General features: G+C 64.0%; 55 protein-coding genes, 1 tRNA gene and 1 pseudogene (1 of these 57 only partly in view). 25 read left to right on the top strand and 32 right to left on the bottom strand.

The window, feature by feature from the left end:
- Positions 1-1246, bottom strand: partial view of a bifunctional (p)ppGpp synthetase/guanosine-3',5'-bis(diphosphate) 3'-pyrophosphohydrolase gene (locus IVB41_RS22440; protein ID WP_027567287.1) — the 5' portion only. Its footprint begins 1040 nt before the window's first position; only the first 1246 of its 2286 coding nucleotides appear in the window; its start codon is at positions 1244-1246; its stop codon lies off the left edge, out of view.
- A 209-nt stretch (positions 1247-1455) separates the two neighbouring features.
- Positions 1456-1848 (bottom strand): DNA-directed RNA polymerase subunit omega, encoded by a 393-nt coding sequence (gene rpoZ, locus IVB41_RS22435; protein WP_007603391.1) that lies wholly within the window; start codon positions 1846-1848, stop codon positions 1456-1458.
- A 329-nt stretch (positions 1849-2177) separates the two neighbouring features.
- Between rpoZ and IVB41_RS22430 the strand changes: the two genes are divergently transcribed.
- Together IVB41_RS22430 and IVB41_RS22425 are read left to right on the top strand one after the other, a co-directional pair.
- A complete protein-coding gene (locus IVB41_RS22430) occupies positions 2178-2825 on the top strand; it encodes an NYN domain-containing protein (RefSeq protein WP_106944133.1) in 648 nt (215 codons plus the stop codon).
- Positions 2806-3480 (top strand): uracil-DNA glycosylase, encoded by a 675-nt coding sequence (locus IVB41_RS22425; protein ID WP_247435057.1) that lies wholly within the window; start codon positions 2806-2808, stop codon positions 3478-3480. Before IVB41_RS22430 ends, IVB41_RS22425 begins: the two co-directional genes overlap by 20 nt.
- Here the strand turns inward: IVB41_RS22425 and IVB41_RS22420 are convergent.
- Genes IVB41_RS22420 through dapA form a run of 4 tightly spaced genes read right to left on the bottom strand, consistent with a single transcriptional unit; the run spans position 3477 to position 5968 of the window.
- Entirely contained in the window at positions 3477-4070 is a 594-nt protein-coding gene (locus tag IVB41_RS22420) for a peroxiredoxin (protein WP_247435054.1), read from the bottom strand. The genes IVB41_RS22425 and IVB41_RS22420 overlap by 4 nt on opposite strands.
- Positions 4071-4074: 4 nt before the next feature.
- Positions 4075-4548 (bottom strand): SsrA-binding protein SmpB, encoded by a 474-nt coding sequence (gene smpB / locus IVB41_RS22415; protein WP_247435051.1) that lies wholly within the window; start codon positions 4546-4548, stop codon positions 4075-4077.
- 59 nt (positions 4549-4607) lie between these two features.
- A complete protein-coding gene (mscL, locus tag IVB41_RS22410) occupies positions 4608-5024 on the bottom strand; it encodes a large conductance mechanosensitive channel protein MscL (protein ID WP_027567293.1) in 417 nt (138 codons plus the stop codon).
- 53 nt (positions 5025-5077) lie between these two features.
- Positions 5078-5968: a 4-hydroxy-tetrahydrodipicolinate synthase gene (gene dapA / locus IVB41_RS22405; protein ID WP_007603384.1), complete on the bottom strand. Its 891-nt coding sequence runs from the start codon at positions 5966-5968 to the stop codon at positions 5078-5080.
- A gap of 295 nt (positions 5969-6263) precedes the next feature.
- Between dapA and IVB41_RS22400 the strand changes: the two genes are divergently transcribed.
- Entirely contained in the window at positions 6264-8669 is a 2406-nt protein-coding gene (locus IVB41_RS22400) for a transglycosylase SLT domain-containing protein (protein WP_247435730.1), read from the top strand.
- Positions 8670-9206: 537 nt separating this feature from the next.
- Here the strand turns inward: IVB41_RS22400 and IVB41_RS22395 are convergent.
- The 5 genes and pseudogenes from IVB41_RS22395 to IVB41_RS22380 form a co-directional block, all read right to left on the bottom strand.
- Positions 9207-10781: a porin gene (locus IVB41_RS22395; protein WP_247286780.1), complete on the bottom strand. Its 1575-nt coding sequence runs from the start codon at positions 10779-10781 to the stop codon at positions 9207-9209.
- A gap of 509 nt (positions 10782-11290) precedes the next feature.
- Positions 11291-11821 (bottom strand): hypothetical protein, encoded by a 531-nt coding sequence (locus IVB41_RS22390; RefSeq protein ID WP_247435727.1) that lies wholly within the window; start codon positions 11819-11821, stop codon positions 11291-11293.
- A gap of 47 nt (positions 11822-11868) precedes the next feature.
- Positions 11869-12294, bottom strand: a pseudogene (locus tag IVB41_RS22385) (hypothetical protein); the annotation flags it as partial.
- The gene (locus IVB41_RS35925; RefSeq protein WP_407062499.1) at positions 12213-12419 is read right to left on the bottom strand and encodes a hypothetical protein; all 207 of its coding nucleotides are present in this window, start codon (positions 12417-12419) and stop codon (positions 12213-12215) included. The gene IVB41_RS35925 and the pseudogene IVB41_RS22385, both read right to left, overlap by 82 nt.
- A 207-nt stretch (positions 12420-12626) precedes the next feature.
- Positions 12627-13739 carry a tetratricopeptide repeat protein gene (locus IVB41_RS22380; RefSeq protein ID WP_256464249.1) on the bottom strand — a complete coding sequence of 371 codons (1113 nt, stop codon included), beginning with the start codon at positions 13737-13739 and terminating at the stop codon, positions 12627-12629.
- Between the two features lie 753 nt (positions 13740-14492).
- On the opposite strand from IVB41_RS22380, the gene IVB41_RS22375 reads away from it, so the two are divergent.
- Positions 14493-14585 (top strand) — tRNA-Ser (locus IVB41_RS22375).
- Between the two features lie 148 nt (positions 14586-14733).
- On the opposite strand, the gene IVB41_RS22370 is transcribed toward IVB41_RS22375, so the two are convergent.
- The 9 genes from IVB41_RS22370 to IVB41_RS22330 all read right to left on the bottom strand — a co-directional run bounded on the left by IVB41_RS22370 (position 14734) and on the right by IVB41_RS22330 (position 23270).
- Entirely contained in the window at positions 14734-15000 is a 267-nt protein-coding gene (locus IVB41_RS22370; RefSeq protein WP_007611206.1) for a hypothetical protein, read from the bottom strand.
- A 1704-nt stretch (positions 15001-16704) separates the two neighbouring features.
- Entirely contained in the window at positions 16705-18189 is a 1485-nt protein-coding gene (gatB, locus tag IVB41_RS22365; RefSeq protein WP_247435041.1) for an Asp-tRNA(Asn)/Glu-tRNA(Gln) amidotransferase subunit GatB, read from the bottom strand.
- Entirely contained in the window at positions 18186-18842 is a 657-nt protein-coding gene (locus IVB41_RS22360; RefSeq protein ID WP_247435039.1) for an FkbM family methyltransferase, read from the bottom strand. Before IVB41_RS22360 ends, gatB begins: the two co-directional genes overlap by 4 nt.
- Positions 18839-19144, bottom strand: a complete 306-nt coding sequence (locus IVB41_RS22355) for a hypothetical protein (protein ID WP_247435036.1) — start codon at positions 19142-19144, stop codon at positions 18839-18841. The genes IVB41_RS22360 and IVB41_RS22355 overlap by 4 nt, the downstream gene beginning before the upstream one ends.
- Positions 19135-20610 carry an Asp-tRNA(Asn)/Glu-tRNA(Gln) amidotransferase subunit GatA gene (gene gatA / locus IVB41_RS22350; RefSeq protein WP_247435033.1) on the bottom strand — a complete coding sequence of 492 codons (1476 nt, stop codon included), beginning with the start codon at positions 20608-20610 and terminating at the stop codon, positions 19135-19137. Before gatA ends, IVB41_RS22355 begins: the two co-directional genes overlap by 10 nt.
- Entirely contained in the window at positions 20607-20819 is a 213-nt protein-coding gene (locus tag IVB41_RS22345) for a hypothetical protein (protein WP_247435028.1), read from the bottom strand. Before IVB41_RS22345 ends, gatA begins: the two co-directional genes overlap by 4 nt.
- An 18-nt stretch (positions 20820-20837) precedes the next feature.
- Entirely contained in the window at positions 20838-21125 is a 288-nt protein-coding gene (gene gatC, locus IVB41_RS22340; RefSeq protein WP_247435025.1) for an Asp-tRNA(Asn)/Glu-tRNA(Gln) amidotransferase subunit GatC, read from the bottom strand.
- 76 nt (positions 21126-21201) lie between these two features.
- Complete coding sequence (locus IVB41_RS22335) at positions 21202-22278, bottom strand: nitronate monooxygenase family protein (protein ID WP_247435023.1); 1077 nt, start codon at positions 22276-22278, stop codon at positions 21202-21204.
- Positions 22279-22295: 17 nt separating this feature from the next.
- A complete protein-coding gene (locus tag IVB41_RS22330; RefSeq protein WP_247435019.1) occupies positions 22296-23270 on the bottom strand; it encodes a nitronate monooxygenase family protein in 975 nt (324 codons plus the stop codon).
- Between the two features lie 95 nt (positions 23271-23365).
- On the opposite strand from IVB41_RS22330, the gene IVB41_RS22325 reads away from it, so the two are divergent.
- Positions 23366-24256, top strand: coding sequence for a LysR family transcriptional regulator (locus IVB41_RS22325; protein WP_247435016.1), 891 nt, complete (start codon positions 23366-23368; stop codon positions 24254-24256).
- On the opposite strand, the gene IVB41_RS22320 is transcribed toward IVB41_RS22325, so the two are convergent.
- Positions 24243-24458 carry a hypothetical protein gene (locus IVB41_RS22320; RefSeq protein WP_247435013.1) on the bottom strand — a complete coding sequence of 72 codons (216 nt, stop codon included), beginning with the start codon at positions 24456-24458 and terminating at the stop codon, positions 24243-24245. The two genes, IVB41_RS22325 and IVB41_RS22320, sit on opposite strands and share 14 nt — an antisense overlap.
- 47 nt (positions 24459-24505) lie before the next feature.
- Between IVB41_RS22320 and ruvX the strand changes: the two genes are divergently transcribed.
- Both ruvX and IVB41_RS22310 read left to right on the top strand, forming a co-directional pair.
- Entirely contained in the window at positions 24506-24997 is a 492-nt protein-coding gene (ruvX, locus tag IVB41_RS22315) for a Holliday junction resolvase RuvX (protein WP_027567307.1), read from the top strand.
- A 3-nt stretch (positions 24998-25000) separates the two neighbouring features.
- Entirely contained in the window at positions 25001-25924 is a 924-nt protein-coding gene (locus IVB41_RS22310; RefSeq protein WP_247435010.1) for an AEC family transporter, read from the top strand.
- Positions 25925-26062: 138 nt separating this feature from the next.
- On the opposite strand, the gene IVB41_RS22305 is transcribed toward IVB41_RS22310, so the two are convergent.
- Positions 26063-26833 (bottom strand): CPBP family intramembrane glutamic endopeptidase, encoded by a 771-nt coding sequence (locus tag IVB41_RS22305; protein WP_247435007.1) that lies wholly within the window; start codon positions 26831-26833, stop codon positions 26063-26065.
- 45 nt (positions 26834-26878) lie between these two features.
- Positions 26879-27637, bottom strand: coding sequence for a M15 family metallopeptidase (locus tag IVB41_RS22300; protein WP_247435724.1), 759 nt, complete (start codon positions 27635-27637; stop codon positions 26879-26881).
- Positions 27638-27849: 212 nt separating this feature from the next.
- Between IVB41_RS22300 and IVB41_RS22295 the strand changes: the two genes are divergently transcribed.
- From IVB41_RS22295 to IVB41_RS22280, 4 genes are all read left to right on the top strand, one after another.
- The gene (locus tag IVB41_RS22295; protein ID WP_007603315.1) at positions 27850-28797 is read left to right on the top strand and encodes an aspartate carbamoyltransferase catalytic subunit; all 948 of its coding nucleotides are present in this window, start codon (positions 27850-27852) and stop codon (positions 28795-28797) included.
- Complete coding sequence (locus IVB41_RS22290; protein ID WP_247435004.1) at positions 28797-30104, top strand: dihydroorotase; 1308 nt, start codon at positions 28797-28799, stop codon at positions 30102-30104. The genes IVB41_RS22295 and IVB41_RS22290 overlap by 1 nt, the downstream gene beginning before the upstream one ends.
- A 32-nt stretch (positions 30105-30136) precedes the next feature.
- Positions 30137-30733 (top strand): glycerol-3-phosphate 1-O-acyltransferase PlsY, encoded by a 597-nt coding sequence (gene plsY, locus IVB41_RS22285; protein WP_027567312.1) that lies wholly within the window; start codon positions 30137-30139, stop codon positions 30731-30733.
- A gap of 146 nt (positions 30734-30879) precedes the next feature.
- On the top strand, positions 30880-32085 hold the full coding sequence (locus IVB41_RS22280) for a patatin-like phospholipase family protein (RefSeq protein WP_247435001.1): 1206 nt from the start codon (positions 30880-30882) through the stop codon (positions 32083-32085).
- Here the strand turns inward: IVB41_RS22280 and IVB41_RS22275 are convergent.
- Entirely contained in the window at positions 32077-33321 is a 1245-nt protein-coding gene (locus IVB41_RS22275) for an amidase (RefSeq protein ID WP_247361612.1), read from the bottom strand. The genes IVB41_RS22280 and IVB41_RS22275 overlap by 9 nt on opposite strands.
- Positions 33322-33411: 90 nt before the next feature.
- Here IVB41_RS22275 and dprA point away from each other — a divergent pair, with 90 nt between their 5' ends.
- A complete protein-coding gene (gene dprA, locus IVB41_RS22270; protein ID WP_247434998.1) occupies positions 33412-34554 on the top strand; it encodes a DNA-processing protein DprA in 1143 nt (380 codons plus the stop codon).
- Here dprA and IVB41_RS22265 read toward each other — a convergent pair.
- Positions 34551-34961, bottom strand: coding sequence for a helix-turn-helix domain-containing protein (locus tag IVB41_RS22265; protein WP_247434995.1), 411 nt, complete (start codon positions 34959-34961; stop codon positions 34551-34553). The genes dprA and IVB41_RS22265 overlap by 4 nt on opposite strands.
- 83 nt (positions 34962-35044) lie before the next feature.
- Between IVB41_RS22265 and IVB41_RS22260 the strand changes: the two genes are divergently transcribed.
- On the top strand, positions 35045-35653 hold the full coding sequence (locus IVB41_RS22260) for an FMN-dependent NADH-azoreductase (protein ID WP_247434993.1): 609 nt from the start codon (positions 35045-35047) through the stop codon (positions 35651-35653).
- Positions 35654-35725: 72 nt separating this feature from the next.
- Here IVB41_RS22260 and IVB41_RS22255 read toward each other — a convergent pair whose 3' ends face one another.
- Both IVB41_RS22255 and IVB41_RS22250 read right to left on the bottom strand, forming a co-directional pair.
- Positions 35726-35908, bottom strand: a complete 183-nt coding sequence (locus tag IVB41_RS22255; protein ID WP_247286816.1) for a hypothetical protein — start codon at positions 35906-35908, stop codon at positions 35726-35728.
- A gap of 177 nt (positions 35909-36085) precedes the next feature.
- Entirely contained in the window at positions 36086-36859 is a 774-nt protein-coding gene (locus IVB41_RS22250) for an SDR family oxidoreductase (protein WP_247286817.1), read from the bottom strand.
- Positions 36860-36980: 121 nt separating this feature from the next.
- Here IVB41_RS22250 and IVB41_RS22245 point away from each other — a divergent pair, with 121 nt between their 5' ends.
- Together IVB41_RS22245 and IVB41_RS22240 are read left to right on the top strand one after the other, a co-directional pair.
- Complete coding sequence (locus IVB41_RS22245) at positions 36981-37448, top strand: helix-turn-helix domain-containing protein (RefSeq protein WP_247286818.1); 468 nt, start codon at positions 36981-36983, stop codon at positions 37446-37448.
- Between the two features lie 168 nt (positions 37449-37616).
- Positions 37617-38171 (top strand): flavodoxin family protein, encoded by a 555-nt coding sequence (locus tag IVB41_RS22240; RefSeq protein ID WP_247434990.1) that lies wholly within the window; start codon positions 37617-37619, stop codon positions 38169-38171.
- A 302-nt stretch (positions 38172-38473) separates the two neighbouring features.
- Here the strand turns inward: IVB41_RS22240 and IVB41_RS22235 are convergent, their stop codons facing one another.
- A complete protein-coding gene (locus IVB41_RS22235; protein ID WP_247286819.1) occupies positions 38474-38713 on the bottom strand; it encodes a hypothetical protein in 240 nt (79 codons plus the stop codon).
- 226 nt (positions 38714-38939) lie between these two features.
- On the opposite strand from IVB41_RS22235, the gene topA reads away from it, so the two are divergent.
- The 4 genes from topA to IVB41_RS22215 are packed head-to-tail and all read left to right on the top strand — an operon-like array spanning position 38940 to position 45269.
- On the top strand, positions 38940-41699 hold the full coding sequence (topA, locus tag IVB41_RS22230; protein ID WP_247434988.1) for a type I DNA topoisomerase: 2760 nt from the start codon (positions 38940-38942) through the stop codon (positions 41697-41699).
- Positions 41700-41706: 7 nt separating this feature from the next.
- Positions 41707-44058: a ribonuclease R gene (gene rnr / locus IVB41_RS22225; protein ID WP_247434985.1), complete on the top strand. Its 2352-nt coding sequence runs from the start codon at positions 41707-41709 to the stop codon at positions 44056-44058.
- Positions 44052-44486: a DUF983 domain-containing protein gene (locus tag IVB41_RS22220; RefSeq protein WP_247434981.1), complete on the top strand. Its 435-nt coding sequence runs from the start codon at positions 44052-44054 to the stop codon at positions 44484-44486. The genes rnr and IVB41_RS22220 overlap by 7 nt, the downstream gene beginning before the upstream one ends.
- Positions 44487-44519: 33 nt before the next feature.
- Complete coding sequence (locus IVB41_RS22215) at positions 44520-45269, top strand: NUDIX hydrolase (RefSeq protein WP_247434978.1); 750 nt, start codon at positions 44520-44522, stop codon at positions 45267-45269.
- Here IVB41_RS22215 and IVB41_RS22210 read toward each other — a convergent pair whose 3' ends face one another.
- Positions 45270-45830, bottom strand: a complete 561-nt coding sequence (locus IVB41_RS22210; protein WP_247434974.1) for a hypothetical protein — start codon at positions 45828-45830, stop codon at positions 45270-45272.
- Positions 45831-46045: 215 nt separating this feature from the next.
- Here IVB41_RS22210 and IVB41_RS22205 point away from each other — a divergent pair, with 215 nt between their 5' ends.
- The 3 genes from IVB41_RS22205 (at position 46046) to IVB41_RS22195 (ending at position 49939) form a co-directional block, all read left to right on the top strand.
- Complete coding sequence (locus IVB41_RS22205) at positions 46046-47371, top strand: LLM class flavin-dependent oxidoreductase (RefSeq protein ID WP_247434971.1); 1326 nt, start codon at positions 46046-46048, stop codon at positions 47369-47371.
- Positions 47372-47495: 124 nt separating this feature from the next.
- The gene (gene rpmG / locus IVB41_RS22200; RefSeq protein ID WP_007603295.1) at positions 47496-47663 is read left to right on the top strand and encodes a 50S ribosomal protein L33; all 168 of its coding nucleotides are present in this window, start codon (positions 47496-47498) and stop codon (positions 47661-47663) included.
- Between the two features lie 1034 nt (positions 47664-48697).
- Positions 48698-49939, top strand: coding sequence for an acyltransferase (locus IVB41_RS22195; RefSeq protein WP_247434968.1), 1242 nt, complete (start codon positions 48698-48700; stop codon positions 49937-49939).
- 52 nt (positions 49940-49991) lie between these two features.
- Here IVB41_RS22195 and IVB41_RS22190 read toward each other — a convergent pair whose 3' ends face one another.
- Positions 49992-50426: a nuclear transport factor 2 family protein gene (locus IVB41_RS22190; RefSeq protein WP_247434962.1), complete on the bottom strand. Its 435-nt coding sequence runs from the start codon at positions 50424-50426 to the stop codon at positions 49992-49994.
- A 96-nt stretch (positions 50427-50522) separates the two neighbouring features.
- Entirely contained in the window at positions 50523-51206 is a 684-nt protein-coding gene (gene plsY / locus IVB41_RS22185; RefSeq protein WP_247434960.1) for a glycerol-3-phosphate 1-O-acyltransferase PlsY, read from the bottom strand.
- A 266-nt stretch (positions 51207-51472) separates the two neighbouring features.
- On the opposite strand from plsY (IVB41_RS22185), the gene IVB41_RS22180 reads away from it, so the two are divergent.
- Both IVB41_RS22180 and IVB41_RS22175 read left to right on the top strand, forming a co-directional pair.
- Positions 51473-52285, top strand: a complete 813-nt coding sequence (locus IVB41_RS22180; RefSeq protein ID WP_247434957.1) for an aminoglycoside phosphotransferase family protein — start codon at positions 51473-51475, stop codon at positions 52283-52285.
- 370 nt (positions 52286-52655) lie between these two features.
- Entirely contained in the window at positions 52656-53573 is a 918-nt protein-coding gene (locus IVB41_RS22175) for an NADP-dependent oxidoreductase (RefSeq protein ID WP_247434954.1), read from the top strand.
- A gap of 104 nt (positions 53574-53677) precedes the next feature.
- Here IVB41_RS22175 and IVB41_RS22170 read toward each other — a convergent pair whose 3' ends face one another.
- Positions 53678-54916, bottom strand: coding sequence for an MFS transporter (locus IVB41_RS22170; RefSeq protein ID WP_247434951.1), 1239 nt, complete (start codon positions 54914-54916; stop codon positions 53678-53680).
- A 129-nt stretch (positions 54917-55045) separates the two neighbouring features.
- On the opposite strand from IVB41_RS22170, the gene IVB41_RS22165 reads away from it, so the two are divergent.
- The gene (locus tag IVB41_RS22165) at positions 55046-55654 is read left to right on the top strand and encodes a TetR/AcrR family transcriptional regulator (RefSeq protein ID WP_346770862.1); all 609 of its coding nucleotides are present in this window, start codon (positions 55046-55048) and stop codon (positions 55652-55654) included.
- The last annotated feature ends 305 nt before the right edge of the window (positions 55655-55959 follow it).

Raw genomic sequence — 55959 nt, 5'->3', positions numbered from 1 at the left:
GCTCGAGGAATTCCTCGGGGTTGGCGCTCTCCGAGAGGATGCCGATGGTGTGGCGCAACCAGGCGAACGCATTGGACTCGCGCTTGAGAAATTCGGTCGGCGAGCCCACGCCTTCCTTGTAGAACACGTGCGCGGCGATGCCGCGCTCGGCGATCTGGTCCATCGCCTCGGTGCGGATCTGCAACTCGACGCGCTGATTGCCGGGGCCGATCACGGTGGTGTGGATCGAGCGGTAGTCGTTCTGCTTCGGCGTCGAGATGTAGTCCTTGAACCGCCCGGGCACGACCGGCCAGTTCGTGTGGACGATGCCGAGCGCGCGGTAGCAGGCCTCGATGTCGTTGACGACGACGCGGAAACCGAAGATGTCGGACAATTGCTCGAAGCCGACCGACTTGCGCTCCATCTTGGTCCAGATCGAGAATGGCTTCTTGCGGCGGCCATAGACCCGCGCCCCCAAGCCCCGGTGCCGCAGATTGTTGGAGAGCTGGTCCTCGATTTCGCCGATCAGATTGCGGTTGCGCTCGGCCAGCGCATCGAGCCGCTGCATCACCACCGAATAGGCTTCCGGGTCGAGGGTCCGGAACGACAGGTCCTCCAGCTCCTCGCGCATTTCCTGCATGCCCATGCGCCCTGCCAGCGGCGCATAGATGTCGAGCGTCTCCTCGGCAATGCGCCGTCGCGATTCCGTCGGCACGAAGTCCAGCGTGCGCATGTTGTGCAGGCGGTCGGCGAGCTTCACCAGGAGCACGCGGACGTCGTCGGCAATGGCCAGCAACAATTTGCGCAGATTCTCGGCCTGCTTGGCCTCCCGCGACACCAGCTCCAGCCGCTTCAGCTTGGTCAGGCCCTCGACCAGCGCGCCGATCTCGGGCCCGAAGATCTGGTCGATCTCGGCCCGCGTCGCTTCGGTGTCCTCGATCGTGTCGTGGAGCAGCGCAGCCACGATGGTGGCGTCGTCGAGCTTCAGGTCGGTCAGAATCGCCGCCACTTCGAGCGGATGGGAGAAGTACGGGTCACCCGAGGCGCGGGTCTGCGAGCCGTGCGCCTTCATGGCGTAGACATAGGCGCGGTTCAGCAAATCTTCGTCGGTGTTGGGATTGTAGGACCTGACGCGCTCGACGAGGTCATATTGACGCATCATGCGTGCGCGAGGCTTCGCAGGGCGCGCCACCGGCGCAGTCGGGGCCACGGCAACCGATTCGGTTGCGGCCTGCATCTGCGTTGGTGTGCGGCGTCGATATACCATGCCGTCCTGCCTTCAAACGGACCACGACACAGCCCGTTGTATACATCTTAGCTCCGATCGCGCGCGTGTCCGATCAATTCAGTGACAGGAACAGGCGCGAACCGACCACGCTATGGTAACCACGAAAACGCCAACAAAAGCAAAGGCCCGAACAACGGTTCGGGCCTTTGATAAGATCACAAAGAAGTCGATGAGCGCGATGGGACGATTTACTCGTCCTCCTCGGGCTGCTCCTCGGGCGGCGCCAGGCCTTCGAGACCCTTCAGGAGCTCTTCTTCCGTCATGCGCTCAACGGCGACTTCGGTATCGTCTGCATCCACGCTTGCACCGGCGGAACCGATCAGCGGCACGGTGTCCGGCTCGGGCTCGTCGACCTCGACGAACTTCTGCAGCGAGTGCACCAGCTCCTCGCGGAGGTCCTCCGGCGAAATGGTGGTCTCAGCAATTTCGCGCAAAGACACAACAGGGTTCTTGTCGTTATCGCGGTCAACCGTTAGTTGTGAACCAGACGAAATCATGCGGGCGCGGTGGGCGGCCAGCAGGACCAGGTCAAACCGGTTGTCGACCTTGTCGATACAATCTTCTACGGTGACGCGAGCCATCGACTGTCGCTCCGTTGTGGGTGGGACGAAATATGTGGATGAATGGCGGTAGTTATAGGGGCCGGCAGGGTTTCGCAAGGCCAATTTGTGATTTGGCCTCGCCAAACGGCTCTGCTACCCCCACATTGGGGCTGGGATGGGTGGTTTCCCGGGCTGCCGGCGACGGCGGCGCCGGGAGTGTGCAAGTTGGCCATAACTATACCTTGATTGCCCCGACTTCTCCGGATTTGCGGTTTCGACGGGTTTCGGCGGGACTTTAGAAGTGCGCGGCTTGCTGTCGCCGCGCCAACAATAAACGATCAATCACGAACTCTACGCGAGCAAACTGAATGTCACCTTCCTCTTCCGACAAGATCGCGCTCTTCATCGATGGAGCCAATCTCTACGCGACGGCGAAAACTCTGGGCTTCGACATCGATTACAAGCGCCTGCTGAAGGAGTTTCAGAGTCGCGGGACGCTGCTGAGGGCGTTCTACTACACCGCCATCATCGAGGATCAGGAGTACTCCTCGATCCGGCCGCTGATCGACTGGCTCGACTACAACGGCTACACCGTCGTCACCAAGGCGACCAAGGAGTTCATCGACGCCTCCGGCCGCCGCAAGGTCAAGGGCAACATGGACATCGAGCTCGCCGTGAACGCCATGGAGCTCGCCGAGCACATCGACCAGATGGTGCTGTTCTCCGGTGACGGCGACTTCCGCTCCCTGGTCGAGGCCGTTCAGCGCCGCGGCGTGCGGGTCACCGTGATTTCCACGATCGCGAGCCAGCCGCCGATGATCGCCGACGAGCTGCGCCGGCAGGCCGACGTCTTCACCGACCTCGTCGAGCTGCAGTCCAAGCTCGGCCGCGACCCGTCCGAGCGCCCCGCCCCGCGTGACCGCGGCGACCGCGAGGCGCGCCACCACGCTCCGCAGTTCCTCCAGCGCGCGACCACGATGGCGCCGGCGAGGGGCGATGACGACTTTGAGGAGTGAGGCGGCCCGGTCAAGCCGCCAGCCTCTCAGCCTCGTCCCCGACCGTGACTGTCCGCTCTGTCCGCGCCTGGTCGCCTTTCGCGAGGCGAACCGCGCGCGCGAGCCATTGTGGCACAATGCACCGGTTGCGCCTTTCGGCGACATCAAGGCGCGCCTGCTGATCGTCGGCCTCGCGCCGGGGATGCAGGGCGCCAACCGTACCGGCCGTCCCTTCACCGGCGATTATGCCGGCGACCTGCTCTACGCGACGCTGCTCGAATACGGCTTCGCCAAGGGCAAATATCAGGCGCGTCCCGACGACGGCCTGAAGCTGGTCGACTGTCGGATCGCCAATGCGGTGCATTGCGTGCCGCCGCAGAACAAGCCGCTGCCGGTCGAGATCAACACCTGCCGGCAGTTCCTCGCGGCGAATCTCGCAACGATGCCGAACCTGCGCGCGATCGTCGCCCTCGGGCGTATTGCGCACGACACCGTGCTCAAGCCGCTGAACCTGAAGGGATCACAGGCCCCCTTCGGCCACGGCGCCGTGCATCAGGCCGGCGCATTCAGGCTCTACGACAGCTATCACTGCTCCCGCTACAACACGAACACCCGCGTGCTGACGCCGGACATGTTCCGCTCCGTGTTCGCGAAGGTGAAGGCCGACCTCGACTAGTCCTTAGACGAGCCCGTGGCGGGATTGCCCTTCAGCCAGTCCAGGACATCGCCGGCGTTCCGGTCGGGCGGAAACACCGGATAGAACACACGCGTGATCCTGGCGTCGTCAACGATCAGCGCGAGGCGCTTGATCAGCGTCAGGCCCGCGACCTCCATGGTCGGCAAATTCAGGGCGCGCGTCAGCGCCAGCTTCTCGTCCGAGAGCACCGGGAACGGCAGATGCAGCCGCGAGGCCATCTCGGTCTGGTACGCGTTGCTCTGGGTCGAGAGGCCGAACACCTGCGCGGCGCCGGCGGCCTTCAGTTCGGCGAACAGATCGCGAAATGCGCAAGTCTGCGGCGTGCAGCCGCGCGCGCCCGGGATCATGTCCCAATCGTCGACCAGCGCGATCTTGCCGGGCTCGCCGGTGCGCGGATAGGCGAACACCACGGTTCGGCCACGCAGCGCCGACAGCGCGACCGACGTGTCGTCAGTCGCGAGCAGGCTGACCGGCGGCAATGTCATGCCTTGCAGGTGCGCGGCACCACCGTCGTCCGCGGGTGCGGGAATCCGGCTCCAATCGACCTCGAGCAGGTTTCTCTGAGTCATCCCGCTATCCCCTCGCACGCATCAGGCGGCCCTTCTCCCGGCTCCAGTCGCGCTTCTTCTCGGACTCGCGCTTGTCGTGCAGCTTCTTGCCTCTTGCAACCGCTAGCTGCAATTTCGCGCGGCCACGCTCGTTGAAGTAAAGCTTGAGCGGGATCAGCGTCATGCCTTCGCGGTCGACCGCCCCCATCAGCTTGTTGATCTGCTTGCGATGCAGCAGCAGTTTTCGCGGCCGCTTGGGCTCGTGATTGAAGCGATTGCCCTGGAGATATTCCGGAATGGTGGCGTTGATCAGCCAGATCTCGCCGTTCTTGGAATCGGCGTAGGATTCCGCGATCGTGCTTTTGCCGCTGCGGATCGACTTGACCTCGGTGCCGGTCAACGCAATGCCGACCTCGATCGTATCCTCGATCGCATAGTTGAAGCGGGCCTTGCGATTTTCCGCCATGACCTTGATCGGACGTTCGTTCTTGTCGGCCATGGAAGACAAACCTGATCGAGATGCGCGAGGACGCTAACAGTTTGGATGAAGCGCGCGCGTCAAGACTTCTTGAGGAGATCGCGAATCTCGGTCAGCAGCTCGACCTCGGCCGACGGCTTTGGCGGAGCGGCAGGCTCTGCCTCGTCCTTGCGCTTCAGCTTGTTCATGGCACGGATCACCAGGAACAGCACGAAGGCAATGATGATGAAGTTGATCGTCAGCGTGAGGAAGTTGCCCCAAGCCAAGACGGCGCCCTGCTTTTTCGCGTCCGCGAGATTTGCCGCGGTGACCTTGCCCGAAAGCGGCGTGAAGTAGTTCGAGAAGTCGAGACCGCCGGTGGCCGCACCGATGATCGGCATGATCACGTCGCCGACCAGCGACGTCACGATGGCGCCGAAGGCCGCGCCGATGATGACGCCGACCGCGAGGTCGACGACGTTGCCCTTCATGGCGAACTCGCGGAACTCCGTGAGCATCCGCGTGCCTCTTTCCTCGATCGCCATGAAAAATTCCCCAATCGGCTAGCGCGTCAGTTGATGAGGCCAGCATGAACCATCGCGCTGCGCACGGCAACGCGGGTCGGTTCGGTGACCGGCACCATCGGCAGCCGCAGCGTCTCGTCGAGCTTGCCGAGCAGCGACAGCGCGTACTTGATCGGCGCCGGATTGCTCTCGATGAAGAGGTTGTTGTGGAGCGGCATCAGCTTGTCATGCAGCTTCAACGCGGTGGCATGGTCGCCCTTCGCCCAGGCGGCCTGGAACTCGGAGCACAGCCGCGGCGCGACGTTCGAGGTCACCGAGATACAACCATGGCCGCCATGCGCCATGTAACCGAGGATGGTCGCATCCTCGCCCGAGAGCTGGTTGAAGTCCTCGCCCATTGCCGCGCGCTGCTGCGAGACGCGGACCATGCTGGCCGTGGCGTCCTTGACGCCGGCGATGTTCTTGAGCTCCCAGAGCCGCGCCATGGTGTCGACCGACATGTCGATCACCGAGCGCGGCGGGATGTTGTAGATGATGATCGGAATCCCGATCGCGTCGTTGATCGCCTTGAAGTGCTGGTACATGCCTTCCTGGGTCGGCTTGTTGTAGTAGGGCGTCACGACCAGAACCGCATTGGCGCCCGCCTTCTCGGCGTGCTGGGCGAGCTCGATCGCCTCCTTGGTCGAGTTGGAGCCGGCGCCGGCGACGACAGGCACGCGGCCTTTCGCTTCCTCGATGCACCATTCGACGACCTTCTTGTGCTCGTCATGGCTCAGCGTCGGGCTCTCTCCGGTGGTGCCGACGGGAACCAGGCCGTTGGTGCCCTCTGAAATCTGCCAGTTGACCAGGGAGCGAAACGCCGCCTCGTCCAGCGAGCCGTTCTTGAACGGCGTGACCAAGGCGGTGAACGATCCCCGGAATTTTGTCTTGGCTGCCATGGACTTCCTCCGTACGCGGCAATCTTGAGCGCAGGCCGCATTCATATCGGGTCTATCCCGCCGGTAAAAGACCCGCTCCCGTCTGACGCACCGTTTAGGCCGCGATTTTGCCGCGGTGGTGGTGCAAACCGGGCGAAGGTAAGCGGCTGTTGGTAATTTGTCCGCATATTCAATCAAATACAGCCAGATCTTGTACAGCTAGGTCTTGAGCCAATTGACTGATTCGGGGCGACGAAACGCCGTGATCTCATTTCCGCGCGCCGCATGGCGATCCACCGGCCTGATCGTGTGCCTGATGGCAGGGCTGTCGGCCGGCTGCGCCGCCTGGGCCAAATCCAATGAGACAACCGCGGAAACGGCCAAGGAAACCGCGAAGGAAACCGCGAAACCCGCAGGCAAGCCAGCCGCCAAGGACACTGCGAAAGGTGCGTCCAAGGGAGCCGGCAAGGAAACTCCGAAGGACGCCGCCAAGGGGGCAAGCAAGGGCGCGACCAGTGCCCCCGCCAAGGATGCCGCGAAGAAGCCTGCCAAGGATGCGGGCAAGGATGCTGGCAAGAACGCAGACAAGGAACCTGCGAAGGACAAGCTGAAGCCTACGGCTGCCGCGCCAAAGTCAACGCCGACCGTTGGCGGCTCGGTCCCGAAGACCGCCCCCGCGCCGGCTGCGACGGCCATCGTCAGACCGACCGCCCCGGCCCCCGCCAAGCCCGTCGCGGCTCCTGTCCTGGCTCCTGCGACCCGCCAGCATGCCGCCCCGCGCAAGCCGGTCACACCGGCTGCGGTTGCCGCGACCTCCTCGACCTCGCAAGCCGACAAGGACACGCTGGAAACCGTGATCGAGCTCGTGCGCAAGCGCAAGTCGGGCGACGCGACCAATGCCGCGGCCGCGATCTCGGATCCCGTCGCGCGAAAACTCGCGGAATGGATCATCCTTCGCAGCGAGGACAATGGCGCGACGGTGGAGCGCTACCGCGCCTTCCTCTCCGCCAATCCGAGCTGGCCGTCGCAGACCTTCCTACGCCGGCGCCTCGAGGCCGCGATGTGGGACGACAGGCGCGACGACCAGGTCGCGTGGTCGTGGTTCGAGAACGAATCGCCCGTGTCCGCCAAGGGCCGCTTCACGCTTGCGAAGGCGATGCTGGCGCGCGGCGACCGCGCCAACGCCGAACGTCTGGTGCGCGATGCCTGGCGCAGCGACCCGATGTCGGAAGAGACCGAGAACAACGCACTCGACCAGTTCGGCGCGCTGCTGACGCCCGGCGATCAGAAGGCGCGGATGGACACGCTGCTCTACGGCAGCGAGAACGAGGCCGCACTGCGTGCTGCGAAGCGCCTCGGCGCCGGCTATGTCGCACTCGCCAAGGCCCGCATCGCCTCGCTCAAGAAAGCGCCGAACGCGCGTGCGCTGCTCGAAGCCGTGCCGCGCGAGCTGCACGGCGATCCCGGCTTCATCTTCAGCAAGATCCAGCTGCTGCGCCGCGAGGAGAAATTTGCGGAAGCCGCCCAGCTCATGCTGTCGGCACCGAAGGATCCGGGCCGGCTCTACAATCTCGACGAATGGTGGATCGAGCGGCGCCTCCTGGCGCGCAAGATGATCGACACCGAGGAATTCCGCAGCGCCTATCTGATCGCGCGCGATGCCGCCCTGCCCTCGCGCGACATCTACAAGACCGAGCAGGAGTTCACAGCCGGCTGGATCGCGCTGCGCTTCCTCAACGATCCCGCGGCTGCCACCCAGCATTTTGCCCGAATCGGGATCGGCAGCGTCAATCCGACCACGCTGGCGCGCGCCGGCTATTGGCAGGGCCGCGCCGCGGAAGCTGCAGGCCGCCAGCAGGAGGCGCGCAACGCCTACACGCGGGCCGCCGAGCAATCGACCAGCTATTACGGCCAGCTCGCACGCGCCAAGCTCGGCCTGCCGCAGATCGAGCTCAACGCTCAGCCGCGCAGCCGCGGTGCCGAACGGCTGGAGATCGTGCGCGCCGCGCAGCTGCTCTACGAGCTCGACGAGCGCGAGATGGCGATACCTGTTCTCGCCGACATGGGCGAGAACGGCGATCCCGAAGCGCTAGCCGGCCTTGGCGAGCTCACCCAGCGCCACAGCGACGCGCGCGGCATGCTGCTGCTAGGCAAGGCCGCGCTCAATCGCGGGCTGCCGTTCGATTTCTATGCCTATCCCGTCAACGGCATTCCGCAGTTCACGCCGATCGGCCCCGAGGTCGAGCGCAGCATCATCTACGCCATCGCGCGGCAGGAGAGCGCCTTCAATCCCTCGGTCGTCTCGCCGGCCCAGGCCTATGGGCTGATGCAGGTGACGCCGGACGCCGCGCGCTATGTCTGCAAGCGGCACGGCGGGACCTACGATCTGGGACGTCTGAAGAACGATTCGGCCTACAACGCCACGCTCGGCTCGGCCGAGCTCGGTGGGCTGCTCGAGGACTATCGCGGCTCCTACATCATGACCTTCGCCGCCTACAATGCCGGCCGCGGCAGTGTGAAGAAGTGGGTCGATCGTTACGGCGATCCGCGCGATCCCAAGGTCGACGCGGTCGACTGGGTCGAGCTGATTCCGTTCTCCGAGACACGCAACTACGTGCAGCGGATCATGGAGAACCTTCAGGTCTACCGCGCCCGCTTCGGTGGTGGCACGCGGTTGCAGATCGAAGCCGATTTGCGCCGCGGCGCCGGTAGCGTGGAATAGAGGCATCTTCCCTCGACTCGCTGCCGGGAAGCCTTTTGGTGGCGACCGCCAACGTCGCCGGGACTTGAGCCACCGAAGAAGAACTGGCGTGCAATCGTCAGCGGGGCTTTCTCGACACGCGCCTCGTGAGTGCCAGTATCTTCGAGATTGCCAGAGCCCTTGGAACTGTCAGAACCTTGTGGAGCTGCCAAGCTCTTCGGCCTGCAGGGTCGCGGTCAGATCGGTGAGCTCTCCGTTGCCCTGCGGCTCCAAGAAGGCATCGATCCCTTCCGGCTGAACACCTGATAAGCGGGGGTTCGCAAGTCCGCGATGGTTCAACGACGGCCAGAACCGCGCGCCTCGGTCGGGGCTGGCGTGCAGCGCAGAGATCCCCTCTCCCCGACGCAGCTTCGATCAGGTCACGACGAACGATCGAGCAATGGACAGCGACGCTCCAACGCGGTCGCCATGGGGCGGAGGCAAAAACAAGCATCACCGGCAAACGAAAAGCCCCGGCGGTTTCCCGCCGGGGCTTTCTATCAGGTCGTTAGACCGAACTTACCAGTTGCGCTGAGCGCGGAGGAGCAGGGTAACGGTGTCCTGATCCTTCAGCTCGTAGGCTGCAAGCGGCTTGCCCGTCGTACCGGACGGAGTAACGGTGCCAATGACACCAGAATACTTCTGGTCGATACGGGTCCAGGCAACGTCAGCCGAGAACGTCAAGTTCTTGACCGGGGTCCAGCGGGTGATGAGACCCACCGAGCCGACGGCGAAGTCCGGGTTACAACCCGTCACACCGGCAATGCCGCCGAACACGCCACCAGCACCACCGGCGCCGCAGATCGTGGTCTTGGCCAAGGAACCGAACTGGGCCTGGGCGTAAGCACCGTAGATCGCGGTGTTCCAGTAGGGGTCCCAGTTGTGGGTGTACGCACCGCGGAAGCCCCAGGTCTTGACCGTTTCCTGCTGGCTGCCCGTGACGAACACGGTGTCCGGAGCATTGGCGAAGCCGACGCTCTGGTAGGCAACGCCGGAGCTGCCAAACATCGAGTAGCTGCTGCCCGCGAGGTTCTGGAAGTTGTAGCGGGTCGCACCGTCGGTGTAGACGCCCTGGATGTTGATCACGTCACCCGCACCGGTCGGGATGTTCTTGATCGACAGAGCGAGCTGAACCGCCCAACCCCACTTGTCATCGGGATGACCGGTGGGTTCGGTCGCGCCGTAGTAGGCAACGTGGTTGTCATGTGCAGCCACCGACGCCTGGAAGAGACCCCAGGCCTGGTCGACGCGGACCATACCAACGAGGTTCGGCGAACGCGTGCCGCCGATGGCGTTGGAGCCATACGAGCCACCAAGAATGCCAGCCGCAGACGCGCCGGTCATGTTCAGGTTGCCGGCGTCATAGTAGGCCGCCCTATCTTCAGCCGAGAACGCTGCCGTCACGCCCTGACCGAAGTCAGCGGTGTAGGAGAACTGGTTGACACCAGTGACCGTGCCGCTGCCGCCGACGAGACCGTCGTAGTTGTTGCCCGGGTAGTTGGTCCAGGGCGCGTCGAACTGCGACACGGCCTTACCCATCGTGAAGCCAGCGAACTGGATGAAGGCGTAGTACACGCCGAGCGAGCCGCCCGAGGTGCCGCCGTCGTTTCCGTTGATCGAGGAACCGACGAGAGCCGGGGCCGCACCCGAGGTGTTGAGGGCCAGCGTGCTGCTGTAGGCGGTCGTGCCAGTCGCGCTGCCGGTACCGTTGTAGTTGCCGGTCGTCCAGGAGAACACGCCGTCGAAGAAGGTACGGACAACGCCGTACTCGGTCGCGGTGCGCGTGTCGATGTTGAGATCTTCACGAGCGCGCATGGTGTAGTAGTTCGTCAGACGGTTGCGGGAACCGTTATTGCCGGTGAACTGACCGCTGTAGTCCGAGTTGGTGTTCAGCGCGACTTCAGCGCGCAGATAACCACCCAGCTTGATGCAGGTGTCCGTGCCGGGGATGTAGTAGAAACCCGCACCGTACAGGGAGCAGATCTTCACGTATTCGACCGCTTTGGCCTTCACGGGGAGATCGGCTGCCTGCGCTCCGCCGACAGCGATCAGACCCGCTGCGGAACCGAGCAAAAGGCTCTTAACCAACTTCATGTTAAACCTCCAAGTTTGCCATAGGGAAGGTTCCGGATCCGCTGGGTGAAGACACCCTAAGGTTGGTTCCCTTGTCCCTTAAATCCACCGCTTAGTCGCTTCGCGCCTTCGGACACACCCGCTGAACGCGAGGGACTTAAGCGAACCACCTAAGACGGGACGACCTCGGGATGCCCCCCTCCGTCGCTCAGTCACAATTACCGAACGCCCTTGCACACACAACAACAGAACGCTTCAGAACGAGCCGGTGGAGCGTGTTTTCCGGCGGGTGTTGCACAAATAACACGCAGATGTGATCAGGGCGACTTTGTAACGCTTTGAGTTTGTTGGGTTTTTTCGACGGGTTTCAGTTGCCGTCAAAAGTTCCGGCACCGGCCCCTCACACCCGTGGAGACGCTCTGCTGTCGGTCTGAGGCGTCCGAATCGTGGAATCAACCAGGGACTCGGCGCGCGCCACTCCTTAGGAATTGGCTCGCCCAACCATCAAGTGGCTGCGACCGTCGTCCTCATCATCCCCGCGCTTGAACATCGATATGATCCGGCGGCAAGCCTGCCTGATGTCGTTGATACATAGCCTCGTAAGCTGTCTCCAGCCGGCTTGCGTAGAGCGCCGCATCAAACAGTGATGCGGTCAGGTGGTTCCCTTGCAGCCGTCCGCGAATATCCGCCAGCTTCTGTTTATCAAGCGCCAGCTCGATCGCGAGTGCTTCATACTCCGCACGCGTTCGCGTGATCAGCTCAGGCAGGCCGACAGCGCTCAGCAAGCTTGCCGCCACGCGGCCGGCGAAACTATTCCCGATGTGGGTCACCACCGGCAGATCAGCCCACAGCGCGTCGCTGGCCGTCGTATGTGCGTTGTAGGGCAGCGTATCCAGGAAGAGGTCGGCGAGGCGATGGCGCCCCAAATGTTCGGATGAAGACGCAACGCGCCTTGCAAACACCAGGCGATCCGGGTCGACGCCCCTGCCCTTGGCTTCCTTCCGCAGATTCGATTTTGCGATCTCGCCGACGTCGGACAGCCACAAGACCGACTGGTCCACGCTCTTCAAGATATTCATCCAGGAGCCAAAGACAGCCGGATTGATCTTTAGGCGTTGTTGAAGCAGCAAAACACAGTCCATTCCTGCCGCAAATCGTGGTCGGCCCGATCGGGCGCAGCATCGTCGATTGTCCCGACGCGATTATCACGCGGCATGAAGCTGCCGGGCAAACGAACGACCTTCTCGTCGAAGAATTCGCTGTTTTGATCTGGCAGCACGATCGGATCGGCAATGATGTAGTCGGCTAGCTCCCCGCTCCCCAACGTCCCCGCGAACCCAAGATAGTTGACGACGATCGGAGCCGGACTGGCCGCGAACAACGACAGCCTGGCATTGTGCGTGTGGCCAGCAAGATCGACAAGAATATCGATCTGCGCATCGTCGACAGCTTTCAGGACTTCACCGTCGAGCTTGTGCTCGCAATCGACAAAGCGATGAAATGACTTTTCGAGCCGCTTGCGCAGATCGCGGTTGTCGTCAGGACCATAGAAAACGAGTACGTCTCGAAGCGGTCGGGATCGTGACTCTCGAAGATCTCGGCAGTGAGGTACCCGACCGGATGCTTGCGAAAGTCGGGTGAAACATATCCGACCCGGATCTTGTCGTGGCGACGGATTCACCACCTGACCTCGTTCTGGAGACATGCGGGAGCTTTGCCCTCACCCAGGTCCTGGCGCAGCTGAGCTGATCATCGGGAGAATCCGTCAGGGACAGCAAAGCAAAAGGAGAACTATTGGCCTTCCGAGTCGTATTGCTGCCGTCAACTGGCCGATCTCTTCGTCCAGATTGTCCCAATTGCACAGGTTCATCTTCGCAAGAAGACGCAAACCCTCGATACCCTCGAGGTCAGGCCTGATCGACACCGCCTTGTCGAGGCGACGAAGGCTTCGTCATAGCGCCCGAGCTCGGTAAAGACATTGCCACGGCCAATCCAGGCCCCCTCGATGTCGGCCTTGATCGCGAGCGCCCTGTCATACGCGGCAAGAGCCTCCTCGTAGCGCTTCAGCCCCCACCCCACGTTGCCGCGACCAAGCCACGCCTCGGCGAGATCAGGCTTGATCGACAGCGCCCGGTCGTACGCAGCGAGTGCATCGTCACGGCGCTTGAGCTCGGTGAGAACATTGCCGCGGCCAAGCCAGGCTTCCGCCAGATCAGGGCGGATCGACAACGCCCTGTCATAGGCAGCCAACGCCTCGTCAAGGCGCTTGAGATCGAAGGACACGTTGCCCCGACCAAGCCACGCGTTCTCCAGGTCGGACTTGATCGAGAGCGCCCTGTCATAGGCTGCCGAGGCTTCGTCGTAGCGCTTAAGGCTCCAGAAAACATGCCCCCGGGCAACCCACGCGCTCTCGAGGTCGGGCTTGATCGAGATCGCCTTGTCGTACGCAGCCAGCGCCTCGTCGTGGCGCTTGAGATCGGTGAGAACTTCACCTCGGCCAACCCATGCACTCGGGACATCCGGCCTGGCCAACAGCGCCTGGTCGTACGTGGCAAATGCGTCGTCGTACCGCCTGAGATTCCGGAGTGCATTGCCTCGACCAAGCCATGCAGCCTCCAGGTCAGGCCTGATCGACAACGCTTTGTCGTAGGCCACGAGGGCATCCTCGTAATGCCTGAGCTTTTCCAGGCAGCCGCCCTTGCTTGCGTACGCATCGGCAAAGTTCGGATTGTAGAATGTCGCCTTGTCGAATTGCTCAATCGCTTCGCCATAGCTTCTCGCGAACTCGGCAAGGATCGTACCTATGTTGTGATATGAAAGGGGATTGCGCGGATTCACCGCCAATGCGCGCGTGAAATAGGCCAGGGCTTCCTGAGGCCGATTCAGCGCTTTGAGCGCATATCCATAATTGCTGAGGGCCTCGTCGCTGCTTCCGTTCAGGGCCACGGCCGCCCTGAGATGCATCTCGGCCTCCGCCAAATCGACCTTGTACGAGCTTCACCACGCCCAGCAGATGTTCGACTTCGAAGATGTTCCTGGAGGATTTTGCGATCTGCTGCAGTATTCTTTCCGCTTTGACCAAATCATGGGCGTGAAAGGCTTCGACAGCACGTCGAAATTTAGGTCTGCAGTTCACCCGCCAAGTCCATTCCTCCCTCGGGACGTCGGTCAATCATACCATCGGCCCCGACATTGCAAGATGAGACCGTAGCGGCGCATCCCGGCCGGCGAGGGACTAGCGAGCGTTCCAGCCCGGCAGCCTTTCCTGATTGCGGCGACGCCGGGCGCGATGGGGCAGCCCCTCGGCGGCGAGCGCGTTATCCCGATTGATAAGGGTGGCTGTCGCGCGACCTGACACGGGACCCTGTCGGCCGATCTGAGGGCGACTACCACGCTCATGGCTTCTGGCGACTTGCGGAAAGCGACAACAAGATCAATCACTTGCAAGTCAATCGCTTGATACACGGCGACTAAGGCAGCCCCCAAGGCAAGCCCAAAGTCACATTTGATAGCAAAATCAAATATTTATATAGATGAAGCTAGCTTTTATCCGCGGCAAGATCACTCATAATAAACGCGCCAGACCCTCCGGCTTTGCGTCCGTTGTCGCGGCATTACGTTCTCGCCCCGGGAGCAAACCGCATGGTTTCGGAATTCGCTGGGAATATTCGAGCAAAAACACACGCTTCCAAATTGACCAGCCCAAGTAATTAGATGCATAAGGCTCGCACCGGAGAGGTGGCCGAGTGGCTGAAGGCAACGCTTTGCTAAAGCGTCATACGGTCTCAAGCTGTATCGAGGGTTCGAATCCCTCCCTCTCCGCCACCCCGCCGCGGAATCCGAGATCGGTGCGTTCCTTCACCTGACACGCGACGGTGGCCTCATGCCGCTCCGAATCCGGTTGGCGGACCACGAGGGAACCTGATTCAGCACAAATCAGCTTCACCTGTGCAACGAGAACGAGATTCTCCGCTCAGTGGGCGGAGACCCAGGCCCTCGCCTCGCGTTGCGCGGCCGAGATGTCGGCGTCCGACATCTGTCCGGCGACTTCCTGGCGCAGCGTCACGGCGTCCTTGCGGCCCTTGAGCGCGGCGAGGTTGAACCATTTATGTGCGGCGACGAGATCGACGAGACCGGAGCGTCCGCTCGCCCAATACAGGCCGCGCTCGAACAGCACGTCCGACAGCGCGCCTGCGTCGATCGGCGTCGCGGTCTCCAGATCGAAAGTACCCTGAAACATAACGCATCCCCTTTTTTCTTATGCCGCCTCGTCCCCCGAGCGCGGCTCCCGTCCAATCAACTGTTCAACTCATCCCCGAGGCTTGTTGCCCGTGCCGTTTGCCGGCTTGTTGGAGGTAATGATGGCGGGCAAATTTGAATGGCAGTTTAAGTATCGCGATGAAGCAGACGTAAACGCGCCCGCCCCAGGCGCGCACGACAAATGCAAGAAGTCCCGGTTTTGCAGGCACTTCTGCAATTCGTCAGATTCGGTTTACCTTGGGATTTTGGGAGAACGATAACCATCGCGCACGGTGACGGGCGTGCGGTGGTGTCCCCTCCGCTCTCGTCACCGGTATTCCAGAGACAGGAATGGTCCCACGAGAAGCTGCGGCGTACTGGATCCCGGTCGGAGCCGGGCGATGACACCGCGAATGAGAAGCGGCGCGCGAACAGCGTGCAATTGCGCCGCAGCCTCCCTGTTCAAGCAGGGCGCGCCTATGAAGAAACATATGGCGGGAAGCTCGACTGCGGCCATCTTTCGAGACGCCCGCCTGCGGCGGCCCTCAGGAGAGGGACGAGTATGCGGCAACATCAACGCAGATGGATGCAGCTGAGCCTCATCCCGAGGAGGCCGCGAACCAGTCGTCTCGAAGGACGAGGCGCTCGCTCAAGGCATCGCTGAGACTTCATCTGCGATAGCCCTGCCTGCTCAAGGGCAGCACAGCCACGCCGCGATCAGATCAACAATGTGGGGATATGGGAATGCCGGCAATACCCGGCCTCATGAGAACGAGGGCGTCGGCGAACACGTCAGGACCAGCTTCCACGTTGGCCCGAAGGCCACTTGTGAAATTGCGGAGCCCCTTACGGAGAACCGCACGAACGAAGAAAACTTGTTTCTTCTGCCGGACCGGCCTTTGGCGAGCGAACCCGCGAAAGAGAACGATCCGACCGTTGACCTGATGTCTCGCCGACACCCTCTATCGTCGACCAGAACCTTCGAGAAGGCGCTGATGACGTGCCGGCTCTCTAGGAGCCGGCAACTTCAAAAAGCGAAGTTACTTCTTCTTGGCGACCTTGCGGGTCTTCTTCGCAGTCTTCTTCACTGCGCTCTTCGCCTTCTTCGCCTTCTTCGCCTTCTTAGCTTTCTTGGCCATGTTGCCCTCCGATGTGTGAGATGGCTTAATCGCTGCATGCAGTCGGGGATCGAGTGCACACTCATCCCGAATACACCAACACAACGAAAAAAACAGCGTCTCGCTTAAAGAAGTGTTGACGGCGAAACGCGCCTGCGCTGGCGAACACGATGCAAACGGACTGCACGATGTGTGCATGCGAGCGCAGAGAGTCCCCGCGGCATCGACGTTCGCAAAAGATGCGACTGCAGAAAAACACTATGCAGCAAGTATTTTTCTGCACGCGCGCATCGCGCACGATCGAGGTAGTGACCTGTCGCGTCAATCGCGCGAGCGCCTCGCGAGGGCGCTTCGCGGACTCTGAGTCGCGGCTTTTGGCAACGAAAATATTTTCATGATTAACGGCGCGAGCGCTCGTCGGAGCGTGTGCAAGTCGCCGTTTTGCGCGAATCGCGTGGCGGCGATTCGGTCGGCGTATCGCGTTCGATCGGGATGAAGTTCGTCGCCGAGGATGCGCGCGAGCGTCGCATCGCGAACCGAAAGCGAGGTGACGACGCCTGTCCGTCACCTCGTTCGAACGTGCGAGGTCAGATGCCGAGCTTGGACTTGAGCAGCTCGTTGACGCTCTGCGGGTTGGCCTTGCCGCCGGATGCCTTCATCACCTGGCCGACGAACCAGCCGAGCGACTGCGGCTTGTCCTTGACCTGCGCCGCCTTGTCGGGATTGGCCGCGATGATGTCGTCGACAACCTTTTCGATCGCCGAAAGATCCGTGACCTGCTTCATGCCGCGGCTTTCGACCAGCGCGCGGGGATCGCCGCCCTCCTGCCAGACGATCTCGAACAGATCCTTGGCGATCTTGCCGGAGATCGTACCCTCGCCGATCAGGTCGATGATCCCTGAGAGCTGTGCGGCATCGACCGGAGAGTCCGTAATATCCCGGCCTTCCTTGTTGAGACGACCGAACAGCTCGTTGATCACCCAGTTGGCGGCGACCTTGCCGTCGCGCGCGCGGTTGGCGAGCTTTTCCAGCACGGTCTCGTAGAACACCGCGCTCTCGCGCTCGGCGACCAGCACGCTGGCGTCGTAGGACGACAGGCCGAGGTCCGCGACGAAGCGCATCTTCTTCTGGTCCGGCAACTCGGGCAGCTCAGCCTTCAGTTCGTCGACGAAGCTTTGCGAGAACTCCAGCGGCAGCAGGTCGGGATCGGGGAAGTAGCGGTAGTCGTGCGCCTCCTCCTTGGACCGCATCGACCGCGTCTCGCCCTTGTTGGGGTCATAGAGCCGGGTCTCCTGGTCGATCGCGCCGCCGTCCTCGAGGATTTCGATCTGGCGCCTGGCCTCGTACTCGATCGCCTGGCCGATGAAATTGATCGAGTTCATGTTCTTGATCTCGCAGCGGGTGCCGAGCGGCGCGCCGGGCTTGCGCACGGAGACGTTGACGTCGGCGCGCAGGGATCCCTTCTCCATGTCGCCGTCGCAGGTGCCGAGATAGCGCAGGATCGAGCGCAGCTTGGTCACATAGGCCTTGGCCTGCTCGGCATCGCGGATGTCGGGTTTGGAGACGATCTCCATCAGCGCCACGCCGCATCGGTTGAGGTCGACATAGGACATGGTCGGCGACTGATCGTGCAGCAACTTGCCGGCATCCTGTTCCAGATGCAGCCGCTCGATGCCGATGGTGGCGGTCTTGCCGCCATCGAGTTCGACCACGACCTCGCCTTCGCCGACGATCGGCGACTTGTACTGGCTGATCTGGTAGCCCTGCGGCGAGTCCGGATAGAAATAGTTCTTGCGGTCGAACACCGAGCGCAGATTGATCTGCGCGTTCAGCCCGAGCCCGGTCCGGACAGCCTGTCTGACGCATTCCTCGTTGATGACCGGCAGCATGCCCGGCATCGCCGCGTCGACCAGCGACACATGCGAATTCGGTTCGCCGCCGAACGCGGTGGAGGCGCCGGAGAACAGCTTCGCGTTCGACGTCACCTGAGCATGGACCTCCAGGCCGATGACCATCTCCCAGTCACCGGTTGAGCCCTTGAGAAGCTTGTGGGGTGCGGCAGGTGCGTTCATGGCTTCACTGGTTCCTTCATTGGTCCCTTGGCCGCGCGCGCTTCACCGGCTTCGAGAAGTCCGTTGAGCGACCGAAGCACCTCGGCCGGCTGGCGCAGCGCGATCTCGCGGCGGCCCATCACCTCGATCGCTCCGAACAGCGCGTCGACTTCCGGCGAGGAGGCGAACACGAAGCCGTCGAACGACGTGCTCTGCTCCTCGAAATCGCTGGAGATCTCGACGCGGTAGCCGTGCGCCTTGAGACGATCGACGACTTCGTAATGGAGGGCCTGCGAATGGGTTGCGATGAAGAGATAATCGACGCGGCGCTTGGCGAGCACGCTCTCCGCGCCCTGCAGCATCTCGACCTCGAACGCCTGGATATCGGCCTGCAATATGTCGAGATGCTTGATCTTCCTGTCCCTGAAGAAGGCATCGACCTCGAATTTGCCCTTGCCGACGAAGGCCTTGACGATGAACGGGCCGTAATACGCTCCGGGCCCGATGCCCGGAACCTTCAGGCCGTTATGCAGATAGACTTGGTCGCCTTCGACGAGGCCTGCCATCGGGACGCGTTCGATCAGGAGGTTGAGCGGATCGGAAACGATCTCGCGAAAGCGGCCGAATAAATCCTCCGGCTTCGCTTTCGGACTCGTGAAACCAGGCTCGCTCATGTGGATGCACTCCCACCCAGCGCATCGACGATGCGCTGCCATTCTGCTTCAAGCGAATCCGTTGCCACGGGCTGGCCGGCCTGGCGGTACCAATAGCCGGCATTGCCGAGGTCGCCCTCGACCCGGTGCAGATAGGCGTGCACCCAGGCGGCCTCGCGGCTGCTCTCGTCCTGGACGATTCTGTGCGCCTGGTCCCAGTCGCCCTTGGCGGCCCACCACAAGCCGGCGAGCGGCGCGCTGAGATCCGGGGGCGGCGCGGCGCCGTCGAGGCTGCCGATATACGCCGCCATGTTCACCACCATTTCGCCGGCGTGAAGCGGCCGGCGGCCTGCTCGATCACCTCGCCGAGCGAGAACAGCGTCTCCTCGTCGAAAGGCCGGCCGATCAGCTGCAGGCCGAGCGGCAGGCCCTGCGCGTCCTTGCCGGCCGGCACGGCGATGCCCGGCAGGCCCGCCATGTTCACGGTCACCGTGAAGATGTCGTTGAGGTACATCTCGACGGGGTCCGCCCCACCCTTTTCGCCGATGCCGAAGGCCGCCGACGGCGTCGCCGGCGTCAGGATCGCGTCCACGCCCTTGGCGAAGCAGTCCTCAAAGTCCTTCTTGATCAGCGTACGCACCTTCTGGGCGCGCAAATAATAGGCGTCGTAATAGCCGGCCGAGAGCACGTAGGTGCCGATCATGACGCGGCGCTTCACCTCCGCGCCAAAACCTTCGGCGCGGGTGTTCTCGTAGAGTTCGTTGACGTTCCGGCCCTGCTCGCGCAGGCCGAAGCGCACCCCGTCGTAGCGCGCGAGGTTGGAGGACGCCTCCGCCGGCGCCACGATGTAATAGGCCGGCAGCGCGTATTTGGTGTGCGGCAGTGACACTTCAACGAGTTCGGCGCCGGCCGCTTTCAGCCAGGCCGCACCCGCTTCCCAAAGCTTTTCGATCTCGGCCGGCATGCCGTCGAGACGGTATTCCCTGGGAATGCCGATCTTCATGCCCTTCACGGACTTGCCGATCGCAGCCTCGTAGTCCGGCACGGCCATGTCGACCGAGGTCGTGTCCTTCGGATCGTGGCCGGCCATCGAGCGCAGCAGCATCGCGGCATCGCGCGTGCTGCGCGCGATCGGACCGGCCTGGTCGAGCGAGGAGGCAAAGGCGACGATGCCCCAACGCGAGCAGCGGCCATAGGTCGGCTTGATGCCGACGGTTGCGGTGAACGCCGCCGGCTGGCGGATCGAGCCGCCGGTGTCGGTCGCGGTTGCGCCCATGCAGAGCAGCGCCGCCACGGCGGAGGCCGAGCCGCCGGACGAGCCGCCCGGCACCAGCGTCGTGTTGCTCCCGTCGCGCCGCCAGGGATTGCCGACCGGGCCGAAGCACGAGGTCTCGTTCGACGAGCCCATCGCGAACTCGTCATTGTTGAGCTTGCCCAGCATCACCGCGCCGTCGCGCCAGAGCTGCGAGGTGATGGTGGACTCGTAAGTCGGCACGAAATTGCCGAGGATTTTCGAGCACGCCGTGGTGCGCACGCCCTTGGTCGCGAACAGGTCCTTGATGCCGAGCGGAATGCCGGCGAGCGGACCGGCGTCGCCTTTGGCGATCTTCTCGTCCACGGCCTTTGCCATGTCACGCGCGCGATCGGGCGTTTCCATGACGAAAGCATTGAGCACGCGCGCGGCTTCGATCGCGTTCAGATGCGCGTCGGTCAGCTCGAGTGACGTGAAAGTCTTGGCCGCGAGGCCCTTGCGGGCTTCGGCGAGCGTCAGCGATGTCAAATCGGTCATTTATTGATCGGGCTGCAAAAGAACGGAGACAGGGACTTGTCGTTGGCCGGGTCGTCTTTCTTGACGGCCGCTTTCGCAGCCGCCTCGATCTCGTCGAGCACGGCGTTGACGGCGACGTTGGGGTCGGCAGCCTTGCCCTGCCGCTCCATCTTGTCGAGATAGTTCATGTAGGCCTGATAGGCCTTCTCGTCGTCGCAAAGCATGCACATCGTACCAAGTCCTAAAAGTTACTCGACGACCTTGGGTACAAGAAAGAAATGACCTTCGGTCGCGGGCGCGTTGGCAACGATATCGTCGGCGATCTCGCCGTCATTGACCAAATCCCGCCGCTTCTTCATCTGCATCGGGGTGACCGAGGTCATCGGCTCCACGCCCTCGACATCGACCTCCGAGAGCTGCTCGACAAAGGCGAGCATGGCGTTGAGCTCGCCCTGCAGATGCGGAACCTCGCCCTCGGAAACCGCAATGCGCGCCAGATGCGCGATGCGGCGGACGGTAGCGGCGTCGACGGACATTATATAAGGCCTCTCACGGCAAAACCTATGTGCCGTATAGCAGAGGCCGCTTTTGCGCCGCAACCGGCGGCGGGATCTATCCGGCGAGAGCTTTCAGGCGGGCCAGGGCCGATTTGGCGAGATCGCGGGTCAGTTCAGCCGCCGGGACCTCGCGGCCCAGGGCGATGGCCTGCCCGGCCCAGAGATTGGTGAAATCCACCCTGCCCTGCTTTTCGGCAGCCGCCTTCAGCGGTCCCAGCGCCGTTGCGGCATGAGGAAATGGCGGTGCGTCCGGCGAAATCGGGCCGGCCTCGCGCATCAGGCGGTTCTGGACGCCGCGCGCCGGCCGCCCGGTCATGACATTGGTGATGACGGTGGAATCATCCCGCCCCTCGGCGAGCGCCGCGCGGGCCGCCGCACTGATCTTGGATTCCGGACAGCGCAGATAGGCACTCCCGATCTGCACGCCGGCAGCACCGAGCGCAAACGCCGCCGCGATACCGCGGCCATCCGCAACACCGCCGGCCGCAATCACCGGGACCTTCACCGCGTCGACCACCTGCGGCACCAGCGCAAAGGTGCCGGGCTGTTCAGAGATCTTGTCGGTCAGGAACATGCCGCGATGGCCGCCGGCCTCCGCGCCTTGTGCGATCACCGCGTCAGCGCCGTGCTGCTCGAGCCAGACCGCTTCCCTCACGGTGGTCGCCGACGAGATGACGAGACATCCTGCCGCCTTGACCCGCTTGAGCAGCGCGGCCTCGGGCAGGCCGAAATGGAAGCTGACGATCTCCGGCTTCAGCTCCTCCACGACCTCGCAGAAGCCGGCGTCGAACGGCGCGCGGTTTGCGGCATTGATGGGTGCGGCGGGATCGAGGCCATGCTCATTGTAGTAGCCCGCGAGGCGCTGCTTCCAGCGCGCCTCCGCCTCGGCCGAGAGCTCGACCGGTGTGTGGCAGAAGAAATTCATGTTCACCGGCGCGGAGACCCGCTGCCGGATGATGTTGACCTGCTCGCGCGCCTTGTCCGGCGACAGCATCGCGCTCGGCAGAGAGCCGAGCCCCCCGCCTTGCGCAACGGCGATCACCAGCTCCGCGTCCATCACGCCAGCCATCGGCGCCAGCACGATCGGGAATTCGGTCTTGAAGAGATCGATCAGTCGACGGTTCGGCCACATGGTTGTTCTCTCGCAGTTTAGGCGGACAGGCTGGAATTACGCCGGCCGGCTAGCAGTTGCTCGGCCTCGGTCGCAATCCGTTCGACGATTTCAGCGGCGGACGGAATATCATGGATCAGGCCGACAGCCTCACCGGCAAAGACCGCGGCGACCTCAAAATTGCCCGCTGCCCTTGCCGCGGCATAGTCGACGGTCACCTCGGCGGCGCGCTGCAGCAGCTCGACCTCGCGGCCGGTCCAGCGCCTGATATGATCGTTGACCAGCGTTCGCGAGGTGAACGGGGCCGGCCAGAACAGGCTGCGCGACCAGTCGACGATGACGCCGCGCGCCGTGTCATTGGGATCAGCGTCGCGAATGCGCTGCTTGGCCTCCTCCGCGCCATTGGCCTCCACGCTCGCATAGAAGCGCGTGCCGATCAGCACGCCGGAGGCGCCCAGCATCATCATCGCCGCCAGCCCGCGACCATCGGCAATTCCGCCGGCGGCAACCACCGGCACGCGCCCGGCGGCGAGATCAACGATAGAAGGTACGATGTCGACCGTGGTGCGCGATGCGCCATGGCCCCCGGCTTCGGTCCCCTGCGCGATCAGGATGTCCGCACCGGCGTCGAGCGCCTGCTTCGCCATGTCCTCGCTCTGCACCTGGCAGATCAAGCGCGCCCCGGACGCCTTGATGCGCGCTGCAAATGGCGCGGGGTCGCCGAATGACAGCATGATCGCTTGCGGATTGGCAGCGAGCGCGATGTCGAGCAGTTTTGGTTGTTTTGCCAGGCTCCAGGTGATGAAGCCGATACCGAACGACGCAAGGCCGCTCAGTTGGCTGGTCTCGGCCTCGAGCCGTTCCTGATCGCCGTAGCCACCACCCAGGATCCCGAAGCCGCCGGCCTCGCTGACAGCCCGCGTCAGCCGGCTGCCGGCGATCGTGTCCATCGGAGCCAGCAGGATCGGATGCTTGATCCCCAGGAGCTGGGTCAGCGGCGTGGTGATCGGCATGGCTCCTCCGCTCTCGACACGAACATTAGTCCAGAATACCATTCTCTAAAATTGAATTCTAACGAACGCTACCATCTCAAAAGCGAAACGATGCCATGGAACTCAGCGACATCCAGACCTTCGCCGCCGTCGCCCGCACCGGGGGCATCACCCGCGCGGCCGAAGAGCTCAACACGGTGCAGTCGAACGTCACCCAGCGCGTGAAGGCGCTGGAGGCGGAGATCGGTACGCCGCTGTTCGAACGGCATAGCCGCGGCATGACCCTGACCGGCGCGGGCAAGCGCCTTTTGCCCTACGCGCAACGGATGTCCGCATTAGCGCGCGAGGCCGTGCTCGCTGCCTGCGACGACGGCGAGCCCAAGGGACCGCTCGCGATCGGCTCGATGGAAACGACCGCGGCCGTGCGGCTGCCGCCGCTGCTGGCTGATTTTCATCGCCGCTTTCCCGCCGTGCGGCTGAGCCTGCGCACCGCGCCCACAGCCGACCTCGTCGCTTGCGTGCTCGAAGGCACGCTCGACGGCGCCTTCGTCGCAGGTCCGATCGCGCATGCAGATCTCACCGCGACAAGCGCGTTCCGCGAAGAGCTGGTGCTGGTGAGCGCGCGGCGCTGGGCCACGCTCGCCGAGCTGCGCGCCGGGACGCCGGAATCCGGCCCGACCGCGCTGACGTTCCGCACCGGCTGCACCTACCGGCAGCGGCTGGAACAGATCTTTGTCGAGTTCGGCTGGCCGTCGGCCGCACGCTTCGAGCTCGGCACGCTCGACGGCATGATCGGCTGTGTCGCCGCCGACATGGGCGTGACGCTGCTGCCGCGCGCCGTGGTCGAACGCAGTGCGATCAACGGCAGCGTCTCGATCCACGCGCTGAGCCATTCGCACGCGCAGGTCGAGACGCTCTTCATCCAGCGTCGTGCCGGACATCAAACCAGTGCGCTGAACGGATTTGCCGCTTGCCTGAAGCAAGACGATGATGTCATCGCGGCCTGAGATGGCAGCGCCGCAACGCAACCAAAGCCCAGATCGCCTCGACCACGCCGAACGGCCAGGCCCCTTGCAGGAAGCCGTAAGCCGAACCGAGCACGCAGGACATAGCGAACAGCAGCACGAACCAGTGGCTGCGGTCTTCCAGGGCGTAAGTGACCAGCATCGCTGTCACGGCGACCAAGCCGAATAATGTCAGCGCATCCATAGTTACAGGTTCACTCCGCAGCCTGACGCGTGATATGCGCTGATCCCATGCCGGCTCTTATCCTGCCTCTCGTCGATGCTGCAACCCACTGGCCCGAACGCGGCGGGTTGGTCGGCCTTGATCTCGGTACCAAGACCATCGGCGTTGCCGTCTCCAATCCGGACCGTCGGTTAGCGACCGGCGTCGAGACGATCCAGCGCAAGGCGTTCAAGCAGGATGCCGCCCGGCTGCTCGCGATTGCCAGTGAACGTAAGGCCGTCGGCTTCGTGCTCGGCCTGCCCATCAACATGGACGGCAGCGAAGGCCCGCGCGCGCAATCGACCCGGGCGTTTGCCCGCAACCTCGCCGGCCTGACCGCGCTGCCCATCGGCCTCTGGGACGAGCGTCTGTCGACCGCCGCGGTCGAGCGCGAGCTGATCGGCATGGACGTCAGCCGCGCCAAGCGCGCCGAAGTGATCGACGAGCACGCCGCGATCTTCATCCTGCAAGGCGCGCTCGACCGCCTCGCCAATCTGCGCGCAGCCCCGGGGCCCGGCTGATCCATGGCCGTCGTGATCGCGGCGCTCCTTCCCGTCTTTATCCTCATCGTGCTCGGCGTGGTGCTGAAGCGCACCCTGATGCGGCTCGACACGCAATGGAACGGGCTGGAGCGGCTGACCTATTTCGTGCTGTTTCCGATGCTGCTGATCCAGACGCTGGTGAAGGCCGACCTGTCCAGGGTGCCGGTCGCCGGCGTCGGCGGCGCGCTGCTGCTCTCCGCGCTCGCGATGTCGCTGCTCTGCCTCGCGCTCCGCCCGGCCCTGTCGCGTCTCGATATCGACGGCCCCGCCTTCACCTCGATCTTCCAGGGCGCGATCCGCTGGCAGACCTATGTGGCGCTGTCCGTCTCCGCCAATATGTTCGGCGAGGTCGGGCTGGCGCTCGCCTCCGTCGCGATGGTGGCGATCATTCCGCTGGTCAACGTCCTCAGCGTGGCGGTGCTCGCGCACTACGCCGCTCCGGAGAAGCAATCCGCGCGCGCGATCGTCATGACGGTTGTCCGCAATCCCCTGATCTGGGCCTGCGTGATCGGTCTCGTCATCAATGTCATCCACCTGCCGCTGCCCAGGATCTGGCATGAGGTGGCAGACGCACTCGGCCGCTCCTCCCTCGCCATCGGCCTGCTCGTCACCGGCGCCGGCCTGCATCTTGAAGGCCTGCTCCGCCCCAGCGCAGGCGCCGCTATCGGCGTGGTGTTCAAGCTGGTGCTGATGCCCGTGGTCGCCCTGGTGCTCGCCGTCTGGTTCGGACTGTCCGGCGACAGCCTCGCCATCGTCGCGATCTGCGCCGCCGTGCCGACTTCCACCAGCGCCTATGTGCTGGCCCGACAGGTGGGCGGCGATGCCCCGCTACTGGCGCAGATCATCACGCTGCAGACGATCCTGGCGGCGATCACGATGCCGATCGTGATCGCGCTGGTGGCCTAGAATTCGTCATTGCGAGCGCAGCTCTCCTTCTCGTCATTGCGAGGAACCCTTGCGACGAAGCAATCCAGAGTCTCTCCGCGGACAGATTCTGGATTGCTTCGCTTCGCTCGCAATGACGGAACTTGGGCGACCGTCGGGCTAGCTCCCCAGCCACATCGTCAGCACCACCGCCGTCAGATTGTTCAGCGCGTGCAGCACGATCGTGAGCCAGAGCGAGCTGCTGCGATAGCGCATATAGCCAAACCACAGGCCGATGGAGAAGACCTCGGCGAGGAAGTACAGGTCGTATTGCAGGTGCACGACCGTCCACAGCAGCGACGACAGGATGATCGCGCCGGGCACGCGCAGGAAGCTCGCCGACCAGCCGCGATAGAGGAAGCCGCGCGCCAAAACCTCTTCCGACATCGGCGCTGCCACGCTGAAGGCGAACAGCAGGAAGAAGGCTGCGCCCTTGTCGCGACCAGATTTCAACAGATCGGTCATGAAGCCCGGCGTGGCCTCGCGGCCGAGGCTCCGCGACATCGTCTCCCAGGCCACGACGATCAGGACAAGCCCGACCGCGCCGAACAGGAGTTGCTTCCAGGACGGCCAGCGTAGCGCGAGATAGTCGACGAAGGAGGCCTTCTTGATGCGGATGGCAAGCCACACCGCAGCCAGTGTCGCCGGCAAGCCCAGTATCACCGACAGCGCGAGCGCCTGCGGCTCGCCGCCGACGAGCTGAAGCGAGGCGAGGTCCATCGGCAGGCCACGCTGCACCGCCAGCAGAACGATGGCGCCGATCTGCCCGACGAACATTGCAGCGAAGATAACGATCCCCCACAGCGCCGTGCCCCAGAATTTCCAGACGCGCGGCGCCTCGTGCGCAGGCGTCACGGTCGGCGGCGGATGATCGGGATTGAGCGAATCCATCAAAGCGCTTTCATTGGGAGGCATTCCGGGCGCGTCGGTTGCGATCTACTTCATCCGCGGCGGAATCGGAAAATCATAGGCCGCCCCGCCCGCCCCCGGCAGTGAAAAGTGCCACCACTCCTTTGCATAGTTCACAAAGCCTTGCCTCGCCATCGCAGCCACGAGCCGCTTGCGCCAGGCGCGCTGGTCCGGACTGACCGTTGGCGCGGCGGTGTGCCCTTTCACGTCGGTACAGTCGTAACCTGTGCCCATGTCTACACTGCCCTCGGGCGGGCGCGCCTCGACCGGCGCGGTACAGTCGGCGTAGGCCTTTGACGGGTCGTATTTGCCTGAATTGTCCGCCTTGAGATCGACCAGCGTGAGATCGAGCGCGGCGCCCGTCGAATGCTGCGAGCGGCTTGCGATGTAGCCGAGGCGGAACAGCTCGGTCTTGGGAATTTTGGGATTGTAGCGCCGCTCGGCAACCGTCTCCTGGCCGTTCTGCGACCACCTGACCATGTCGAGCGAGGCCCGCGCCGGCCGGTAGCAGTCGAACATTTTCAGCGAGAGATTTTGCGCCACCAGTTCCTGCTGCACCGCCTTCAACCGCAGCCCAATCTCCCGCTTCACCACGCATTCGCCGACGCCGTAGCCGGCGAGCGGACGGCCGACGAAATTGTTCGAGGTGGCGTAGCGGATGTCCTGGATGATGCTGGGGTCGATGTCGCGCAAATAGACGAAACCGCCGGGAAGCGATTGGGTGTGGGCGGTGCTGATCGTCATGAGCGCCAGGAACGCTGCCAGAATTGATTTCACGAAATGCATCCCAGTCGTCATGGCCGGGCTTGTCCCGGCCATCCTCGCCTTTTCTGCGACAGCACCTTAAGAACGTGGATGCCCGGGACAAGCCCGGGCATGACGGAGAAGACGGGGACAGCTCACGCCACAGCGATAAGACCGACAGATCGGGGGATAACTCCCCGCCCGGGCTTTGGCCCTTGCCCCCCCGGCCATCCCCGCCTATAGCTCTCGCTTTAATGACATCGAAATCGACCTTCGTCCTCGGCCACCGGCATTTGCTGGGCATCGAGGGCCTTTCCGCGGCCGACATCACCGGCCTCCTCGACCTGTCCGAAGAATATGTCGAGCTCAACCGCCAGGTTGACAAGAAGCGCACCGTCCTGCGTGGACGGACGCAGGTAAACCTCTTCTTCGAGGCTTCCACCCGGACCCAATCCTCGTTCGAGCTCGCCGGCAAACGGCTGGGCGCCGACGTCATGAACATGTCGGTGTCCTCATCGTCCATCAAAAAGGGCGAGACGCTGGTCGACACCGCCATGACGCTCAACGCCATGCACCCGGATATCCTGGTGGTGCGCCATCACGCCTCCGGCGCGGTGGAACTGCTGGCCCGCAAGGTCGACGGTTCCGTGATCAATGCCGGCGACGGCGCGCATGAGCATCCCACTCAAGCCCTGCTCGACGCGCTGACCATCCGCCGCAACAAGGGCCGGCTCGAGGGCCTCGTGGTCGCGATCTGCGGCGACGTGCTGCATTCGCGCGTCGCCCGCTCCAACATCATCCTGCTCAACGCGATGGGCGCCCGTGTCCGGGTCGTCGGCCCCTCCACGCTGCTGCCGCCCGGCATCGAGCGGATGGGCGTCGAGGTCGCGCGCGACATGCGCGAGGGGCTCAACGGCGCCGACATCGTCATGATGCTGCGGCTCCAGCGCGAGCGCATGAACGGCTCCTTCGTGCCGTCGACCTCCGAGTATTTCCATTATTTCGGGCTGGACCAGAAGAAGCTCGCCTACGCCAAGCCAGACGCCCTCGTCATGCATCCCGGCCCCATGAACCGCGGCGTCGAGATCGACACTGCGGTCGCTGACGGCGCGCAGTCCCTGATCCGCGAACAGGTGGAAATGGGCGTGGCCGTGCGCATGGCGGTGCTGGAAGCGCTCGCCCGCAACCTGCCGAACGCGTGATGCTCATGTTGACCGACCGCCGACCCATCCTGCTTGCCAACGCCCGCGTCGTCGACCCCTCCCGGGACTTCGATGGCCCCGGCGACGTCCTGATTGCCGACGGCATCATCCGGGAGACCCGCCGCGGCATTGGCGCTGCCGGCGTTCCCGAGGGCACCGACGTCGTCAACTGCGCCGGCAAGATCGTCGCACCCGGGCTGATCGACATGCGCGCCTTTGTCGGCGAGCCCGGCTTCAGCCATCGCGAGACCTTTGCGTCCGCGAGCCAGGCGGCTGCGACCGGCGGCATCACTACCATCATCTGCCAGCCCGATACCTTGCCAGTGATCGACAACTCGGCGACCGTCGACTTCGTGATGCGTCGCGCCCGCGACACTGCGATCGTCAACATCCAGCCGATGGCGGCGCTGACCAAGGGCATGCACGGCGAGGAGATGACCGAGTTCGGCCTGCTCAAGGCGGCCGGCGCGATCGCCTTCAGCGACTGCGACAAAAGCGTGATCAACGCGCAGGTGATGCGCCGCGCCTTGACCTACGCGCGCGATTTCGACGCGCTGATCGTGCACTACACCGAGGATCGCGATCTCGTCGGCGAAGGCGTGATGAACGAGGGCGAATTCGCCTCGCGGCTCGGCCTGATGGGCATCCCGAACGCGGCGGAGGCCGTGATGCTGGAGCGCGACATGCGCCTGGTCGCGCTGACAGGCGGGCGCTATCACGCGGCCTCGCTGACCTGCATCGAGTCGCTCGACGTGCTCAAGCGCGCCCGCGACGCCGGCCTTGCCGTGACCGCCTCGGCCTCGATCAACCACCTTGCGCTGAACGAGAACGACATCGGCCCTTACCGTTCGTTCCTGAAGCTGTCGCCGCCGCTGCGCACCGAGGACGACCGCCGCGCGCTGGTCGCAGCCGTGGCCTCCGGCCTGATCGACGTCATCATGTCCGACCACAATCCGCAGGACGTCGAGGTCAAGCGCCTGCCTTTCGCGGAAGCGGCCCCCGGCGCCATCGGGCTGGAGACCATGCTCCCGGCGGGCCTTCGCCTCGTGCACAATGACGAGCTGGATCTCAAGACGCTGATCCGGGCGATGTCGACCCGGCCGGCCGAGATTTTGGGATTGCCTGGCGGAACCCTGCGCACAGGCAGCCCCGCCGACGTCATCGTGATCGACCCCGATGTCCCCTGGGTGGTCGATCCCGCCGACCTCAAATCGCCGTGCAAGAACACGCCGTTCGACGAGGCCCGCTTTACAGGTCGCGTGGTGCGCACCATTGTCGGCGGACGGACGGTGTACGAGCATGTCTGACGTGCGGAGCTGCAGCCAGGGAATTTGCAGACATGGCGCTTGAATTGTTCCTGCCGGTGGCTTTTGTTATCGGCTACCTGCTCGGTTCGATTCCGTTCGGACTGATCCTGACGAAACTCGGCGGCACGCAGGACATCCGCTCGATCGGCTCCGGCAGCATCGGCGCCACCAATGTGCTGCGCACGGGGCGCAAGGGCCTTGCCGCCGCAACCCTGCTGTTCGACGCGCTCAAGGGCACCGTGGCGGTGGTGATCGCGGGCTACATCGCCGGTCCCAATGCCGCGATGCTGGCCGGGCTTGGCGCCTTCCTCGGCCATCTCTTCCCGGTCTGGCTCAAATTCAAAGGCGGCAAGGGTGTCGCCGTCTATATCGGCATCATGCTCGGGCTGTTCTGGCCGGCGGCGGTGGTGTTCTGCCTGCTCTGGTTGGCGACCGCCTTCACCGCCCGCTATTCCTCGCTCTCGGCCCTGGTGGCCTCGTTCATCACCCCGCTGTTCCTGTTGTGGTTCGGCCAGCCCGCACTCGCGACGCTGGCGGCGGTGCTGACGCTGCTGTTGTTCTACGCTCATCGCGAGAACATCAAGCGGCTGCAATCGGGCAAGGAAAGCCGGATCGGCGAGAAGGCATAAGCCGGGAATCCACGGATACCGCGGCACCCCTTCTGCATTATATCGCAAATGGTGTTCGCAACTTGCAGCCGAATCACGGCTGTATGGACGAATGGGTTCCAGGCCTTGGCCCTGATCATGGGCATGGCTCTACGCGGTTGCTCAGAATGAGCGAGAAGATTGTCAGCGCGCATGTTGAAGGTGGCTTGCAGGGCACTGCGGCAAGCCGGATGCTCTCGACCACGGATATCTGGTCCGGTGCGCCCTCGCCGCTTCCTGCTCCCAAGCCTGTGCCCGTTTCGCCACCAGCGCCGCAGCCTGCTCGCATCGCGCAAGCTCCTGTGACAGTTGAGGCCGTGATCGCTGCGGCACCAGTCGCACCCGCGCAACCCGAAGCCAACCAATGGCCGCCGCAAAGATTGTCGCTGGCGCTTCAGGGCGGCGGCACCTTCGCCGCGTTCACCTGGGGCGTGCTGGAGCGGCTGCTGGAAGAGCCATCCATCGCGATCGACACCATCAGCGGCGCCAGCGCTGGCGCCATCAACGCGCTTCTGCTCGCCTCCGGTTTCGCCGAGGGTGGCCGCGAAGGCGCCCGCGCGCGGCTGAACCGGTTCTGGATCCGGCTGATGCACGAGGCCTCGTTCCGATCGCTGATGCTGATCGGCGGCTTCTCGCCGGCGGGAAGCTCGGTCGCGTTCGGTCCGACGCTGCGCTCCGGCCAGTTCGATCCGTTCGATCTCGATCCGCTGCGGCAGGCGCTGTCGCGCGACATCAACTTTTCCGCCTTGCGCGACCCGCGCTGCCCGAAGCTGCTGATCGCCGCGACCCGGATCCGCGACGGGCAGCAGCAGATCTTCCGCAACGACGTGATCACCGCCGACGTCGCGCTGGCCTCGACCTGCCCACCGCTGATTCATTGCGCGGTGGAGATCGACGGCGAGGCTTATTGGGACGGCGGCCTCGGCGGCAACCCGCCCCTGCTGCGGCTCGTGCAGGACACGACGAGCACCGAAATCCTGCTGGTCCAGGTCACGCCGGCGCGCGACAGCTACGTGCCGATCACGCTCGCCGCGATCGACCGCAGGCTGGATCAGATCGCGGCCAACGCCGCCCTCAATGCCGAGATCGCGGCGATCGAATGGGCGCAATCGCAGGCCGCATCGTCGCTGCGGCTCTCCAGGATCGCCGCGGAAGATTTCGTCGACGGCCTGGCGCAGCGCTCGTCCACCGATCTCGGCCGCGGCTTCATTCGCGCGCTTCACCGCAGCGGCCGCGAGGCCGTCGGGCGCTGGCTCAAGCAAGGCACCGATCACAGCGCAGCGCCGGCCGCATCTGGCCAGCGCATCGTCGCTCTCGAACCTGCGCTAGCTTGATTTCGCCAGCGCCTGCTCCAGGAACCACGCCGTCGCCAGCGCATGCGCGTCGTTGCCGAAGCGCGCGATCACCTGCACTCCGATCGGCAGGCCATTAGCCTTGAGCACCGGCACGTTGACGCAAGGATTGCCCATCAGTGTCCAGAGCCTGTTGTAGCGGGGGTCGCCGGTGCTCGCGAGTTCCTTGGCCGGCGGCGCGCCCGGTGCCGAATAGGTCAGCAGCACGTCGAACCCCTCGAACAATTCGCCGATCTCGCGGCGTCCGCGGCGGCTGATCCGCCGCGCGTCGTCATAGTCCTTAGGTGTGAGACCGACCGTCGCATCGAGACTGGCGCGCAGCATCGGCGCGATCTCATCGTGGCGTTCGGAAAATTCCCAGGCGAGCGCGCGATGCGCCTCGAAGTCCTGAATGATCGGGTGGATACGCCAGGCCTCCTGCACCGCCTCCGGCAGATCGATAGTCTTCACGCTGGCGCCAGCCTTCTCGGCGGCCTTGATCGCGGCTTGCAGCCCCTCTTCGGCGGCCGGCTCCACGGCACCGGCAAACTCCTGCCTGACCACGCCGATGCGCGGCGCCTTCGCCGGGACGATGCCGGCGAATTCGGTGCGGCCGGTCATCGCGAGCAATCCGCGCGCGAGATCTTCCGCGCGCGCGCCGAACAGGCCGACCGTGTCGAGCGCCCACGAATAGCATTTGACGCCGACCGTCGGCAGCATCCGGAACGACGGCTTGATCGCGGCGGTGCCGCAATAGGCAGCGGGGCGGATCACCGAGCCGCCGGTCTGGGTGCCCAGAGCCAGCGGGATCATGCCGGCACCGACGGCCGCGGCCGAGCCCGAGGACGAGCCGCCCGGCGTATGGCCAAGGTTATGCGGATTGAGCGTCGGGGTTGGATCGCGTGAGGCGAACGCCGTGGTCGTGGTCTTGCCGATGATGGTGGCGCCCGCCCGCTTCAGCATCATCACGACAGGCGCGTCCGCGCGCGGCTGCCAGCCGCGATAGATCTCCGAGCCCATCTCGGTCGGCATATTGGCAGTGTCGATGATGTCCTTGATCCCGACCGCGATGCCGCGGAGCGGCCCGGCGCCTTGCGCCTTCGCGGAGGTGTCGTGACGGACGAAGGCGTGGACGTCCTTCTCCCGCGCCTCGATCGCCGCATGCGATTGCGCTATGGCGGACTCGGGCGAAAGCTCGCCCGCTTCGATGCGGCGCTGGAGGTCGGCGAGTGAGATCATGGCAATACCCTTCTTATTGGGATCGCTTTTAGCATCGCGACGAAGCCGCGCAAGCGCACGCCGCTGTTGCCCACGCCCTCAGGTTGTTCCATGCTGTGCCTGCAAGGAGCTGCCGTGGACGCCATCAATCCAAGTGTAGAGCTGACCGAGGCCGACAGGATCGACCGCCTGCGGCTGATCCGGTCGGACAATGTCGGGCCACGCACGTTCCGGTCGCTGGTCGATCATTTCGGCACGGCGCGCGCGGCGCTGGAGCGGCTGCCGGATCTGGCACGTCGCGGCGGTGCGCAGCGATCGGCGCGCATCTGCAGCGCTGACGAGGCGAAAGCCGAGCTTGCCGCGAGCCGCAAGTTCGGAATTGCCTGGCTCGCGCCCGGCGAGGACGGTTATCCGGCGCGGCTGGCAACGCTCGACGATGCGCCGCCGCTGCTCGCCGTGCGCGGCGACAATACAACGCTGATGCGGCCGATGATCGCGATTGTAGGCTCGCGCAACGCCTCCGGTGCAGGCTTGAAATTCGCCGGTCAGCTCGCCCGCGAGCTTGGCGAAGCCGGCTTCGTCGTCATCTCCGGCCTCGCCCGCGGCGTGGACCAGGCCGCGCACCGCGCCAGCGTCGAGAGCGGCACCATCGCCGTGCTCGCCGGCGGACATGACTGCATCTATCCGCCCGAGCATGGCGATCTGCTGGCCTCGATCCTCGATCGCAAGGGTGCTGCGATCTCCGAGATGCCGCTCGGCCACGAGCCGCGCGCCCGCGACTTCCCCCGCCGCAACCGGCTGATCTCGGGCGCCGCGCTCGGCGTGGTCGTGGTGGAGGCGGCGCATCGCTCGGGCTCGTTGATCACCGCGCGCATGGCCGCCGAACAGGGCCGCGAGGTGTTCGCGGTGCCGGGCTCGCCGCTCGATCCGCGCGCCGCCGGCACCAACGATCTGATCAAGCAGGGCGCGACGCTCGTCACCGAAGCCGCCGACGTCGTCAACGCGGTCGCACCGATCATGGAGCGGCCGCTGATGCGCACCGCGAACGAGCCCGACAGCGAGCCGTTCGCAAGCGATCCGCAAGGACACGACCGCGATCAGATCACCGGCCTGCTCGGCCCCGCCCCTGTCACGATCGACGATCTCGTGCGGATGTCCGGCGCCTCGCCGGCCATCGTGCGCACCGTGCTCTTGGAGCTCGAGCTCGCCGGCCGGCTCGAACGCCACGGCGGTGGGTTGGTCTCGCTGCTTTAAGGAGTGTTCCGCTCGTCGAAGTGCGTGCGCGCCGAGGCGATCTGCTCCTGATGCGTGATCGCCCATTCGCCGAGTGCCCTCACCGGCTGCTGCAGTCCGCGGCCGAGATCGGTCAGCTCGTAATCCACGCGCGGCGGAATGGTCGGGAAGATCGTGCGTGTGACCAGCCCGTCGCGCTCGAGCCCGCGCAACGTCAGGGTCAACATCCGCTGCGAGATGCCGTTGATCATGCGCTTGAGCTCGTTGAAGCGCTTGGGCCCGTCACTCAGCATCATGATCACGAACACGCTCCATTTGTCGCCGACGCGCGCGAGGATCGAGGCGACGCCGCGGCAGTCCGCGTGGTCGCGATCCGGCATCGGCGGGGCAGTCAAATCGATGTGCGCAGGTTTCAAGGATGTGCCCATGGCTCAAAAAGGTGCGTTCTTGCGGGGATTTCGATAGTCACTCATGTAGCTCTGGTTACAAACATATACCAGGGTGATCCCGAATGAAACTCCTCCACATCGACTCCAGCGTGCTCGGCTCCCACTCCGTTTCCCGGCAGGTCTCCGCCGCCATCGTCGACCGTCTCAGGCAGGCGACACCGTCGCTCGACATCGTCTACCGCGACCTGACGCAGAGCCCGCTCGCCCATCTCTCCGGTTCGCATCTCGCGGCCGCGCAAGGCGCGCCTGCGCCGGCGGAACTCGGCCCCGACCTCGCCGCCAGCAAGGCCGCGCTGGACGAATTCCTTGCCGCTGACATCGTCGTGATCGGCGCGCCCATGTACAATTTCACCATTCCGAGCCAGCTCAAGGCCTGGATCGACCGGGTCCTCGTCGCGGGGAAGACGTTCAGCTACGGCGCGAACGGACCGCAGGGCCTTGCCGGCGGCAAGCGCGTGATCTTCGCGATCTCGCGCGGGGGCTATTACGGCGCGGGCACGCCCGCCGCGTCGCTGGAGCACCTCGAAAGCTATCTGCGTGGCGTGTTCGGCTTCATGGGCATCCATCATCCCGAATTCATCAGCGCCGATGGCATCCAGGTCGGGCCGGAGCATCGCGAGAAGTCGCTCGCAAGCGCGCTTGAGGCGGCAACCAGCCTCCGCGCGGCCTGACGCAACGCGCACATCGTCAGCCGCCGCAACATCGCTTGCGGCGGCTGATCGACCGGTGCGCGGTCGGCGAAGCTAAAACCAGGCGCCCTGAATGCCGAGGATGACGGCGACGAGCGAAACGAACAGGCCGATGCCGGAGAAAAGAGCGACCCCGATGAATTCGGAGGTGTCGGAACGCTTGGCGGGAATGGTGGAGTTTTCGGTGTAAATACGCGGTGCTGAAATCGGGGAAATAATACGAGCTGCCTTTGGCATATCGGGCTCCCTTGAAAATGAGTCTTCGTGACCCCCTGCCCGAAAAGTGTCTTGGCAGCGCAAGCGAAGGTTCAACGCCTCACGCAAGGTTCAGAAAATACAGCTCGCGAGACGTGGGAACCGGTCGGCGCAACCGCTTTTGCGTGCGCCGACCGATTCAATTTTCACTTCAATTGATCAGCCGCGATAAATCGGCGCGCCGCTCGGCGAGGCGACCGCGCCGCCGTCGACGAAGATTTCCTGGCCCTGCACATGCGCGGAATCGTCGGAGGCGAGGAACAGCACCGTCTTCGCGACGTGATCTGTTTCACCAATGCGCCCCAGCGGCGTCGTCAGCGCGATCCGCTTCTCGAACGCCTTCTCGGCTTCGGGCGTCGCGGTCGCAGGTCCCCAGATCGGCGTGCGGATCGCACCGGGCGCGACCACGTTGACGCGAATGCCGCGCGGCGACAGTTCTGATGCCATGATCCGCGCCATCGCCCGCACGCCGGCCTTGGCGGCGCCATACGCCGAATAGCCGGGAATGCCGAGCACGGAGATCACCGAGCCGCTGAGGATGATCGAGGCGTTGTCGTTGAGATAAGGCAGCGCGGACTGCACGGTGAAGAACACGCCGGTCAGATTGGTGCTGATGACCTTCGCGAAGACCTCCAGCGTGGCCGATCCCAGCGGCGTGCCGCCGGCGATGCCGGCATTGGCGAACACGATGTCGAACTTGCCGAACTTTTCGGCGCCCTTCTTGATCGCAGCTTCGGTCGCCGCAATGTCGGTGGCGTCCGCGGCGAGCGCGAGCGCGTTCGGCCCGAGCTCCTTCGCGGCCGCCTCGAGCGTCTCCTTGTTGCGCCCGGTGATCACCACCTTGGCGCCCTCGGCCACGAACAGCTTTGCCGTTGCCAGCCCAATGCCGCTATTGCCGCCGGTGATCAGGGCCGTCTTGTTCTTCAGTCTCACGTTCGTCTCCAGTGGTTGCATCATAAAACTATGATTGCCATCTAGGCTATCTGGTTTTAAGATGCAACCACACGAGCGCGTGAACGGCGACTGGACCGTGCGATCGCGAAAGGACTGGACCATGGTGAAACGAACGAGCTTCGAGGGCGATGCCTGTCCGATCGCGCGCTCGCTGGAAGCGATCGGCGACTGGTGGTCGCTGCTGATCATCCGTGAGGCGCTGTTCGGCCTGCGCCGCTTCGGCGAGTTTCAGAACAAGCTCGGCATGGCCAAGAACATCTTGTCGGCCCGGCTGCGCGCGCTGGTTGACCACGGCATCCTGACCACGGCCCCCGCCTCCGACGGCAGCGCCTACCAGGAATATGTGTTGACGGAAAAGGGCCGCGGCACTTTCCCGATCCTGGTAGCCCTGCGGCAATGGAGCGAGGAATTCGACGATCGGCCGTCGGAGATCTCGACCATCCTGGTCGATCGCGAGAAAGGCCGCCCGGTGAAGAAGCTCGAGCTACGCGCCGAAGACGGGCGGCTGCTGACGCAAGCCGATACCATGCTGAAGCCGCGGCCAGCGCCGCGACGGCGGTCGGCCTAGTAACGTCGAACTGCCACCACCCCGTCATTGCGAGCGCAGCGAAGCAATCCAGACTGCCACCGTGGAAAGACTCTGGATTGCTTCGCCGCGCTCGCAATGACTGCGTGGGGGACTTGTACAAAACATCGACGGCGTCAAAGATGGCTAGACACAGCAAGTGGCACCACGATGCCCCTCCTCGCCATCGTCTATTTTTCCATCTCAGGCACCACCGAGAAGCTGGCGCACGCGGTCGCGCGCGGTGCGGATGGCGTGGCGGATGTCACGCTCTGTCGCATCACCGGCGGCGACATCGTATCAGGCCGGTTTAAGAATGAGAGCTTACTGGAGACGATTGACGGCGCTAGCGCCGTTGCGTTTGGCAGCCCCACCTACATGGGCGGACCCGCCGCCCAATTCAAAGCTTTTGCAGACGCTTCGAGCGACAGATGGAGCAAGCAAGCCTGGGCCAACAAGATCGCAGCAGGATTCACGACGGGCGCCTGCGCTGGCGGCGACCAACTCCACACACTGTCCTACTTTTCCATTCTGGCCGCGCAACACGGCATGCTCTGGTGCGGACTGGATATTCCGGGTGGCGAGGACCCGAGCGGTCGGAATCGTTTAGGCAGCCAGCTTGGCTTGGCAACACACTTGATTGACGGCTCGTTGCCTCAGAGCGACCTCGGCACGGCCGAATATCTCGGCCAGCGATTGTCCAGAATGGCAAGCCGCAACGGCTAACCTCACCCGTCATTGCGAGCGAAGCGAAGCAATCCAGAGTCTTTCCGCGGTGGGATTCTGGATTGCTTCGCTGCGCTCGCAATGACGACTTTGGTGCAGCGTGCTCCAATCTCTCGCCGTCATCCTGAGGTGCTCGTCCTGCAAAGCAGGGCGAGCCTCGAAGGACGACAGCCCGGCTGCATCCCGGCCGCTCATCCTTCGAGGCTCCCGGCGCGATGCTTTGCATCGCGCCACTCGCGCCTCCAGCGACGAGCGCTACGCGCTCGCGCGGGGATGACGGGTCTGATACTCGCCGGGTGCCCTCACGACAGCCTGCGCTTGCTCCGCAGCCGCAGGTGCTCGTCGGCCTCCAGCTTGGTCATTCCCAGGAGATAATGCAGCACGTCGAGCTTGTGCCGCTCGGCGAGCTTGCGCAGTGCCCCGACCTGCTCGGCGATGAAAGCGACCGCCTCCTCGACGCCGCCCTCCCCCGGTTCCTCGTGACGCGAGCCTCCCGCCGCGCGCGATGCGGCGCCCGCCCGTTTCTTTCCTGGCTTAGTCACCAGCCCCCACCCGAATCCATGCCCGCGGAAACATTACGCCGACATCGGCCGCAACTCAAAGGTGGTATTTTGCAACTTTCTCGATATGAAACTTTTCCCATCGGGATGGCTTTCAACACCCCTCGATTTGACAGCGACGGCCTCACCACCCATGTTCGGGACGAAAGGGCCGACCCGAATCTCATCGAATTCGGCCCCAAATTTCCCCATAAGTTACTGGAACTACATGAATATCGTCATTGTGGAGTCGCCGGCGAAAGCCAAGACGATCAACAAGTATTTGGGCTCGTCCTACGAGGTTCTGGCCTCGTTTGGCCATGTCCGCGACTTGCCGGCGAAGAACGGCTCCGTCGATCCCGACGCCAATTTCAAGATGATCTGGGAGATCGACCCCAAGGCGGCCGGCCGGCTCAACGACATTGCCAAGTCCCTCAAGAACGCTGACCGCCTGATTCTCGCCACCGACCCTGATCGCGAGGGCGAGGCCATCTCCTGGCACGTGCTGGAGGTTCTTAAAGAGAAGCGTGCGCTCAAGGACCACAAGATCGAGCGCGTAGTGTTCAACGCCATCACCAAGCAGGCGGTCACGGACGCCATGAAGCATCCGCGCCAGATCGACGGTGCGCTGGTCGACGCCTATATGGCGCGCCGCGCGCTGGACTATCTGGTCGGCTTCACCCTCTCCCCCGTGCTGTGGCGCAAGCTGCCGGGCGCCCGCTCGGCGGGCCGCGTGCAGTCGGTGGCGCTGCGGCTGGTCTGCGACCGCGAGCTCGAGATCGAAAAGTTCGTTGCGCGCGAATACTGGTCGCTGATCGCGACCCTGCTGACGCCGCGCGGCGACGCCTTCGAAGCCCGTCTCGTCGGCGCCGACGGCAAGAAGATCCAGCGCCTTGACATCGGCACCGGCGCGGAAGCCGAAGACTTCAAGAAGGCGCTGGAAGCAGCCGCCTACGCGGTGACCACGGTCGATGCCAAGCCGGCCCGGCGTAATCCGCAGGCCCCCTTCACCACCTCGACGCTGCAGCAGGAAGCCAGTCGCAAATACGGCTTTGCGCCGGCGCACACCATGCGCATCGCGCAGCGGCTCTATGAAGGCATCGATATCGGCGGCGAGACCACCGGACTCATTACTTATATGCGTACCGACGGCGTGCAGATCGACCCGTCCGCGATCACCCAGGCCCGCAAGGTGATCGGCGAGGATTACGGCAACGCTTACGTTCCGGACGCGCCGCGCCAGTACCAGGCCAAGGCCAAGAACGCCCAGGAAGCCCACGAAGCGATCCGGCCGACCGACATGTCGCGCCGCCCCGATAGCATGAGCCGCAAGCTCGAGTCCGATCAGGCGAGGCTCTATGAGCTGATCTGGAAGCGCACCATCGCGAGCCAGATGGAATCGGCCGAACTGGAACGCACCACGGTCGACATCACGGCGAAGGTTGGCGGCCGCACGCTGGACCTGCGCGCCACCGGCCAGGTCGTCAAGTTCGACGGCTTCCTCGCACTTTATCAGGAAGGCCGCGACGACGAGGAGGACGAGGACTCCCGCCGCCTGCCCGCGATGAGCCCGAATGACGCGCTGAAGCGGCAGTCGCTCGCCGTCACCCAGCATTTCACCGAGCCGCCGCCGCGCTTCTCCGAAGCCTCGCTGGTCAAGCGCATGGAAGAGCTTGGCATCGGCCGGCCCTCGACCTATGCCTCGATCCTCCAGGTCCTCAAAGACCGCGGCTACGTCAAGCTCGAAAAGAAGCGCCTGCACGGCGAGGACAAGGGCCGGGTCGTGGTCGCGTTCCTCGAAAGCTTCTTTGCCCGATACGTCGAATACGATTTCACCGCCAATCTGGAAGAGCAGCTCGACCGCATCTCCAACAACGAGATCTCCTGGCAGCAGGTGCTGAAGGATTTCTGGACCGGCTTCATCGGCGCGGTCGACGAGATCAAGGATCTGCGTGTAGCCCAGGTGCTCGACGTGCTCGACGACATGCTGGGGCAGCACATCTATCCTCCCCGCACCGATGGCGGCGACATCAGGCAGTGCCCGAGCTGCGGCAACGGACGGCTCAATCTGAAGGCCGGCAAATTCGGCGCCTTCGTCGGCTGCTCGAACTATCCGGAATGCCGCTACACCCGTCAGCTTGCCGCCGACGGCGAGGCCACGGCCGATCGTTCGCTCGGCCAGGACCCTGATACGGGTCGTGATGTCTGGGTCAAGGCCGGCCGGTTCGGCCCCTACATCCAGCTCGGCGAGCAGAAGGATTATGCGGAGGGCGAGAAGCCGAAGCGCGCGGGCATTCCGAAGGGGACTTCTCCTGGAGATGTCGAGCTCGAGCTTGCGCTCAAGCTGCTGTCGCTGCCGCGCGAGATCGGCAAGCACCCGGAAACCGGCGAGCCGATCACCGCGGGTCTCGGCCGCTTCGGGCCGTTCGTAAAGCACGAGAAGACCTATGCCAGCCTCGAGGCCGGCGACGAAGTGTTCGACATCGGCATCAACCGGGCGGTGACGCTGATCGCGGAGAAAATCGCCAAGGGCCCGAGCCGCCGCTTCGGCGCCGATCCCGGCAAGGCGATTGGCGATCATCCTACCCTCGGCACCGTCACGGTGAAGGGCGGTCGCTACGGCGCCTACGTCACAGCCGGCGGCGTCAACGCGACGATCCCGAGCGACATCGAGAAAGACGCCATCACGCTGCCGCAGGCGATCGCGCTGATCGACGAGCGCGCGGCCAAGGGCGGCGGCAAGAAATCGAAGAAGGCGGCGAAGCCGGCCAAGGCCAAGAAGGCTGCTGCCAAGGCCGCCGACGGCGACGACGCCGCGCCAAAAACCAAAAAGCCGGCCGCGAAGAAGGCGGCCAAACCCAAATCCGAATCCACCAGCAAGGCGCGCGCCGCCGTGTCGTCGACGGCCAAGACTTCGGCCATCAAGACGTCGCCGACCAAGGCATCCGGCGCCAAAGCTCCGGCCAAGAAAAGTGCCGGCACCAAATAGAGGCTAAGTGAAACGCAAGAATGACCGTGGCTTTCCCGACCGGGCAGCCATCGTCGCCTTCATCAAGGCAAATCCCGGAAAGGTCGGAACCCGCGAAATTGCGCGCGAGTTCGGCCTGAAGAACGCCGACCGCATCGAGCTCAAGCGCATGCTGCGCGAGCTCGCCGACGACGGGCTCGTCAAGAAAAAGCGCCATACGATTTCAGAGCCGGACAGCCTGCCGCCGACGCTGGTCGCCGACATCACCGGCCGCGACACCGACGGCGAGCTGATGGCCTCCCCCACCGAATGGGACGAGGTCGAAAGCGGCGAACCGCCAAAGATCCTCATCACGATGCCGCGCCGGCCAAAACCCGGCACCGCGGCCGGCGTTGGCGATCGCGCGCTGCTGCGGGTCGAGCGCTCCGACGAGACCGAAGGCCCGGCCTATCGCGGCCACATCATCAAGGTCTTCGACAAGACCAAGAGCCGCATCCTCGGCGTCTTCCGCAGCCTGCCCGAAGGCGGCGGACGGATCATCCCCGTCGACAAGAAGTCCGCCGACCGCGAGCTGAACATCGCCCCGACCGAGACGCACGGCGCGCAGGACGGCGATCTCGTCAGCGTCGACATCATCCGCTCGCGCGGCTTTGGGCTGGCGTCAGGCCGGGTCAAGGAGAAGCTCGGCTCGGTCAAGTCGGAGAAGGCGATCAGCCTGATCGCGATCTACGCGCACGACATCCCGCTGCAATTCCGTCCCGCGGCGGAGCGCGAAGCCGAAGCGGCGGAGCCGGCCAATCTGAAGGGGCGCGAGGACTGGCGCGACGTCCCGCTGGTCACCATCGATCCGCCGGATGCCAAGGATCACGACGACGCGGTGCACGCGCAGCCGGATCCTGATCCCAACAACAGAGGCGGCTTCATCGTCGATGTCGCCATCGCCGACGTGAGCTTCTACGTGCGGCCTGGCACCGCGCTCGACCGCGACGCGCTCGACCGCGGCAACTCGGTCTATTTCCCCGACCGCGTCGTGCCGATGCTGCCCGAGCGCATCTCCAACGATCTGTGCTCGCTGGTGCCGGGCGAGCCGCGCGGCGCGCTCGCGGTGCGGATGATCATCGCCCCCGATGGGCGCAAACGCTCGCACAGCTTCCATCGCATCCTGATGCGCTCCGCAGCCAAGCTGAACTACGCCCAGGCGCAGGCCGCGATCGACGGAAGGCCGGACGACACCACCGGCCCCCTGCTCGATCCGATTCTGCGGCCGCTCTATGCGGCCTATGCCTGCGTCAAGCGCGCGCGAGACGAGCGCGATCCGCTCAATCTCGATCTGCCCGAGCGAAAGATCCTGCTCAAGCCCGACGGCACGGTCGACCGCGTCGTCGTGCCCGACAGGCTCGACGCGCACAAGCTGATCGAGGAGTTCATGATCCTCGCCAATGTCGCGGCAGCCGAGATGCTCGAGAAGAAGTCGCTGCCGCTGATCTACCGCGTGCATGACGAGCCGACCCTGGAAAAGGTCCACGCGCTCGCGGAATTCCTGGCGACGCTGGACGTTCCGTTCGCGAAAGGCGGCGCGCTGCGCCCCGCTCTGTTCAACCGCGTGCTGGCGCAGCTCGAAGGCCACGACCACTTTCCGCTGGTGAGCGAGGTCGTGCTGCGCGCCCAGGCGCAGGCCGAATATTCCTCGGAGAATTACGGTCATTTCGGCCTGAACCTGCGCCGCTACGCGCATTTCACCTCGCCGATCCGCCGCTATGCCGACCTCGTCGTGCACCGCGCGCTGGTTCGCGCGCTCGGGCTTGGCGAAGGCGCGCTGCCCGACACCGAGACGCCGGAAACGTTGAGCGAAGTCGCAGCCCACATCTCGGTCACCGAGCGGCGGGCGATGAAGGCGGAGCGCGAGACCGTCGACCGCCTGATCGCCCATCACCTCGCCGACCGCATCGGTTCGAACTTCCAGGGCCGCGTCTCCGGCGTCACGCGCGCCGGCCTGTTCGTCAAGCTCGCTGAGACCGGCGCCGACGGCTTGATCCCGATCCGATCCCTCGGCACGGAATATTTCAACTATGACGAGGGCCGGCACGCCCTGGTCGGCACGCGCAGCGGCACCATGCATCAGCTCGGTGATGTCGTCGACGTCCGCCTGATCGAGGCAGCTCCCATCGCGGGCGCGCTACGATTCGAGCTGCTGTCATCGTCCGGTGAGTCCGCGCCGCGGAGCCGCAGGGGATCGGGTCCGCAACGCCGCCCCTCGTTCAAGGCGCATCCCGGGCGCAGTCCCGACAAGAAGCGCAAGCCGGACAAGCCGAAGCCCGGCAAGGGCAAAAAGGCGAAGGGAAAAAGCAAAGGCAAGGGTCAGAAGGGTAAGGCATGGTGAGCACAACCCCGAAGATCTGGACCCGCGAGACCGGCCTCGTCGAGAAGCGCGACGTCTTTGCTGCCATGAAGCGCGGCTTTCGCGGCCGCTGCCCCCGCTGCGGCGACGGAAGACTGTTCCGCGCCTTCCTGAAGACCGCGGACAATTGCTCGGTCTGCGGCCTCGATTTCACCCCGCATCGGGCCGACGATCTACCCGCCTATCTCGTCATTGTCATCGTCGGCCATATCGTGGTGCCCACCGTCCTCTGGATCGAGACCAATTACACCACGCCGGTCTGGATCAGCTTCGCGGCCTATCTGCCCTTTACCTTCGTCGCCTCGCTGGCACTGCTCCAGCCGGTGAAGGGAGCCGTGGTCGGATTGCAATGGGCTCTGCGCATGCACGGGTTTGACGAGAACCCGACGGATGGTATTCCGCCGGTGTAGGCAAAATAAACAAGAAGCAGTTTGGGTGAGGACATGACGGATACGTCGCAGGCAGCCGACAAGGCCAAGATCCACGAGGGCAAGGAAGCCGACCATCATCCCTATTTCCGCCCGAAGGATGCGGCAACCCTGATCCTGGTCGATCGCAGCGGCACAACTCCAAAAGTCCTGGTCGGCAAGCGCCACGACAACGTGGTGTTCATGCCCGGAAAGTTCGTCTTCCCCGGCGGACGCGTCGACAAGGACGATTATCGCGTGCCGTGCGCGGCGCCTGTAACCGCCGAGTTGGAGGCCAATCTCGCCAAGGGCAGTCCGAAGACGCCGGCCTCGCGCGCGAAGTCGCTGGCGATTGCCGCGATCCGCGAGGCCTGCGAGGAAACCGGTCTCTGCTTGGGACGCAAGGCCGAAGGCAAGGCCAAACTCGAAGGCGCCTGGAAACCGTTCGCCGATGCGGGCCTGTTGCCCGACCCCTCCAGCCTGTTCCTGATCGCGCGCGCGATCACCCCGCCCGGCCGCGTCAAGCGGTTCGACACGCGCTTCTTCACGGCGGACGCCTCCGCTATTACCCATCGCGTCGACGGCGTGATCCATGCCGATGCCGAGCTTGTCGAGCTGGTCTGGGTCGAGCTCGGCTCGAAGCCGCTCGCCGATCTCCATCCCATGACGCGCAACGTGCTCAACGAGCTCGACGCGCGCCTCGCCACCGGCCCGCTCCGCCATGATGCACCGGTGCCGTTCTTCCATTTCTACGGCGGCAAGATGCAGAAGGACATTTTGAGCTGATCAGTTTGTGACGTCCGCATCGTCCGCATCAGGCTCGGTGCCGACATAGTCGCGCGCGGGAACGTTCAGCACTCGCCCGAGCTCGCTGGCGAACCGACTGGCTTCCTCGCGCTTGGTGAAGCTCATCAGCGTGATCGGCTCGGTCCCTTTGTTGCCGCAGAGATTGACATCGTATGTCGTCAGCGCCGGATCGTCCTCGTCGGTAATGCTGATGAAATGATAATCGGCGAGATCGCGATGGTTGCGAAAATTCAGCGGGCCGAACTGCCTGGTGATGACGATCTGGCGCAGCGTCTCGTTCAGCACGACGAAGGTGCGGAAGATGAGCAGGATGATTCCGGGGATGCCGACGAGCAACCCGAGTCCCGTGAACACCAGCACCGGCATGAGATCATCGGCGAGCCGGCCAAAACCGGAGAAATCCTGCCGCAGGCCGAGCGCGACATTCCACAGCAGATAGAAGCTCGCCGCCAGCAGCGGCAATGACAGCAGCCGCCCGACCCAGGGCATGGGCCGGTCGATGCGGACGATGCGCCCGTCCACGGTCATTGCACCTGCCATCGAAAGTCTCATCGGGAGCGAAAGTCATGGCTTGGTCGGAGTGAGCCGTGGATCGGTTCGATGGGACTCCTCCGTCGTTCCGGGCGTTGCCCGGGATGACGCGAATGTGCTGAGCTGACATCGAAAAACAAAATAATCTTCCCGCCTCCCCCGATGGCGGAGTTCCGCGGCATGCCTATGTCTTTCGGAACGACACCAAAAACGGATACCGGGCGATGGCACAACGGCAACTCAAGCTTGGCGCGTTCATGCGCCCGATCAGCATCCACACCGGCGCCTGGCGCTATCCCGGGGCCTGGCCCGACGCCAATTTCAACTTCAGCCACATCAAGACGCTGATCCAGAAGCTCGAGGCCGGCAAGTTCGACGCCTTCTTCATGGCCGATCACCTCGCCGTGCTGAACATGCCGGTCAATGCGCTCAAGCGCAGCCACACGGTCACCTCGTTCGAGCCATTCACGCTGTTGTCGGCGCTCTCGGCCGTCACCGAGCGGATCGGCCTGATCGCGACGGGCTCGACCACGTTCGACGAGCCCTATCACGTCGCGCGGCGCTTCGCTTCGCTCGACCATCTCAGCGGCGGCCGTGCGGGCTGGAACATCGTCACCACCTCGAACCCGGATGCAGCGCTGAATTTCGGCCTCGACGACCACATGGAGCACGGCGAGCGCTACAAGCGCGCCCGCGAGTTCTACGACGTCGTCACGGGCCTGTGGGATTCCTTTGCCGATGACGCCTTCGTGCGCGATGTCGAAAGCGGCGTGTTCGTCGATCCCGCCAAGATGCATGTGCTCGACCATCAGGGCAAATATCTGAAGGTGCGCGGTCCCCTCAACATCGCCCGCCCGGTCCAGGGCTGGCCGGTGATCGTGCAGGCCGGCGCCTCCGACGACGGCAGGCAGCTTGCGGCAGAGACCGCCGAAGCCGTCTTCACCGGCGGCGGCAGTCTTGCCGACAGCCAGAAACTCTATGCCGACATCAAGGGCCGCATGGAGAAGGTCGGCCGCGATCCCGAACACCTCAAGATCCTCCCCGGCGCCTTTGTCGTGGTCGGCGACAGCGTCGACGAGGCCAGGGAGAAGCGCGCCCTGCTCGACAGCCGCGTGCATTACGACAGCGCCATCGCCTCGCTCTCGGTCATCCTAGGCACGGATGCCTCAGGCTTCGACCCGGATGGCCCTCTCCCCGAAATCCCCGAGACCAATGCCAGCAAGAGCGGCCGTCAGCGCATGGTCGACCTCGCCGCCCGCGACAAGCTCACGGTGCGCCAGCTCGCTCAACGCGTTGGCGGCTATGGCGGGCTATCCTTCGTCGGCACGGCCAAAACCATTGCCGATCAGATGGAGGAATGGCTGGTCGGGCGCGGCTCCGACGGCTTCAACATCATGTTCCCGTTCTTGCCCGCCGGCCTAGACGATTTCGTCGACAAGGTGGTCCCGGAGCTGCAGCGCCGCGGGATTTTCCGGAAAGAGTATGAAGGGCCCACTTTGAGAGAGAATCTGGGCCTGCCGCGGCCCAAAAACCGGTTCTTCGAGGCGTAATCGGGCCGATTTGGGCGGTTTTCGACCCCTAAAATCTTGACATCAGGCCGTTTCTGGCTAGGTTGCCGGCCAACGCGGGCCATTTGGCCGGCTCCAGATTCCCTTCGTTCCTGAGGTTCTGAACATGGCCAAAGCGGTCACCATCAAGGTCAAGCTCGTGTCCTCGGCCGACACTGGCTTCTACTACGTCGCCAAGAAGAATTCGCGCACCATGACCGACAAGCTGGTCAAGAAGAAGTACGATCCCGTGGCGCGCAAGCACGTCGAATTCCGCGAAGCCAAGATCAAGTAAGATCGCGGGACGCTGAAGACTTTTGCGGGGCCCTTGCGGGCCCCGTTTTATTTTGGCCCCTCTCGCGTGTCCCGGATGCGCAGCAGCGCCCCGTGGACGTGACGCTGCGCTGCGTCCGGGGCACGAGGGCTGAGCTCGGCACAGCGAGTCGTCGCCAGATTTTGTTCAACCCTCGGTTGCTCGCTCCCGAATGTATGTTAGCGTGCACTTGCCGGGCGGGAATGTCCGTCCCGGCTTTGGAAGGACATGGTCATGAGATTCTCATCAAGCCTTGTCGTGCCTTCAACCATCGCTGCCTTGTCAACAATCTTACTGTGCGCGCCGGCAGCGTCGCAAATCCCAACCGGCTCCGCCGCCACGATTCCCCCCGTCACGGTCGACGCGCCGAAACAGGTGGCAAGGCCACACGTGTCGGAGCGAGGAGCAAACACAATTGCCCCTCGTCGGACTACCTCAACAGCTCAAACGTCAGCCGCGCGCACGCCTACGTATGCGCCGGGTTCTGTGATGGGGAGGATTGCCGGCCTAGAGAAAGTCGCCAGCAGCTGCAACGGAGGCTGTGCATCGAGCTTCCCAAGCGGCAAGGATCCGTGGGTTGGATGCAGCGAGTCAGGCGGCAACATAGACTACGGTCCTTTCTCGCCAACCTGCCGCGACACCATCACCCACAAATCCTACCTGGATTGCGTCGACACCAGGACGTTCCTGGGCGACAACCGAAACAAGGCCCACTGGTTGTGCAGCAGCCTGGCCGCCGGCAACAGGTTTAAGGTCGCCGATCTCAAGCGATCAGCACGCACGCGTTAGTCCATCCTCTCCGCAGCCCTTCTGTTGCGATCGAGCTCAGCTCACTCGTGTCCAGACCCGGACGCAGCGCGTGGCGTTGCGTCCGGGCATGAGAGCAGGGTTACGTGACTAACCCAAAGATCCTGCGCATTTCGACCACGACGGACCAAGTGTGACGCACCTCGCAGAGCGCCTTCACCACCTCCGATATCTCCAGCGGGATCGTTGCATGAACCTGGTCCATTCCCGTGAAGAGCCATTTGCCGTTGCTGGATCCGCTGCGCTTCGCCGCCGCCCTCGGCGTCGCCATGTTTCACCAGATGTTCTGGTCCTGGGCCTGGACCTCGATCGGCGTCCCCGGTTTCGAGCGCACTGTCGCCGCCGATGTTCTCTACCCGTCCGCCGCGCCCTACACGTGGTTCGGCTGGGTCGGCGTCGAAATCTTCTTCGTCATTTCCGGCTTTGTCATCGCGAATTCCGCAAGCACGTCTTCGCCGGGCGCCTTTCTTCTTGGTCGCGCACTCAGGATTTATCCTGCGGTCTGGGTCTGCGCCACCGCGACGTTCCTCGTTCTGCTTCTCTTCGGGAGCGGACCGGCATCCGAACTCATTCTGCCCTACGCCCACGCCATGCTGATGGTGCCCAAGGGAGTCACCGGTCAGTGGCTCGACGAAGTCTATTGGACACTGGCAGCCGAGACGGCATTTTATGGTCTCGTGTTCTGCGCGATGCTCACCAAGAAGGTCACCCTGCGGCACCTCGCCTGGGGTCTCACCATCTACAGCGCAATCTTCAATGCCGTCGCGCTACTCGTGCTGTCATGCACGACGCCATCCGATCTGCCTTATCTCGTCATTCTGATGTTTCGGGTGCCGTGCGCGGCATTCCTGCTGACGCATGGCTGCTTCTTTGCGCTGGGGATCTGGCTGTTCATCTCCGCGAACAGACAATTGACGGCGCTCGAACAGGTCGCAATTGCCATCACGTGTCTATCAGGCGCGGCGGAAATCTACTTCTTCGCCTCGTTCTTCTTGACGTCCATCCCCGCCATCTCGGATCAATCGGCTCTCGTGCCGATCATGGTCTGGGCTGCTGCAGTGCTCCTCATTGCCATCGCCGCGAAGCGGAGCAGGCGCTCTGCGGGCAACGCTTCTCCTGAAACACCAGCCTATTTGAGAACGCTCGGACTGATCACCTATCCGCTCTATCTCACGCATAACGTCATCGGCACCGCGATCATTCGTGCCCTGGTCGATGCCGGCTGGGATGCCACCTCGGCCGTCTGGATCGCGCTGGGCCTGCTTGTTCTGGTCTGCTGGTTCATTTGCGCGAAGATCGAGCCCGCCGTCAGATCCGCGCTGATGCAAACCCTTTCCCATTTCGGAAAGCTGCCGGAAAGACAGCCGACGTCGAGGCGCCCGGCATTCGCTCGAGGGCTGCGCCTGCGTCCCGCACGTTCCCTCTCGTATAACGGACGCGCTGCAGCGTGAAACGCTGCTGCGCAGAGTTGGGACGCAGACAGCAACACAGCACGACCCGCGATCAGGGCGCTGCGACCGCCACCGTTTCTTCGATGATCCTCAGTTGTCCATTTTCGCTGGTGAGTATGGATGAGTAATAACCGTGAAACGGACGGTCTCCCATCTTGGCCTCCCATGTCCCGGCGTTGAAGACGTAGGCGCCCTCGGGGCGAGAGACGGTTCGTTGAACCGAATAGTCATGCAGTCCGAGCTTGAGGGCGTCGCTGAAACTCCGGCGAATGGCATCCCTGCCCTGAAAGATACCGCTGGGTGTCACCCGCACAGCGTTCTCCGTAAATGTTGCGGCCATACTGTTGAGGTCACCGCGATTATACGCTTCTGAAAAATGCTTGTGCATCTCGTCCATGGCGGCAGCGTCAAGCGTCTCTCCCGCAATCGTCATGCGCGGAATGGCGAACAGCAGGCAGAGGATAAAACTCGCTGATCTGAAGGCCATGTTCCCTCCGTTGGGTTCACTATTGTGAATTGAAATCGCTCAGGTCTGTTCGACAACCGAGTGTTGCGGCACCTCAATGGGTGGCCCAGTCCCGTGCTAAACTTGCGCCTCCGCTTTCGCACTCTGGCCATTTCGAATCAGGCGCGGCTCCGTTCCCGCCAAAAGTCTTTGGATGTTCGCACGATGGCGGATGATCACGTAGAGGCCGCCTCCGATCACCAGCAACCGGTACGGCAACGGGTGCTCGACCGCGCAGACAAGAACGATCGCCGTCAACGCCGCGAGCATCGAGCTCAAGGAAACGATCCGCGTGATAGCCAGCACGAAGCCAAAGGCGGCTGCAGCCCCCAATCCAACGGGCCAGGACATCGCCAGCAACACACCGAGTCCGGCGGCAGCCGACTTGCCGCCCGTGAAGTTCAGCCAGATCGATCGGCTATGTCCCAACAGCACGGCAATTCCAGCCAGACAAACAGCCCACGGCACCCACAGCTGCAGATCAGAAGCTGTCGGCGACGGGGATAATTCTGCATAGAGCCAGGGACAGAACGAGCGCGCAACAATGATGGCACCCACGCCCTTCAGCACATCGCCGACGAGCACGAACAAGGCAGGCCATTTGCCGAGAGTGCGCAAGACATTCGTTGCCCCGGTGGACTTGGAGCCATGCCTTCGGATGTCGATTTCCCTGAGCAGTTTCCCCGCCAGATACCCCGTGGGGATCGAGCCGAGCAGATAGGCGATCAACAACCCAACCGCGCCCGCTGTCCAAAACGCCATGGGTTTATGTCCCGTTTCCTGAACGCTGTTTTATCCCCGACTTCGTCTGACCGCTATGGGTCTGAAGCGCCGCGGACGCTCGTGAGCACCCGCTTCCCTACGCCGTCCGCAACATTGGCGCCGGCGGCTGCAACGGCCGGATCGGCGCGAACGCGATCGAAGGTCTCTGCAGGTCGAAACGCGATCATAATGTCCGGCTGCCCTCGCGACAGGATGGTTCCTTTTTTCTCGCCGCCGGTGTTTCATCTGCACGGTGGAGAACGGGCATGCAGGGATCGCTGGGGGAAAAGATCGGTGAAGGCGCCTTCTCCGAAGCCTACGCCTGGGCGCCCGGTCAGGTCGTGAAGCTATTCAAGGCCGGCGTCTCTCATCTGCTCGGCCGGCATGAGGTACGCATGATCCGCGCCGTGCGGGCCGCCGGCGTCCCGGTGCCGGCGGTGTTCGGCGAGGTGACGCTGGACGGGCGCTTCGGCATCGTGCTGGAGCGCCTCGACGGACCGACCCTGTGGCATCTCTCGCGGACCGGCGCGGTGACTTTCGAACAGGCGGGCGCGATCGTCGCGGCTCTGGCCATGACTCTTCACAAGACGTCCGCGCCGCCGGAGCTCCTCTCCATGCGCGCGTATATGGAGAGCGAGTTGCGGCACGACGACGGCAAGGTCCCGAAGCACATCGCCGCCGATATCCTCGCCCTGATCGATCGCCTGCCGACCGGCGACGGGCTTTGCCATTGCGACCTTAGCCCCGGCAACGTGATCATGACGGCGGAAGGCCCAAAGCTTGTCGACTGGACCTTCGCGATGCGCGGGCCCGCCGCCCTCGATCTTGGGTTCTTGCATGTCATCCTGTCCGAGCTCGCACCGGAACTAGCCGACAATCCGGAGCGGCCGCGCGCGACCAATGCGGCGGCGCAATCCGAATATGCGCGGCTGGCCGGCATGTCTCTGGCGGAGCTGACGGCGGCAATGGAGCCGTATTTGCCTATCGTCCGCACCTTCGTCGTCCTCGGAAACGTGGTGCCTGCGCTGCGGGAGCAACTGATCCAGCGCATCGAAGCGGGGCTGCGCGCGAAAGACTGAACCGTCCGCAACCTGGATTCCTGCTCGCCCTCTCAAGGCGCTCTCGATCACCGAGCAAATCTCGGCAGCCAATGGAGCCCGTTTGGCACAATCGAGTTGCATCGGGAGGCGGCCGTCGCGCTTGATACAGCCAAAATCGACATTCTTGGTACTGTTTTATAGCCGGGCGCAACGCATCTATTCGCTGACACCAGCGATCGGAGCGATCCCGATCCATCAGGCTGAGTGGGAGCCCCGGTCACTGCGGACAGCGGAGATTGCGGACACGGAGACAGGAGTTCCACACGGCCTGGCATTCTGTGGATAGCCGGTGCGTCCACGCTCTCTGCATTATTCGACCAAGAGACAAATGACAGAGGAGATAATTCCCATGAAGGCGATCGTCGTAACGGACCAGGCCGCAGGAACGGCCGGGATGAAGCTCATGGACAGACCCGAGCCGCAGGCAGCGATAAACGACGTCGTCGTTCAGGTTCATGCGTCGGGATTCGTACCGACTGAGCTGGCGTGGCCGTCGACCTGGACCGATCGCCTCGAACGTGACCGAACACCATCGATCCTTGGGCACGAGCTGGCCGGAGTGGTCTCCGCCCTCGGATATGGCACGACGGGGCTGTCAGTCGGACAGCGGGTGTTCGGCCTCGCGGACTGGTATCGAGACGGCACACTGGCCGAGTATGTGGCGATCGAGGCACGCAACCTTGCACCGCTGCCGGGCGACGTCGACTTTACCCTGGGTGCGAGTCTGCCGATCTCGGGCCTGACGGCCTGGCAAGGGCTGTTCCAACACGGCCGTCTTCAGGCGGGGCAAAGCGTCCTCGCACACGGCGCGGCCGGCGCAGTCGGGTCGATGGTGACGCAACTCGCACGAGAGGCCGGCGCCTACGTCATCGGCTCTGGACGCGCCGCCGACCGTCAGACAGTGCTCGACTTCGGCGCGAAGGAGTTCGTCGACCTCGACAACGACACCCTGAAGGACGTGGGCAAAGTCGATCTGGTGTTCGATGTCATCGGCGGTGACATCCAGAAGCGATCCGCAGCACTGATCCGGGCCGGAGGAACACTGGTGACGATCGTGGGGCCGGCCGAGACGCGGCCCTCCGATGGCCTGGCGGTCGACTTCGTCGTCGAGTCCGATCGGGCCCAACTGAGTGAGATCGTACGGCGGGTGCGGGACGGACGACTGCGGACGAACATCGGCAACGTCTCGACCCTCGACGATGCCGTCGCCGCATTAAATCCGACCAAGCGACGCAAGGGGAATACGATTATCCACATTCGTCCCTGAGAGACGCGCGCCCATCGATGCACGCGGCCGCCCGGCGATCGCGGCCAAGCAGCGCGGCGTCCGCTGTAAACTTCAAAGCGGACGCCCATGAGGACACGCCCAGCCTACGCCGTCCGCAACACCGTCGCCGGCGGCTGCGACGGCCGGATCAGCGCGAACGCCACCTGCACGATGCCGCCGGCCAACCCCAGCGCGACACCGATGCGCCAGGCCATGGTGTAGGAGCCGAGCGCGTCGTAGAGCAGCCCTCCTCCGTACGCGCCGAGGAAGCTGCCGATCTGGTGGCTCATGAAGGCGAGGCCCTGGATCATCGCCTGCCAGCGCAGGCCGAACATCTCGGCCACCGCGCCCGCGACCAGCGGTCCCACGCCCATCCACAAGAAGCCCATGATCGCGCCGAACAGCAGCGTCGAGGCAGGCGTTGCCGGCAGCATGAAATACCAGGCCAGCGCCAGCGAGCGCAGGACGTAGATGCCGCCGAGAAGCGCGAGCTTGTTCCAGCGCTGGCCAGCCCAGCCGAAGAACAGCGAGCCGAGCACGTTGAAGCCGCCGATCATGCCGAGCGTCTGCGCGCTCAGCATCGGATCGAGGCCGCAGATCGCGAGATAGGACGGCAGGTGCGTGGTGAGGAACACGAGCTGCATGCCGCAGACGAGATAGGCGCAGGTCATCACCACGAACGACGCATTGCCGAAGGCGGTCTTCGCCGCGATCATGGCCGTGGCATCGACGATCTCGTCAGTCGCGGGCTTCGGCAGCGGGACCGCGTCAACGCGCCCGGCATACCAGGCCGCCGGGATCATCAGCACCGACATCACGACGAAGCCGGCGAGCCCGACGCGCCAGCCAAAGCCCTCGTTGAGCATCTGCCCGAGCGGCGCCGACAGCAACGCGCCGAGCGAGCCCGCGCCGGAGACGATGCCAAGCACGGTGGAACGCACCGTCGCGGGTACCGCGCGCGCCGCCACCGACATCGCGATCGCCGCCGCGGTGCAGGCGAGCGAAGTGCCGATCAGCACGCCGGCGCCGATCATGATGGCGACGAGACCGTTCGCGGTTGCCATCAGCACCAGGCCCGCGATGTACATGAATGAGCCTGCAATCATGATGGGACGGAAGCCGTAGCGCGTGGTCATCGCGCCGGCGAGCGGCTGGAGAAAGCCCCAGGCGAGGTTTTGCACGGCCAGCGCCAGCGTGAAGTCGGAGATCGACAGATGGATGTCGTGGGTCAGCGGCTGCATGAAGATGCCGAGGCTCTGGCGCAGCCCCATGCTCAGCGTCAGCATGATCGAGGCGCCGATCAGGATGGGCAATGTCGGACGCAGGACCTGCAGCAGCGGCATTTTCTTCTCCCTCACCGGCGCGGCGCGAACGCCGTGGTCTGCAATATCGGTTGATTTTGGTTACACAGACCTGTGTACTTAGGCTATGGATAGCAGGCGCTGTCAAGCCAACAGGACATTCACCGCCGCATGGCTCCCCCGCCGGCCCCACAGACGATGAAAGAGCGGATCCTCGAGACCGCCGACAAGCTGTTCTATCTGCAAGGCATTCGCGCCATCGGGGTCGACACCATCGCGGCCGAGATCGGCATCTCCAAACGCACGCTCTACAACCACTTCCCCTCCAAGGACGCGCTGATCGCGGCCTATCTGGAGCGCCGCTTCGTGCAGCCCCGCGCCTCGGACAAGCCCCCGGCCGAGCAGATCCTCGCCACCTTTGATTCGCTGGAGCGCCGCTTCGCCGCAAAAGACTTTCGCGGCTGCCCGTTCGTGAATGCGGTCGCCGAGCTTGGCCCGGCGGACCGCGCCGTGAAGAAGATCGCCATCGCCTTCAAGGAAAGCCGTCGCGTCTGGTTTCGCGACCGCCTCAACGAGCTCGGCGTTGCGAACGCGGAAGCACTCGCAACGCAGCTCGTGCTGCTGGTCGACGGCTCCATCGCGCAGGACCTCGTCCGCGACGACCCCGCAATGGCGCGTGCCGCGAAGGAAGCGGCGACAGTGTTGCTGCGGAATGCCGGGGTGGATGTGGGAGATGAGGCTGCTGTGAAGCCAGGCAGGCGGCCGGTTCGGCATCCCTGAAGCAGCTGCAAGATCATAACCCGGTTCGCTCGCCGCAAGAAGTCTGATCAGGCAAGCACGTACCCCAACGTCCGTTTGCCGTGCTTCACCTTCGATCCCTTGAAGAGAGCGAACTGTTAGTCCGCTTTTGACCCTGGCTGTGTGAAAACGCCGTGCCTGCTATGATTCCCGCACTGAATCGGCGGGGGCTGGCATGGCTCGTTTCGTTCAAGGAGCTGATCGCGGGCAATCTACTTTGTTGCCGGAATGCCTGGACGACTGGGTTGCAGATGACAATCCGGTTCGCGTGATCGACGCCTTCGTTG

The organism is Bradyrhizobium sp. 44 (assembly GCF_023073095.1).
GTDB lineage: Bacteria > Pseudomonadota > Alphaproteobacteria > Rhizobiales > Xanthobacteraceae > Bradyrhizobium.
This window is presented reverse-complemented; position numbering and strand designations above follow the sequence as displayed.

Coding starts and splice junctions, on each gene's coding strand:
- IVB41_RS22360 (WP_247435039.1), bottom strand. CDS start 18,842: ATGAGCGAGCCTGGTTTCACGAGTCCGAAAGCGAAGCCGGAGGATTTA.
- IVB41_RS22400 (WP_247435730.1), top strand. CDS start 6,264: ATGGCAGGGCTGTCGGCCGGCTGCGCCGCCTGGGCCAAATCCAATGAG.
- IVB41_RS22205 (WP_247434971.1), top strand. CDS start 46,046: ATGGCACAACGGCAACTCAAGCTTGGCGCGTTCATGCGCCCGATCAGC.
- IVB41_RS22265 (WP_247434995.1), bottom strand. CDS start 34,961: ATGGGCACATCCTTGAAACCTGCGCACATCGATTTGACTGCCCCGCCG.
- IVB41_RS22335 (WP_247435023.1), bottom strand. CDS start 22,278: ATGTGGCCGAACCGTCGACTGATCGATCTCTTCAAGACCGAATTCCCG.
- IVB41_RS22430 (WP_106944133.1), top strand. CDS start 2,178: ATGTCACCTTCCTCTTCCGACAAGATCGCGCTCTTCATCGATGGAGCC.
- mscL (WP_027567293.1), bottom strand. CDS start 5,024: ATGCTCACGGAGTTCCGCGAGTTCGCCATGAAGGGCAACGTCGTCGAC.
- IVB41_RS22255 (WP_247286816.1), bottom strand. CDS start 35,908: ATGCCAAAGGCAGCTCGTATTATTTCCCCGATTTCAGCACCGCGTATT.
- IVB41_RS22425 (WP_247435057.1), top strand. CDS start 2,806: ATGACGACTTTGAGGAGTGAGGCGGCCCGGTCAAGCCGCCAGCCTCTC.
- dapA (WP_007603384.1), bottom strand. CDS start 5,968: ATGGCAGCCAAGACAAAATTCCGGGGATCGTTCACCGCCTTGGTCACG.
- IVB41_RS22305 (WP_247435007.1), bottom strand. CDS start 26,833: ATGGATTCGCTCAATCCCGATCATCCGCCGCCGACCGTGACGCCTGCG.
- plsY (WP_247434960.1), bottom strand. CDS start 51,206: ATGGCGTTTTGGACAGCGGGCGCGGTTGGGTTGTTGATCGCCTATCTG.
- IVB41_RS22275 (WP_247361612.1), bottom strand. CDS start 33,321: ATGATCTCACTCGCCGACCTCCAGCGCCGCATCGAAGCGGGCGAGCTT.
- ruvX (WP_027567307.1), top strand. CDS start 24,506: ATGCCGGCTCTTATCCTGCCTCTCGTCGATGCTGCAACCCACTGGCCC.
- gatC (WP_247435025.1), bottom strand. CDS start 21,125: ATGTCCGTCGACGCCGCTACCGTCCGCCGCATCGCGCATCTGGCGCGC.
- gatB (WP_247435041.1), bottom strand. CDS start 18,189: ATGAACGCACCTGCCGCACCCCACAAGCTTCTCAAGGGCTCAACCGGT.
- rpoZ (WP_007603391.1), bottom strand. CDS start 1,848: ATGGCTCGCGTCACCGTAGAAGATTGTATCGACAAGGTCGACAACCGG.
- IVB41_RS22395 (WP_247286780.1), bottom strand. CDS start 10,781: ATGAAGTTGGTTAAGAGCCTTTTGCTCGGTTCCGCAGCGGGTCTGATC.
- IVB41_RS22370 (WP_007611206.1), bottom strand. CDS start 15,000: ATGTTTCAGGGTACTTTCGATCTGGAGACCGCGACGCCGATCGACGCA.
- IVB41_RS22240 (WP_247434990.1), top strand. CDS start 37,617: ATGCCCCTCCTCGCCATCGTCTATTTTTCCATCTCAGGCACCACCGAG.
- IVB41_RS22180 (WP_247434957.1), top strand. CDS start 51,473: ATGCAGGGATCGCTGGGGGAAAAGATCGGTGAAGGCGCCTTCTCCGAA.
- gatA (WP_247435033.1), bottom strand. CDS start 20,610: ATGACCGATTTGACATCGCTGACGCTCGCCGAAGCCCGCAAGGGCCTC.
- IVB41_RS22170 (WP_247434951.1), bottom strand. CDS start 54,916: ATGCCGCTGCTGCAGGTCCTGCGTCCGACATTGCCCATCCTGATCGGC.
- IVB41_RS22310 (WP_247435010.1), top strand. CDS start 25,001: ATGGCCGTCGTGATCGCGGCGCTCCTTCCCGTCTTTATCCTCATCGTG.
- IVB41_RS22345 (WP_247435028.1), bottom strand. CDS start 20,819: ATGTGCATGCTTTGCGACGACGAGAAGGCCTATCAGGCCTACATGAAC.
- IVB41_RS22295 (WP_007603315.1), top strand. CDS start 27,850: ATGACATCGAAATCGACCTTCGTCCTCGGCCACCGGCATTTGCTGGGC.
- topA (WP_247434988.1), top strand. CDS start 38,940: ATGAATATCGTCATTGTGGAGTCGCCGGCGAAAGCCAAGACGATCAAC.
- IVB41_RS22290 (WP_247435004.1), top strand. CDS start 28,797: ATGCTCATGTTGACCGACCGCCGACCCATCCTGCTTGCCAACGCCCGC.
- dprA (WP_247434998.1), top strand. CDS start 33,412: ATGCTGTGCCTGCAAGGAGCTGCCGTGGACGCCATCAATCCAAGTGTA.
- IVB41_RS22320 (WP_247435013.1), bottom strand. CDS start 24,458: ATGGATGCGCTGACATTATTCGGCTTGGTCGCCGTGACAGCGATGCTG.
- IVB41_RS22175 (WP_247434954.1), top strand. CDS start 52,656: ATGAAGGCGATCGTCGTAACGGACCAGGCCGCAGGAACGGCCGGGATG.
- IVB41_RS22325 (WP_247435016.1), top strand. CDS start 23,366: ATGGAACTCAGCGACATCCAGACCTTCGCCGCCGTCGCCCGCACCGGG.
- plsY (WP_027567312.1), top strand. CDS start 30,137: ATGGCGCTTGAATTGTTCCTGCCGGTGGCTTTTGTTATCGGCTACCTG.
- IVB41_RS22330 (WP_247435019.1), bottom strand. CDS start 23,270: ATGCCGATCACCACGCCGCTGACCCAGCTCCTGGGGATCAAGCATCCG.
- IVB41_RS22210 (WP_247434974.1), bottom strand. CDS start 45,830: ATGGCAGGTGCAATGACCGTGGACGGGCGCATCGTCCGCATCGACCGG.
- IVB41_RS22355 (WP_247435036.1), bottom strand. CDS start 19,144: ATGGTGGTGAACATGGCGGCGTATATCGGCAGCCTCGACGGCGCCGCG.
- IVB41_RS22420 (WP_247435054.1), bottom strand. CDS start 4,070: ATGACTCAGAGAAACCTGCTCGAGGTCGATTGGAGCCGGATTCCCGCA.
- IVB41_RS22215 (WP_247434978.1), top strand. CDS start 44,520: ATGACGGATACGTCGCAGGCAGCCGACAAGGCCAAGATCCACGAGGGC.
- IVB41_RS22190 (WP_247434962.1), bottom strand. CDS start 50,426: ATGGCCTTCAGATCAGCGAGTTTTATCCTCTGCCTGCTGTTCGCCATT.
- IVB41_RS22300 (WP_247435724.1), bottom strand. CDS start 27,637: ATGCATTTCGTGAAATCAATTCTGGCAGCGTTCCTGGCGCTCATGACG.
- IVB41_RS22165 (WP_346770862.1), top strand. CDS start 55,046: ATGGCTCCCCCGCCGGCCCCACAGACGATGAAAGAGCGGATCCTCGAG.
- IVB41_RS22245 (WP_247286818.1), top strand. CDS start 36,981: ATGGTGAAACGAACGAGCTTCGAGGGCGATGCCTGTCCGATCGCGCGC.
- IVB41_RS22220 (WP_247434981.1), top strand. CDS start 44,052: ATGGTGAGCACAACCCCGAAGATCTGGACCCGCGAGACCGGCCTCGTC.
- IVB41_RS22280 (WP_247435001.1), top strand. CDS start 30,880: ATGAGCGAGAAGATTGTCAGCGCGCATGTTGAAGGTGGCTTGCAGGGC.
- IVB41_RS22260 (WP_247434993.1), top strand. CDS start 35,045: ATGAAACTCCTCCACATCGACTCCAGCGTGCTCGGCTCCCACTCCGTT.
- smpB (WP_247435051.1), bottom strand. CDS start 4,548: ATGGCCGACAAGAACGAACGTCCGATCAAGGTCATGGCGGAAAATCGC.
- rpmG (WP_007603295.1), top strand. CDS start 47,496: ATGGCCAAAGCGGTCACCATCAAGGTCAAGCTCGTGTCCTCGGCCGAC.